The organism is Pseudoalteromonas shioyasakiensis (assembly GCA_013391845.1).
GTDB classification, from domain to species: domain Bacteria; phylum Pseudomonadota; class Gammaproteobacteria; order Enterobacterales; family Alteromonadaceae; genus Pseudoalteromonas; species Pseudoalteromonas apostichopi.
In genome coordinates, this window is record CP058414.1 from 3,121,001 (window position 1) to 3,178,671 (window position 57,671).

Below are 57,671 nucleotides of genomic sequence, written 5' to 3' on the forward strand. Positions count from 1 at the left end.
CGAGCACGAAGTCGTAATAAACGGAAATCGGCTAATTCATCATCACGGATTGTCAGCAAACAGTTGTCTTGTAACAAACAAGCCACTGTCACCGTATTAAAGCGCCCTTCATTTGGTGACATAAAAAGCGCATGCACATGCAAGCCTTCATGGTCGATAAAACACCGGGAAGACGCCTCGATTTCTTCAACATCATCAGCACCGGGTAAGGTAATATTGAGGGTGCCTGCCAGTGCTTGTCGTTCTTCTTCTGTTGGATTTATGGTATCAATCCAGTGGGCATTTTTAATAGAAGTGACAAGAGGCGTATCAGCAGCTGGTTCGGTTTCTGTAATTACATCTTGGTCTATAGAAAAAAATCGTAACATGCGCCCTATCCTGATAAATCAATTTAAAGCAAATACTATAGCTGTTCACGTTAATGAACAATGACAATGCTACTAATTCCCGGGTAAATCAGAAAAATAATTTAAACCTAACATCAATTGCTTATTTCGCTTTTTTGAAACGCACAATAATCATACCTATCAAGATGATACCAAGGCCTATTAAGCAAGGTACAAAAGCGCTTTGCAGGGCAATATCAAAGGCTAAAAAGTCAGGGGAACCCGTTTGCCAAAGCGTCCATTCATAACCAAGTTTTGATGCAATATGTTCACCACCGCTACTAAGTACGATGATTGCATCATTGTTATCGGGATTGATGCGAAGCGTGCTATTTATTGCCGGCTCATTTGCACCATCGTGGCCAAACACAAAATCTCCCGATGCTGTTGGCGCATAAAGCATGGTACCTAGCCCCCAAATTGGTGCGCCTAAGCTAATAGCCAATGGCTCTCGCATGGTGGAGATCATTTGCGGGCTTAACTGCCCTGTTTGAGGTGATGTTAATGCTTGCACTAAAGCGATTAAGTCATGGCTACTTGCAAATAAACCTGTGGCCGCTGCCGATGCGTATTGAAAATGCCCAGCAGCTTGCCCGCTTTTATCATAAGCAGGTGCTATGTTGTCTAACTCAGCGAGTACATCATAACTGGCATCATTCATATTAACTGGCTTAAAGACGTTATCATTCATCCAAGTTGCAAAGCGTTGATTCGTCTTTTCTTCTACCAGTAGCTCTAGCATCAGATAGCCGCCACCAGAGTATTGAAAATCGCCCGGTGGTTTCGTGGCTTTAATTTCTCGCACACCCGTTGATGAAAACGGGTTATCAAGCGACTCAAGTAAACTTGGTACCGTTTCACTTAGAGGAATATCAGCAAACCCCAAACCATCACTAAGCCCAGCAGTATGAGATAACAGATGAGCAAGGCTGACCTTTTGATTATCAAACTCTGAATCAGGTAATTGCCAAGCTGTTAGTTGTTCATGTATTGCTTTAGCTAGGTCAACTTTCTGCTGCTCTGCCAAAATCATCACGCCATAAGCAGTAATAAACTTGCTAAGTGATGCCACAGGGAACAACGTATTTGCGGTTATTTCATCTTTGCTTTTCGAGTAATCTTGAAAAATCACTTCGCCACTTTCAATCAAAACATAAGCTATGTTCGCTTGGTTTTCAGAAATCAACGCCTGGCTGTTGGCAATAAATTGCTCAGTGTTACCAGTCTCAGCAATTGGCTTTAAAAACCAACCACTGACACCACCATACAAACAGGTCGCAGCCCAAGCCGATGAAAAAAATAGCGTTAACAAAATCGTTTTAAACCAGTTCATACCCTACTCCTTGCTGTGCAAACCGAACTAAACTACTTCGATCTGTTCAGGTTTTTTGATAAAGAAAACCATTAAAATTAATAAAGCTGCAGGGAATAAAAATAAATTCAAATAAGCAAAAATCACCGTTAACTGTAGGATACATATTAGTAGCAGTAGAATAGAAAACACCGTAAGTAGTGACGAAATACCATGGCGCTTTGTCAGTAATAAAGCCGCTGTGATTAAACCAACTAACGCATACAAGCCTAAACTCCCAGCCGATACCACCATGGCAATAACCAAAATACTATCAATCACGTCGTTCGATGCTTTATCGCCGACAACAGCAAGGTAAACATCACAAAGAACGGTAGCATGAAAAGCCAATACCAGCACCGCTAATACACATAACAAGATGCGAACGCCTTCTACATCAAACATATCTTTAAGAGCCTTGCGTAAGCTCAAGTACACATATATCTCAAGTGCACCTATGAATACAAAAATAAGGTCTGAAAAGCTTAAACTTTGTAGGTCAAGCTTAAGTGCTTCTCCTAAGCCATCAAGTGTTTCACCAAAAACTGAAATCCAGTACAAGGGAAATATGACAGCAAGTAACCCCGCTGCAATGCCTGGTATTAAATAGTCACGGTTGAACATATGTCCTCCAAAATCCTGTTGCGTTGTTAAGTTATTCGCTATCACGTTCGTACACCAAAATATCGCCCGGTTGGCAATTGAGCTCTTCACAAATAGCCTCTAGCGTACTAAAGCGGATCGCTTTCACTTTTCCGTTTTTAAGTAATGATAAATTGGTCATAGAAATACCTATGCGCTGCGATAGCTCCTTCAGCTGCATTTTGTTCTTTGCCAATTCTATATCTAGGTTGATTCGTATTTTCATAGTCTAAAAAGTACGCAGCTGGTTTATGATTGTCAAACTTTATTTTATGATTATCATAAAATAAAGAATGAAAAACATAATTACCATATGTGGAGTTAAATCTGTTGTTTGAATTTCAGATATAAAAAAAGCCAGTAAATACTGACTCTTATACCGATTCGCTTTGTTTATAATTTAGGCATTAGCCTGAATGGCAGGTATTAATATTGCCGATAGAATACCCAATAAAAATATGCCACCAATGATCAATACGCCCCAAAATGACCATTGTTTTTGAACTCGTTGAAAATGCTCAACACTATCCCAACGTTTATTCTGCCAAGCCATTTCTCGGCCTTTAAAGCCCAAATAAATCGACACAATAAAACCAACATAAGGCACTAAGGCTAATAAACCAATCCATGTGCTGTTGCCAATTGCCCAAATCCAACTTAGCAAAAAAGCGCCCCAACTAAAGCCTTTAATACCCTCGGGTAAATTGTCTACCTTTCCCTGCCCTGAGTTATTTTCAGATACCATTTCAAGACTTGCTTCGGGTGGAGTGTAATTATCTGCCATGAGTTTTTCCTTATTAATAAGCAAACAGAAATCCTAACTTATAGTATTGAGTGTATTTTAAGCAAGCTGAAAGTTAGCACCTAAAACAGATAATTGTTACCTGATGTGTTTTGTAACATTTATCTCGTTTCCTTTTAATTTCAAATCGCCTAATCTGGGCACATATCTGCAAGGAGAGAACAATGAAAGACTTACAAAAGTTAGTGGGTAATTTAAATAAATCAGGTGCGCTGAGTGGTTTTTTAGGGGGTGTTGCTGGCGGCGGGCTAACTAGTTTAATGGGCGGAAAAAGTAAAAAGAACAGTAAAAAAGCCGTTAAATATGGTGCGCTAGCTGCTGTAGGTGGGCTTGCCTGGAAAGCCTATAAACAATATTCAGAACAAAAAGCGGCTCCTGTGCAGCAAACGAGCTCGCGTGGTTTTGATTTTACTCCAGCCACACTGCCTGAGCAGTCATTTAGTGATGCAATCGACGATAATCATTGTGATGGGCAACTATTATTAATGCGCGCTATGATTGCAGCCGCCTATGCTGATTGCCACATTGATGAAACGGAAAGACAAAAAATCTTCACACAAGTTGAGACAATGCAATTGTCTGTGCAAGAAAAGGCCATGCTGTTCGATGAATTGAGAAAACCAATGCAACTATCCGAGTTAGTTGACGCTGTGCCAAACGCACAAATGGGTATTGAAGTATATGCAGCCAGTGCCAGTGCGATTGATTTAAACCAAGCAATTTCTAAACACTACTTAGACACATTGGCAAGCCAGTTATGTATTCCTAGCGAACTGGTGTTAAGTATTCACAGAGAACTTGCCCTATACCAATAAAAATGGGGCATCTTCGCCCCACTTTAACTAGTGCCTCAGTAATGATTAATGCGGCTTTTTAGTGCCATAACGCACCATATCTTTGCCATTTTCATACACATCATTGCTTACGTAACGGCCCAGTAGTAGCTGATGTCTGTCATCAAGTACCGCAATAAATGGGCGACCATCGCTATTATTTGTTGCAAGCGCAACACCAGCTACATTCTCAAGCCCTAAACCGCCATTTTCAACTAGGCGTAAAAATGTTTCTAACTCATCTAATGTTTCAATTACATCGTTATCGTTAATCATCTCAAATACTCAGTGATTGCTAATGGGCGTAGCATAGCAGGATTAAAAAAATGGTGCGAATAACAGCCCATAAAGCAACTTAGACTTGGACTAAAAATTGACACAACGGCATACAATTGAAGATACTTCCACTATCGACAGAGACAGTAAAGTTTAATGAGTAACCATTTAACGCTCGAATTAATGACCCCACAGGGCTATCTTGCCGATAGCATACAAGCTATTTGGTATGCCTCAGCGCACTCTCAAGGTGAACAATGGCTTGCCTGCGACGGTGCAACAGGGCTTGTGTTTCCTGTTACCGGTGAGGTTTTACTGGATGACAAGCCGCTTGCTGCCCCTTATGCAATACAAGAAACATCAACTCAAGCATCCAAAGTCACATTTTCATACGACGCGCAGTTTTGCGGAATTCGCTTTAACCCAACCGTATTGTCTGAACTTAAGCGAAACGCACATCCACTCCTTGCTGAGCAATCGCTGTGTGAAATTGCCGAAGGCCTACAAGATAATGCCAGCTTAGAAGCGTTTGTTGCGTTTATTAGCCGCCACTTTACTGATAATAAAAATATTAACCACAGTAACAGGCACTCAAAACACTTAATCCGCTACCTTATTGAGTTAACGCCACTCGAAACCGCTTATCAACTTGCCCCACTCAGTCAACGCCAGCTCGAAAGGCAAGTAAAGGAGCAATGCGGTGTCACCCCTAAGTATTTTGAGCGTATATACCGGGTAAAGCTTGCTAAACAAGCAATTAAAGTTAACCCTGAAATGAGTTTTGCAGATATTGCATTAGATTGTGGCTTTACCGATCAGCCTCATTTAATCAAAGAATTCAAAGCAATAATGCACATCACGCCAGCAAAATACCGCAAGTTATTAAAAGACTCTCAAACTAAACAAACAAAGCTTATTTTGCGCTAATCATCTTCAAAACGCAGAATATCACCTGGCTGACAACTTAAGTGCTTACAAATTGCATCTAAGGTTGTAAAGCGTACAGCTTTAGCTCGCCCAGCCCTCAGAACTGATAAGTTTTGTGGCGTAATACCTATCGCTTCAGCTAATTCTGCAGACTTCATTTTTCGCTTAGCTAACACAACATCTAAATCAATAATAATCGCCATTAAATCACTAACTCTTGCTCTTCTTGTAGCTGCTGTGCTTGACCCATGATCCAACCAATAACATAAATAATTAAACCCATCACTAAACCTATAATATCAGTATCTTGTATAACCACGACTCTTCCCAAATCAGTATCTGTTGCAAAGTTTAGAAGAGTAATAAGTAGTGGTGGATAGCACACAACTAGCGCAAATTGCGCCAATAATACGCCACCTAACCATTTAAAACATTGAATATTTTCAATAGCGAAGAAAGACCCACGTCGGTAGAGCAAAAATAACCGAATCAAAATTATATTGATAAGAATAAATGGCAGCAATTGCACAAGACCAAGCCATAAAACACTATCAAAATCACTCTCACTCAATGTTTGCGCTATTCCCTGCCAAGATCCGCTGACTTCAAGACCAATCCACATATGCGCACCATTACTTTGAGTAAAGCTTAAAACATCATTGTCACTAAAAAGCACAATAATGCTTGTAACTAACAAACTAAGGAGCGTAAAAACTAGCAAGCTTAGGATCAGCGTACTCATCCAAACAATTTTTTTCATGACGATTTACTCAATGTTATTTGTTTTAAAAGTTGCTCATAATGAGTCGCTAATTGCTTACCTGTTAACGCATCTGAATGATGCTTCCCCTTTGCGATGTAAATCTGCTTTTGCTGAGATTTTGCGTGTTGATATAAAGCTCTCGCTAACTCAGGTGGAGTTTGTGTGTCTTTTTCACCTGTGATTATTAATAGCGGTGCTTGGTAAACTTGTAACGCTTTTAAATTATCGACTTGGTTAATCTCTTCACTAAACTCAAGGCTAACAAACGGTTTAGCAAACCACGGAATTCGTGCTGCTGTCATCTGTTCAACATTTGTCACACTACCTTCGAGTACCAGAGCATCAACATTGCGCTGACTGGCAACATAACCTGCGATCATACTTCCTAAAGAATGGCCATGGATCACAACAGGCAAGTGATTTAAGTCAGCTCTGCCTTTTACATAATCAAACACCTGTAATGCATCAGCTTGTAGATTAGCCACGCTGGGTACTCCTGAACTAAGCCCATAACCACGATGATCCATCATTAAAATATTTACCTGAAAAGGTAAAATTAGCTTGGCAGGTTCTCCACCAGCGACACTAACGCGAAACTGGTTACCACCAAAGTAAATTACAGTGGCGCGAGCATCTGCAACTTTAATAAGGGTACCTTTAAGGCTGATGCCATCATCGGTAGTTAAAGTTACCTTTTGCGTTATGGCAGTACCATCAACACTTTGTATTTCCTGCATTGTTATTTTTTTATCGGGGTATAAAAAATGAGACTCCTCAATTTTAATTGTTGTACAACCAGTTAATAACATCACAATCAGCGAAACCACTGCAATAGAACCAAATTTCATGTTCACGATCCTTCTAGTAAAAAAACACTATGGCACTATCAAAGTTAAAAAACAAACATTAATTACCGAAAAACGATAATTAATTACTCTTTTTCACACATCAAAAGTCTTCCCTTTGAGAAGTGATTTTGATCAAAACCGCTATCTCCATTAATTAATTTTTATTCCAGTTCTGTATTGAGCGATTTTATTTGCGCTGGGCTTTTATCCATAGGATAGTTAACTCAAGCCTACTAAACGTGCTGTAACTAAATAGGATTATCATGAAAAAAGTTTTACTTGCCACCAGCTTAATCGCCTCGTCATTTTCTGCATTTGCAGCCGATTTAACCGTTGAAGAACTGCGTATTGAAAAAGCCAGCAAAGCCATGCCAAAGGTGTTGAATGCTTTTGCTGATGAAGTAAACCAATTTGAAAAACAGTGGCAAGCTACCACAAGTTACCAGCAGGCGAGTGACCTTATCGATGACTACGCCAAGCAATTATGGCGAGATGCGAAAGCCCGCATTATTAAAACTAACAGTTTCGACGACCGCGAACTCTATTGGGCACGTTTACTTTCAAGCAAGATTATTCGCACCAGCAAACCAAAGTTTGCAATGACAGACAGTGAACAAACCGCATTATTAACAAGGCTTGAAAATGGCAGCCGAGGCCGAACAGAGCTTGATTACAGTAAAAAAACCGATAAACGTATTTTGATTACAGGTTTTGATCCTTTCTTATTGGATAAAAATATTAATCAAAGCAACCCGTCAGGTGTCGCAGCCCTGTTACTTGATGGCCAAGTTATAAATTATAAAGGCATAAGCGCTGAGATTAATACAGTGATGGTGCCAGTACGCTATGAAGACTTTGATCAAGGTATCATCGAATCATTATTTGCACCTTATTACGCACTTAATAATGTCGATATGATCGCCACTATCAGTATGGGCAGAGAAGACTTTGATCTTGAACGCTTCCCAGGTAAGCGTCGCAGTGTAACAGCGCCAGATAACGCCAATATAATCTATGGTGGCACGGCCACTGCCCCAAAGGTTTCAAGCCTTAATGACCGCCCACTACCTGGTAACGAATTTGTGTTATTCAGCTTACCAGTTAAGCAAATGCAACAAGCTAAAGGGCCATTCATAATTAACGACAACCACAAAGTCGTTACACTTGAAAAAGCATTTGAGCCAAAATCACTTAAAGAATTAGAAGGTGCGATTGCGGTAAAAGGCGGTGGCGGCGGCTACTTATCCAATGAAATTTCGTACCGTAGTATTCGCCTGCGTGATGAGCTTAATTCAGACATCCCTACAGGGCATATTCACACCCCACGTATTCAACAATTTGAGCCAGAAACAGAAGCTAAAATTGTTAAGCAAATTAAAGCAATGCTTGAGCAAAGCTTAGTTGCAATTTAAAAAAATAAAGCTCAGCTATTAGACTATAGCTGAGCTTTATCACCAGCAACACAGCAATTGCGCCCCTGCTTTTTGGCTTTATATAGCGCATTATCAGCTATTTTAAATAAACTATCTGAATCAAACGCCTCATTAGTGGCTTTACTGGCAATGCCAATCGATAAAGTAACATAGCTTAAGTCTTCGCGACCTTGGTGGGTAATGTGAGCTGATTCAACAGCATTACGCAGGGTTTCTGCCACTTTGAGTGCCTCCTGCTTATCAGTATTACTGAGCACAATTACAAATTCTTCGCCGCCATATCGAGCAACAAAGTGATTGTCTGGGTTGGTATTATCTTTAAGGAGATTGGCAACCTCACATAGCGCTTTGTCACCTTGATCATGCCCATAAAAGTCATTGTAGAGTTTAAAGTGATCGATATCAGCTACGATCAATGAAATAGGCTGTTTAGCTGATACAGCATCACTGGCAAGCTTTGCAAAGTGTTTATCTAGAGCCCTACGATTAGCAAGCTCCGTCATTGAGTCTGTATTACTGATATGGTTTAACTTCTCATGGCGAAGAAATATTTCTTCACGTTGGTTTTCAATCAGAGTAAATAACTCATTCATTCCCCTTCCGAGCTGGTGTAATTCGTTATCACCGTAATACTCGTCTCTAGCACTAAAATCGTTATTGCTTATTGCTGAATTTACTAATGTATAAAGCTTTCTAAGTGGTTTCAAAACCTGTTGATTTATATATAAATAAAACAAAATAAACACTGAGCCAGAAATAAATAACCCAGTGATTAAAGAGCTATCAAACAAACTTCGATCGTAAGTACGCTCACGCGATTTAATAGAAAGTACAAATAACAAGTTACCCTTTTGGTCATTAACTCCTAAGTAAAGACGCCGATTATGTTGGGAAGCACCCATTACGCTACGATTATCACCAAATACTCTGGTTAAATGATCTTTATATTTAAACACTTCGTCCGTGCCATAAAAGCGAATATCATTTGCTAACCCTGGGGTTAAATTTTCTACAAAACCTTCATCAATAAAGCTCCACAGCAGCAAAGTCCCTACAAATTTCCCGAGCCATCAGACTTCGTTACATTGTAAGCAATTGTCAGGACTGGAGATTTGTCTATCGTGATAAATCGGACTTTATGAACTAACGCTGATTGACTATTAGCTATATCATCAGATAAGACTATTAAGTCGTTTTCTTTCAACAAATGAGAGGTTTCTAAGATCTTTGGTGAGTAAGTCAGATAATCATTATTAAAACTGCCACCTCCGATAATATTTGCCTGCGTATCATATAAATACCAACCATTCACGTCTAAACGTTGCAGTGCGTCAGCAATAACATAATCATCATTAAACCACTGGGTATCACGTTCGTACGCTGCCACATACATGGTATCCCAAGCGGAGCTATCAAAAACCATTTTTGACAGCGCATCAATCTCTTGCTGAAGTTGAGACTCCACTCGCTGAATATCAATCCTATCGTTTTGCTTTGTCATCGCTTCAAAGGTTGGCAATATCCATAATTGCCTGATGATTGTTTGCGCAAGCAAAATAGCAATACACGCTGCTGTAAAAGCGAGCAATAAGCGTTTTCTTATCCTCGAGCCAATCACCATAAAATACCAAACCAAACTGCAATCTAAAGACGATAGTATTAAAAAGTATAACCTTGTTTAGTAGGTTTGCTTGCTAGCCTTTAATTAATAATCAAATTAAAAGTTCTAGCCACACAAAAATTGTAAGTAGAGAAATTGTAAAACCCTTGTTTGTATCTAAACTTTTAGTATGACGTTTTATTGAGTTACTTTATGAAAGGTATCGTCTTTACCGAGTTTTTAGAAATGGTTGAAAATGAGTTTTCTTTTGAGGTGGCTGACAAAATCATTGAAGAAAACTCACTTCCTTCAAACGGCGCCTACACCAGCGTTGGAAATTACGACAATAAAGAACTGCTAATGTTGGTCAGCTCATTAAGCAGACATATCAATAAACCTGTTAATGAGCTGGTTCATGCCTACGGTAAGTATTTGTTAAAACGCTTTTTTGTTTTGTTTCCACACTTCTTTAATAATGTCGAAAGCACTTTTGACTTCCTTGATACCATCGACCGGCACGTGCATATTGAGGTTAAAAAGCTCTACCACGATGCTGAGTTACCAAGTTTTGAAACAAAACGAATTAGCAAGAACGAGATGAAAATGTTTTATCGCTCAGGTAACCCATTTGCTTGTTTAGCTGAGGGCTTGATTGAGGGAGCCTGTGAACATTTTAATGAAGTAATTACAGTTAAAAGCGAGATTGACGAAAACTTCCAATCTGCCATTTTTACCCTAACAAAAGAAGCTTAATGTGGATGAAGAACTCTACAAACGAAGAATAGAACGAGAGCGCAAGGCCAGAAAAGAAGCCGAAGCACTTTTAGAACAGAAGTCCTTAGAGTTATATGAAGCAAATATGACGCTAAAACATGCGGCCGAAAATCTAGAAAAAGAAGTCATCACTCGCACCCAAGATTTAAATAAAGCAAAAGAATTAGCCGATGCCGCCAATCAAGCTAAATCGATGTTTTTAGCAAATATGAGTCATGAAATCCGCACACCTATGAATGCAATTTTAGGTATGGCCCACCTAGCTCTCAATAGCGATTTGACTGACAAACAGTATGATTACGTCGAAAAAATCCAGCTTTCAGCTAAATCGTTGCTTGGTGTTATCAATGACATTCTCGACTTTTCTAAAATAGAAGCCAATAAACTCGAACTTGAAAATAGTGATTTTAATCTAAATGACTTCCTCGCAAATCTAGCAAATCTAGTCAGTAGTTTAATTGAGCAAAATAACACTGAAGTAATCTTTGATATTGATGATGGCATTCCTGAGTTTTTAATCGGTGACACTCTTAGGCTCAATCAAGTTTTATTAAATTTACTGAGTAATGCAATTAAGTTTTCAAATCAGAAAAACGTTATGCTTAAAATGGCGATAGAGTCACAAACAAATAAAAGTATTTGTATTAATTTTCAGGTGATTGATCAAGGTATTGGCATGTCTGAGGAGCAAGTAACTAATGTGTTTAAGCCCTTTTCACAAGCCGATGTTTCTACAACACGTAAGTTTGGTGGTACAGGCCTTGGCCTTGTTATTAGCAAAAAGATCCTCGAGCTTATGGGAGGTAACATTGAGGTTAAAAGCCAATTAAACAAAGGCAGTTGCTTTAGTTTTACAGTGTCATTCGCTAAATCATCCAAACAAAGTACTCACGACACAAACGTTTTTAAACAAAAGCAAGCTCTTATTATTGAACAAAGCAACCGCCCTGAAGCAGTTTTACGTAATATGCTCAATACATTAGAAATCAACACCCATACTATTAACTGTAAAGATGAAAGACTGTTAGAAATCAGTATTAGCCATGACTATGACTTTATTTTTTTAGATTGGCATGTTCTAAACTATGAGCAAAATAACATTTTGGAGAACCTCAAACAGCAGCTTTCTATCGACATTACAAAAACCATTATTCTCGCTTCTTATGAAAACCAAGAGGTTAAAGACACCCTTAGTACACTTAATAAAACCGTTGAAGAAATATTATTAAAGCCAATTATTAAAGGAAATCTACTCAAAACGCTTGAGCATGTTATGGGTATCGCCACGAAAAAAGATAACAGTGTAGACAACACATGCTTTAAAAAGTTTGCTGGCTCAAAAATACTGCTTGTTGAAGACAACCCCCTCAACCAACAAGTCGCATTGCAAATACTGCGCTCAAATGGATTTATTGTTGATGTCGCCGAGGATGGCATAGCGGCCATTGAAGCTGTCGAAAAAGACTCTTTCGATTGTATTTTAATGGACTGCCAAATGCCAAAAATGGATGGTTATACCGCTGCTAATAAAATTAAAAAGCAATCAAAGTATGCCCATATTCCTATTATCGCCATGACTGCCAATACTATGGAAGCCGACATAACTAAAGCCAAAGAATCGGGGATGCAAGGTTACATAGCCAAGCCTATAGAAGTACAAAACATGTTTGAAGTAATTGCAGCACATTTAAGCCAAAAACAACCCTAATCAGCGAGCTCTATTAATTTTTGTTCTGCTAACGAGCCGTTTTGCTTACGAAACTCATTGGGGTTTATCCCTACACTGCTTTTAAAAACACGATTAAAAGTAGCAAGCGAAGAAAAACCACTTTCAAGTGCAATACTTAGAATGCTCCAATGACTTGCTTCGTCTTTTAGGAGCAGCATTTGCGCATGCTTTACTCGATACTGATTAATAAATAAATTAAAATTAGTGGCTTTAAAATGATGACGAATAGCGCGGCTAATTTTATACTCAGGTACTGCTAAAGCTTGTGCAAAGTCAGAAATTTTCAAATTAGTTTGCAAATAAACCTGTTGCTTAATAATAAGTGCTTCTATGCCCTTGGTCAGCTCAGGCTCTATTTCTCTATTTTCTGACGGCGCAATTTTTTTAGTAGCTTGAACTGCCCTTTCAGAGTTCACCTCTTCAATTTCAGCAGATTCAGTTACACAAGGATGGGAACGCTTTTGCAAAAACATCACTAACTGCATTGCAAGTACGATTAACAAGGCGGATGAGGTAATTATAAGTGGCTCAAACTGTTGAAATTCGCTTTCACTAAATAAAAACTTAGGCAGTATGCTGGCATTAAATACTGCTAAAAAGTAACAACTAGCAAAAATAGTTGCCTGCCACTTTTGCGTTCGTGTTTTACCTTTATAGCCTCGTAATGCTTCCCAAAAGGACAGCACCAGAATACTCGAAGATAGCAGCACAGTTATTTCACCCATACCTTGCTTTAAACGCCACATGAATTGGCTATCTGGGAAAATCTGCGAATCAACACTTACCAAATAATGCCAAGTTTGATTAAACATAATCAAACCTGCAATAGTGCTGGCTACAGCAATATGCACCATGGAAAAAGGCTTGTGCTCACGAAACAAAGTGCGTGATATAAGCCAAGACATATTACATGTTGCACAAGTAAATAAACCGATTAAATAGCTGTAAACACCAATACTCGGTGCACTGATTTTTTGCACCCCAACCATGCAAAGCGAACCACAAAAGACAGCAAACAGATAATGAATAAGCTGCTTATCTTTTTTCATGCCATTTAGCAACATTAGCCCCATACAAACAAAAACGAGTAAGTAATAAGGGGAAGTATTTTGCATAACTCTGCATACCTTAAATTGGGAGTTTGATGAATAATTTACCAATCAGGTAAGTTTACTTTTTCAAAATCAACATGGCAAAAAGAGTTTGTTAGTGAATGTGTCAAACCCTGCATTGGCGGTCATAAATAAACACAATATTTGATTGATCAAATTCCGAATTTGATAAGAAATATTTCTCTAGCCCTTTATATTTGCGGTATTAGCAAAATGTAATGGAATTGATGATGTTTAACAAAAATAGCAAACTTACACCTTTGAAGGCGCTCAGATACAGTAAAAAGCTTTGGTTTATTTGCTTATTACTGGCACAAATTTGCTTTGTGGGTTATCTCATTCTTGGTTATGGAGTGACAAGTATGACCACAGGTCTATCTGGTTGGAATCGACTTAACAACACCGCTTATGTAGCAAATGATACCACGGGGAATTTGATGTATGCAGTGCATGTATTATTTGCTGTAGTGATGATTCTTGGCGGAAGCTTACAGCTTATTGAAAAATTACGTGCAAAATACAAAACCTTTCATCGATATAATGGCCGTGTATTCGTTGTTTTAGCTTGCTGTATTTCATTTGCCGGCATGTATTTAATGATAGTAAGAGGCACCGTTGGTAACACCTTGATGCATGCGCTGACAATGTTTGGCGGCTTAGTGGTTATCATCTCAAGTCTATTTGCAGTGAAAACTGCGCGGGCTCGTAACTTCAATGCGCATAAAACTTGGGCGATACGTTTATATCTCGCTGCTAATGGTGTGTTGTTTTTTAGATTACTGATATTTGCATGGTTTTTAGTATTTGGCAGCTTAGGGGTCGATAGCAAAACATTCACAGGACCTGCCGTGCTTGCCGTTAGTCTTTGCTCTTACCTGATACCTCTTTTCATAGCCGAGCTTGTCCGCTATGCAGAACAAACTAACCATAAATTTATTACAATCGGAACGGCATGTTTGATGGCGTTTATATCTGTCGTGTTCTTAATCGGTTTATTTGGAGTAACGCTGGCAAACTGGTACCCCGCTATCATTGCTTAACCAAGCTATAAAGCTAAAAAAGCCACCCAAGTAGGTGGCTTTATGAACTGAGTTTACGGCTCTATAAAGTTAATAGAGTTCAAATAACGGGCGACCATTTTCGTCGTACTTCACTTCTAACACACGTGCGTGACGGTTTGGATCATAAAGAGGATCTTTTATAATCTCCTCAAGTGGACGGGTGTCTGTTTTTGGCACCACACTCGGCTCACCCACTGCGTGCTCATAGTCACGAGCATGGTAAATACACAGTGGCGTTTCACCATCTTCAGCAACAGTAAAACAGTTGTGACCCGGACCAAAGATTTTCTTTTCAATATTCGTCTCTAGCACTGGCGTACGTGTTTTAGTCCACGAATTGCGATCAAGTAAATCGCTATTTTCATCTGCTTCCATATAGCCCATGCAGTAGCATGCACCCGTTGCGCTTGCAGAGAAAGCAATGAAGATTTTACCGTTATGTTTTAGAACTGCTGGGCCTTCGTTAACCCAAAAGTCCACGCGCTCCCAATCGTAATCAGGCGTAGTCAGCATAAACTGTGCAGTTTTTAGTTTAATTGGTGATTCCATTTCAGCTAAATAAAGGTTTGATGCAGCAAATTGGCCGCCTGTTTTTTCTGCCCAGCAGAAGTAACGCTTACCGTTATTTTCAAAAATGGTGGCATCTAAAGAAAAGTCAGTGAACGACTTTTCATCACCTTCAGCAGCTTGCATGATGCCAAGTTCAACCCACTCATCATTAAGTGGATCTTGACCTTTACACTCAAGTACATATGGACGTAACGCCCAAATATCATCTTCTTCACTGGCTGCAAAGTAGATATACCACTTGCCATCAAGATAATGAATTTCAGGCGCCCAGATATGACGACTCATTGGTCCGCTGTCGTGTTTAAACCAAATATCAAAGGTTTCAGCATCTTTTAAACCTTCTAATGTCTCAGACTTACGAAGCTCAATACGGTCATAAGTTGGTACAGAACCTGTAAAATAATAAAAACCATCGCTGTGCTTATGCACAAATGGGTCGGCACGCTGCTCTACTAACGGACTGTTTGTTTGTAATGTCATCTTGAAACCTGATCGTTATACTTATAATTTGTATTATTTTATTACTTTTTAGCAAGAACACAAATATAACATTATTTTTAACAGACAGTGAAAAGAAATGTAAGCTGCTCTGTGAGTTTCAATGTACGAGGAATTAAAAAGTATGAACCTAGCGAGTTATCAAACATTTATGGAAAAAGGGGGCTTCCCCCCTTTGTTTGGGATCACTAAAACGAGTCTTTTTTAAAACTCCTCTTAGATTTTTTAGATAAGACGAGATCAACTGCCATTACGTCACCCGATACCTTTTTCACTATTAAAGTGTGTGATCCAGCTGATAAATCATGTTTTTCAAATATAATACTTTGCACTTGACGGAAGTTATTTTCATCAAAAGTTGAAAACTGTCCTTGATATTGACCATCGATGAGAATCTCAACAGTACCTTGATCAGCAGCTTTTGATGTAGCAAATACAATACTTGAACCTTGGAAATCATAACTAAAGTAAGCACCATTAATCATTGTAATGTGCCTATCTTGCATATACTCACCCATATTTGTTTGGCTCGCGCTGATCCAATATCCACTTTCGCTATAACGTATCCTTGGATCATCATCATTTACCAACTCGAGGCTTGAATAGGTGGTGTCACTTGTTGTGCCAAGTGCATTACCAATAGTCTGAATTTGCACCAGACGATCAGCAATCCAGCTGCCATCGGCATTGATAGCCACATCTAACGTTATCAACCCACCTTCATCAACAATTAGCTTTACTCTGTTAGCTATTTCTGTGTTCGAATACTTTAAGCTGCTCTTTACTTGTCCCCATCCCCCTAAAGAGGTATAGGTAAATCCATGCCACTGCACTTTTGAACCTAAAGCTGTTATGACTTTTTTAGAAGAAGGTGCCTTAGGTAACTCGTTAGTTTTACCTGATGTGTATTGGCTGTGTGGTTCTTTGGGTGCAAAGCTATGCTCATCACCAGCATGAAAACTGATCGTCGCATTTGGGTTGCCACTTCGAACAGACTGAGCAAGTTGATCAGCAACGAAATAAGCATTCTTTGCCTCGAGTTTTTGTTTCGATTCATCTGCTTCAAACCAATTATCAAACCACCAGCCAGCGATGTTGGCTCCCCAAGCCTGTGATCTTTCGCTGATAAAACCGGTTATAAACCAATCAGGGTAAGGTGCTTTGGTTTTTGTACCCGTCCACCTATCCCCTAAGTGCGAAGGTATATAAGCAATTAGCTTAATGCCTTTTCGTTTAAGTGCTTTGGCTAAATCCAAAACAAGGTCACGGGTTGGCGTGTAATCAGCCTGATTTGAGTTAACTTGGGTGATACAACCAGGCGCAACTTTTTTGCTTGGGCATGCTGGCGAGTGTAAGTCGTAAATATCACTCGGGGTCGATAAATAACCTCTATTTTGAGTAATCGTAAAAATTACATAGCTATAACCAAGCTTGACTGCTTTATCTGCATAATCGTTGACATCAAAACCATTAACGTAGTGATTCCATTCGTTGTAGTCTGTTATTTTATACCATGCATTATCTAGAGTACCTCCAGCAAGGTAATGATGACTTATCCCCCACTTTGCATCTTTCATCCAGTTAACTTCGCCTGGTAACTGGGATGCACTCGAACTTAAACTGGCAATGACTACTGTAATAACAAATATAACTTTAGAGGAGCGACTTTTCATCACTACTAAACCACATGAAAGCTGACACTTGCACGAGTTTAACCATTTACATTTAATCAACAATAAGCTTGCTCTAGGAAATCGTCATCCAATTCGCTACATCACTCAATAGTAAAAGATTAAGTAGTTGAAAATTAGACATTAAAAAATCTTGTACTATGTGAATTTTCTGACTCGTAGACAAACATTAGATTAGTAAAAATGTTAGCGCTTTAGTTATCAGCTGAACTTCTAAATAATTATGTTGTAGGTGATGAACCTACACTAAAGCCTTCTGAGGAGTCTTTTTTGTAAGGCTAACCTTTCAAAAAAATGCTGTACCAATTTAATTGGTACAGCACCTACAAAATTCAATTAGTTTATAATGTCTAAACTTTAAGTTTACGTCTACACGCAACCATAGCAAGTAACAAAGACATTAAGTAATACATACTACCGCCTGAGTCTGAGCCGGAATCAGAGCTTGACCCAGAATTGTCTGCTTTACCAACAATATCTATAACTACAGTTTTAGTATCTGATGAAGCAAATTTATCTTTTGCTCGATAACTAAAGTTTACTGAGTAAGAAGACTCCCCTGCCGGTTTCGTAGACAAATAATCCAGTATCCTTATCAAAACTAAGCTCACCAGTACTTGGGCTCGTTACTAGTTCAAATTCTAACTTATCACTATCTTCGTCATTGCCAATAAAACGACCATTAACTACCGTTGAATAATAAGTTTCATAACTTAAATTTGTAACCTTTGGTGTTGTATTTGTTAATTCAACAACAACATTGGCAAGCGCAGTCTCTTCAAGTGAATCTTTCGCGGTAAAAGTAATTGAAACAGGCTGTAATGATTCACCACTCGGCGTGTATTTTATTTCACCCGTATTTTGATCAAGTAACTCAATTTGACCATGCTGAGGCTCATTTTTTACAGTAAAAATAAGCGGCTCATCGTCTGCATCTGAAGCAGGCAGATTAAGTATCAAAGGTGTATTCCAGTGCGTTGTAATCGTAGAGTTTTCAACGGCCGGAGCCTGATTAGTTAACGTAGCTTTAAACTTTGCTAGCTCAGAGCGTGAACGGCCTTTTACTGTATAAAACGCTAATTCATCAACACCTACAGTGCCGTTAGGGGTATATGTGAACTGTCCAGTTTGACGATCAATAAATGTTAATTGACCAAGGCTAGGGCTATTTTCAAATACCACAAAATCAATATTACTTAAATTAAGATTAACTTCGACTGGCGCAAGTACATGAGATGTGATCTCGCTATCTTGCGGTTTAGCTAAAGGTTCTGCCGCTTCATTCGAGAATACCTCTATAGACTTCCCTGAAAGCAATGAATAGTCCACACCATTATAAGTTGCACTCACGATAGAACTGCGTTGATTTGCACGCGCTATTTCATAAAGCAGTTCATCATTATTTAAGTCATACTCTCCAAACTTATCTTCACAACTAAATAAAATGAAGCCTGCGCGTGTAGACACTATATTGTTTAATGAATTGTCACATAGTTTCGCAACTTCTGACTTTTCTCCTGATTCTGTCAAAGAGAATAAAAGACCATATTGATCAGCAGCATAGAGTACTTTTTTACCACCGATAACAACCCCCTCTAGCGACTTAAAACTGCCGTTTAAAGAGTAATTAGTTACACTATTATCAGTGTAGTTATATTTAACTAATTGGTTAGCGGTTAAAGCAAATAGTTCTTTATTACTTTCTTGTGTATCTATGCCTGCAACTATGCCAGAAACCCCACTCCAAAAGTCCTGTAAACGAGGTGAACGCTTAATTAGTTCACCGGTTTGTCCGTTAAAAACTCGTATATAAGAGCCTTCACTTCCGGTATGCGATGCGCCATTGCCAACAATTAGCTCTAAGAAACCATCTTGATTGATATCATAGGCTTCAATCGTTGAAATTTGGTCACCACTTTCAAAAGGTACCGTGTACAGTAAGTTTCCATTTTCTGGCGAAAATACTTGTATGTTTCCTGTGTAAGTTTCTGACCCTGCTACGATTAAATAGTTTTTACCATCATTGAATAAATCAGCTGTAACCACATACTGATAATCATTCCAGCCATCTGTTAAATCAACGTTAGTTAGCAATTGCTCATTTGTTTCGATATCGACAATTTGAAGTTTATTTGTGCCATTTTCAGAAAAAATGGCATCAATTCCACCTTTACCGTCAATATCAGCAAGGCCTAATAAAAACTGCGAATAGCTAAAGATCGTTTGCGACCATTGCTTAGACTTGTCTTCAACAGTATAAATATGAAACCCATCACTACCTGAAGACGTATAACCAGCTCCCCACGCAATATCTGTTTTGCCATCTAGGTTAAAATCGTCCACCAAAATACTTGAAACACTGTGTTCAGGGTTATTGATCTGCCAAAACTCCTGACCTGTACTTAAAGACAAAGCATGTATTTGTCCCCATTGACCATCGCCATATACGAGGTCTTGGGCGCCATCATTATTGATATCTGCAACTATAACTCTTGAAATATCTAAATCGCTATTCGCTGTCCACACAATACTGTCTGTATTTGGACTAATTAGTTCAATCGAGTACCAAGCATTTCCATTGATTACTTCATCTAAGCCATCTTGGTTAGTATCAACACTTTGTAAATGGATACCAGTGAGTTGAGTACTCAATGTTTTTATATAATCTATTGTATTTTCAGAGATACGATACAACTTGCCATCTTCAAGCATTAATTCGTGAACATTTTGTTCGGTAAACGAGCCAACAACAAATTTGTTACCGTAATACTCAAGTTGGGAAATAACTGAAAGGTCTGACTGGTCTAGTATTAAAATTTGGCTATTGGCAATAGCAATAAGCTCGTCCTGACCGTCGTTATTAATATCTCTTGCCATAACTGATTGGCTAGAAATTACTTCCTTTGTACTTTCGACTTTCATTGTTAGTAAGTTAATTTTTACTATCTGATTGCTCGTCATAAGTATTAAATAATATGTATCATCGGCAATGCTTTTTACCAATGTACTATCAGTGATGTAATCCTGAGAATCGAAACCTTCAACGACTGAATATTGATTGTCTTTATACTCAATAATATTAAAATCGTTTTGTTGCACCGAAATAATTTGCTTATTGCCATTACCGTACAAGTCAACAGAATAAAGACCATTAAGACCTGTTGAATTACCCAAAGAGTAACGACGATATACAGATGTTAATTCTAGGCTTTCATCGGCAAGAGCATTGGATAAGTTTAGCCTTGAAGCTCTGTCTAAATTTGCATACGAATTGTTTTCATTGCGGCTAGTAAAATAAGTTTTGTCGTAGTTAATCTGTTGCGAACTCAAAAGTGTCGCATCACCAAATTGGTTGTAATGTGTCGTATTTTCTGTGGCTAAAAGTGATTGCGAACAAAGTAGCAATGCAAGGTAAGGTAGCTTGGTCATTTCCCTATCCTAAACAGCTTATAATTTTTATTTTTACTCACAACAAATAATTTATCTTCTTATTGTGAGACGAAGCGGTCAATTTTCCTTTATTAGAGACATTTATTCAAGAGTTAGGTTATGAACTTTCAACCAAACCTATCTCAGTAGAAGCAAACTATTAGTCAATAAGCTTACTAAGTGAAGTCACTGCTTTGCTTGTTTCAGACAATCCCACTTTTGTGGCGCCACCCACAAGCCAAATTTGGCCTTTTAACGTGATGGCCCCTAAGCCATGACGAGGCGTTTGCCATTCGAAAGCTTTGCCCCATTGCTGCTTGGTTAAATCATATTTAAAAACCTCGCGGTCAACCCCTTTGCTATGTTCACCGCCAAACACATAGATAGCATTATCAATAACTGCCGCTGCATGCCCGGCACGCGCTTTGGGTAATGCTGCATGTGCCTGCCAAATGTCTGTATCTGGTAAGTATTCGAGCATTTCTGTGATTGGCTCGCCACCTACTGTCCTGCCACCAAGCACAAACCACCGGCCGTTTACTTGTGCACTTGCCGCACTGTTTCTCGCTGAAGGTAAAGGTGCCGCTTCTGTAAATGTAAAGCTTTTAGGATCAAAGACTAGATGCGCTCTAACATCTAAACTATGCTGCCATTGTCCATTTTTCTCACTGCTTGGGCTGCGGCCGCCGGCTAAATGTACTTTTCCATTTAACACTGCGCCTACGGTTTCACTTAATGCAAAAGGCAAGCTCGCCACTTTTTGCCATGCTTTAGCGCCTTCATCTAGCATTAACACATCACGGCTATTGGTCCATTGGCCTTGCGCATTAACGAAACCTCCGAAGGCAAATAATCTTTTTTCTACTGCAATTAAATAAGTATGATGACGCCCCTCGGGCAAACTGGGAGCGGATTGCCAACTTAAGTATTCTGGTGACCAAAAATGAACTTTTGCAGTCATCTTACCCTTTGATGCTGGCAGTTCAGTAGAGATACCACCTGCAACCCAAACTTGTTGATTCATTACTGTAGGGTAGATTTCTTGTATAGCCTCAGGAAGCTCAGGTGCTGAAACTTCATTTGCCGATAAAGTATAAGGTAAACAAGTAATAAAAAGCGGTAACAACCGTGTGGCTAAGCGCATATAAATCCTTAATAAGCAGTTAATTAGCTAAAGGTTAAGCCAGCCGTACTTATTAGTACACTGCCAAATAGTCTTACTTATTCTGTCATTGTTGTTATCAGGAATTGGCATTGCTTGACTACCAGCAATAGACAAATCTACTAGCTGAGAAAGAGTAGCAGTCCTCGCTCGTATCTATTCAAATACTTCGTTTTACGGGGCAGTTTTAATTGCTTTCTTAAAGCAACCTGGCTGTTTTCATCCTTTTTACATAAATCAATAAGCGCCGGGTGAATATAAGAATTACGTGCTATCGTTGGCGTATTACCCAAATGGCTCGATACCGTTTCTAGCATGTCGCACAAAGGGAGCTTTTTCTTTGCATTATAAAAAGCTTCGAATGCTAAAACACTTGCACGCCAGGTTCTAAAGTGTTTTGCACTAAACTCCTCTCCCATTACATGCTGAATAAATTGATTAACTTCACGTGAAGTTACGGGAATACATTCACCATCCTCTTTGTATTGAAACAGGTTTTGTCCGGGTAAATCTTGCAACTCTTTAATAATGGTGCTCAAAACACGATCTGTAAGGTTAACCTCTCTCACTTTGCCAGATTTAGCTTTATATTCTAAGCGAATATTTTTCCCTGTTATCTTCGCATGGCGGCGACGTAAGGTTGTCGCTCCAAAACTATTATTTTCTTTCGCGTTTCGTTTAGATCCTATCCTCAAAGAGCCTAAATCCATCAATCTAACAACTGCGGCTAATGTCCTTTGATAGTCAAGTGTATTACCTTCTAAATATTCAGCTAACTTTGCTCTAAGTAAAGGTAATTTATTTCCGAAAAGCTCACACACTTCGAACTTTTTTAGTTCCTGCTGCTCTCTAAAATCTGGATGATAAAGGTATTGTTTTCTTCCCTTTGTATCGTAACCAGTTGCTAAGATATGGCCATTTTCCTCAGGACAAAACCAAACATCTTTGTATGCAGGAGGGAATGCTAGTGCATCTAAACGGGCGATTTCACTATTATCATTAATCCGCTTACCTGTAGGGTCGTAGTAAAGCCAACATTTAGAGTGACTTTTTCGAGTAATACCGGGCAAATTATCATCAACATAAATTAATTTCACTGCACCTTCTCACTATATAAATAATCATTACTCAAGGCGAGTAGCCCCCGCCTTGAAAGATGAGTTATCGTTGCCAATAACGAAGTTGTGTTAGTGTCTGAAGAAAGTCACATGCCTTGCACGTTTCTAGGTTAATTATGCCGTCGTCTTGGTTTCCATTTAAGCCAACAGCTTTTAACAACTCCATAGAGCTTTCAGTAAAACCAATAAACTTTTTGTGTGAGTACGCATCTGAAACGAAATCTCTCGCCTCTGGAATTTTAATTAACTCTTTAGCACCTTCCTCTGATGTCAGTAAAACAACTGCATCATACAAAACAGAAGGGCCGCCGTTAATAACTTGCTCAGCTCCAAGATGAACACCAGTAGAACTTTTCGCTCCACCTATCTGGGCTGCAATGATTTCAAAGTTCGCACCTTGCTCGTTTAGTTCACTAACTAATGAATTAAATAGCTGATCGTCAAAGCCATCACTAACGAGAATACCGAGCTTCCTTCCCTCAAAAGTATTTAAAGCACTTTTTTGAATACTCAGTGCATCAGATACAGGTAAATCTTGGCGAGTTTTTAGTGCAGCTTCAGCAGGGTCAGGGATTGTTTGCAAGCCCAAACCAGAGGCCACTAATTTAGCTAACTCGCTATCAATATTTAGTAAATGAGACACCACACGCTCCCTAATAGCTAAATGTTCCACTTTTGAAAGTTCAAAAATCAATGCGTCCTGAATATGTGATTGCTCTATCTTAGTTTGACTTATATAAAACTGCCTAGCTTGGCTGTAATGATCGCTGAAGGTTTCTGATCGATACCTTAGCTTGCTACCTTGCGTTTCTTCATCAGAACTTTTAAAGCCATGAACAGGACATTCTCTTGGATTGTTTTCATCACTTTGCCAAGAGTTTGGCTCATAATTTACTCTTCCTTTGGGGTTATGCATTGCCATGTGACCATCTTGGTGAAAGTGGTGCATTGGGCATTTAGGTGCATTAATAGGGATATGAGTGAAATTTGGCCCTCCCAATCGCTTGGTTTGCGTATCTAAATATGAGAAGTTACGCCCTTGTAATAGTGGATCTGGCGTAAAATCGATTCCGGGAACTATGTTCTGTGTGCAAAAAGCAACTTGTTCTGTTTCTGCAAAAAAATTATCAACCACTCTATCTAAAACCATTCGACCAATGATCTTAACGGGTACTTGTTCTTCAGGGATAAGCTTTGTTGCATCAAATACATCAAACTCAAAGTCATCAGCAAAAGCTTGGTCAAATACCTGTACGCCAAGTTCCCACTCAGGGTAATCGCCATTTTGAATTGATTCCCACATATCGCGACGGTGAAAGTCAGGATCTGCTCCATTAATTTTAACAGCTTCATTCCAAACCACTGATTGCATGCCTGATTTAGGTTTCCAATGGAATTTAACGTACTTTTGCTCACCATTTTTATTGATAAACTTAAATGTGTGAACGCCAAATCCTTCTATAAAGCGTAATGAACGTGGAATAGCTCTATCAGACATTGCCCACATGACCATGTGCATAGATTCAGGCGATAAACTAATAAAGTCCCAAAAATTATCATGAGCCGTTTGCGCTTGCGGAAAACCACGATCAGGCTCAGCTTTAGCGCTATGGATCAAGTCTGGAAATTTCATCGCATCTTGGATAAAAAACACAGGAATGTTATTACCAACTAAATCCCAGCTTCCCTCTTTTGTATAAAATTTAACAGCAAACCCGCGCACATCCCTTGCTAAGTCAGGTGAGCCCTTACTACCAGCGACCGTTGAAAACCGAGTAAATACAGGTGTTTTTTCGCCTTTTCGTTGAAATATATCCGCGCATGTCAGCTCTTCAAGTGTTTCGTAAGTTTCAAAGTAACCGTGTGCCCCATAACCTCTAGCATGCACCACCCTCTCAGGAATACGCTCATGATCGAAATGAAACATTTTTTCACGAAAAATATGGTCCTCCATTAATGTTGGACCACGCTTACCTGCTGACAATGAATTTTGATTATCACTAACAGGACAACCTTGTGCTGTAGTCATTGTTGAATACTGATTATTTGCATGTTGATGTAGCTCACCACCATGCCCCTTTTGACCTGAATATTTAAATGACTCCGGCATAAGTTTCCCTTTATTTTAAACTCGTTAAATTGTTATTACGTAAATTTAGGAAAACTAATAAGCAAGTAAAAAGCCAAAATTAAAACAAACAATATCAACAAGTTAAAACGGAATTAAATAACTTGTAATTAAACTTATTACACAACTTGTGTAATTTTTTCTAGCTAAAACAATCTGAACCACCTATTTTAGGTTTACCCTTCCCCCCATAAAAATCACTCAACATTCGGCATTTATTAACTTCGTCTTCTTTGGCAAGCACACAATAAAAGCTCAGATTTCACTAATAAACAGCAATGCGATTGCGTATTACACTTCACTACCGTGAATCTTTATCTTGCATTAATACATAACAGCTATTCCTAACCGCACCTTTATTGATATATTATAACAAAACATTTAACGATTTTGTTTAATCTAATTAAGGGTCACTACCATGAGCAAACTTCCCGTCACCGTGCTCTCTGGCTTTTTAGGTGCAGGTAAAACCACTGTGCTCAGCCATATTTTGAATAACCGTGAAGAAAAAAAAGTGGCTGTAATCGTCAATGATATGAGCGAAATAAACATCGATGCAGCGACTGTTAAAAACGATGTTTCGCTTAGCCGCGGCGAAGAAAAACTAGTAGAAATGAGCAATGGTTGCATCTGCTGCACACTGCGTGAAGACTTACTCATTGAAGTACGCGCTTTAGCGCAAACAGGCCAATTTGATTATTTGGTTATTGAGTCAACCGGTATTTCAGAACCTCTTCCTGTAGCCGAAACATTTACCTTTGCCGATGAAGATGGCGTATCACTTTCTGATGTTGCTAGGCTTGATACCATGGTCACGGTCGTTGATGCCGTTAACTTTTTAAAAGACTTTAACGAAGCCAAGTTTTTACAAGAAACCAACGAGCACTTAGGCGATGAAGATGAGCGAAGCGTAGCCGACTTACTCATTGATCAAGTTGAATTTGCCGATGTCATTTTAATTAGTAAAACAGACTTAATTAGCACCGATGAACTTGAGAGTTTAAAAGCCATTTTAAGCTCATTAAATACCTCTGCAGAGCTGATTGCCATTGAAAATGGTCAAGTTGATATCAATGCAATTCTCGGCACAGGCCTGTTTAACTTTGAAAAAGCTCAGCAAGCACCTGGCTGGCTAAAAGAGCTGCGCGGCGAGCATACCCCAGAAACCGAAGAATACGGTATTAGCAGCTTTACTTACGAGGCCCGCCGCCCTTTTCACCCTGAGAAGTTTTATAACTTTATTCATAACAATCAACCCGAAGGCAAATTACTTCGCTCCAAAGGCTATTTTTGGTTAGCCTCTCGACCGCAATTTGCCTGCCAATGGAATCAAGCAGGCGGCATTGCTCGCTATGGTTTTGGCGGCATTTTTTGGAAAGCCTTACCGAAAGATCAGTGGCCAACAGATATCGAATACTTAGATTCAATTAACCAAGTATGGCAAGAACCCTTTGGTGATATGCGCCAAGAGCTGGTTTTTATTGGCCAAAACCTTAATCAAGCAGCGATCACACACGCACTCGATAACTGCTTACTCAGCGACGATGAACTATTAGCAGGCAAAGCGCTTTGGCAAACCCTGCCCGACCCATTTCCTGTTTGGGAGGAAGCATAATGACAGCTTACGCATTTGAACATGATACTGATAACTTACCAACAACAGTAGCAACGGCATTAAGCCCTGTGGTGTTTTCGCATATTTATAAACCAGAGCATAACATTGCAATTTGGCAGCGCAGCTTAGCTGAACAGCTGCAAAAAGAGGTAGCTGAGAGTATTGCAGCCAATCCTGATCTCAGTATAAACGCTGTGATCAACGAGGATTCTATTCGAACTGACATTGATAAAGCCCTTGAAAAACTTCCATCAGCGCAGGAGTTAAAAGCTGATTTGGCAAAGTTAGTTGATATGTTTTGTTATTTATTTGAGTTAAAGCGCACCGGATTACGCCTAAGAGTACTTGAACGTGCCATGTGCCCACGTTTTCATGTCGACAGAGTTCCTTGCCGGTTAGTCAGTACATATTGTGGTAGTGGTTCACAATGGTTGCAAAATGCAGGACTTGATCGCACTAAACTTGGCGCTGGCCATAAAGGGTTAAGCGATGAAGAATCAGGATTAATGACAGCAAATACTAAAATTCACTCTCTTAATGAGGGTGATGTAGCCCTATTAAAAGGCGAAACTTGGCAAGATAACGAAGGTAAAGGGCTTGTGCACCGCTCACCTGCACTTGCTGCTGGCGAAAAACGGCTACTTGTAACCCTCGACTTTATTGCTTAATACAAGCGTACCAGCTGCGTCTATTAATTCTAATAGGCGCTATTTCACTCAAGAACACGCTATAACTGCACATGGCTTTAAATTAATGAAAAGCATACTAAGCGCACTTGCAATCGCTGTTAGAGCAAACATCCTTAGTAACAAAATTAAGACATTCCCTGCACCACCAGCAAAAGTGCCTTTAAAGCTTAATGGGTAGCCATGAAAAACCATTAAATATAATACGTTAAAAAGCCCTACCCGCATCCCGTCAATTTCATGGGTATCACCATTTTTTAAGTAAATTTCACACACTTGCAAGGTGGGTAATCTAACTCGTGGTTCGCCAAACTTTCGTTTGCGTTTTAGATCCATTGTATAGTGAAATAACACCTCTGCGATTTCATTTTTAGCAATTGTGATGGGACGATTTTGGTGCTTTTTAAACGTCAACTTATCAACTTTAAGCTCATCCTTGCTTATGCTCATTGCCCATTTAGAACCAAAGCCATACTTCTTGTAAGTCATGACGCGCTTAGTAATAAACACCAATAAAAAGCTTGTAAGGCAAATTAAAAAAGCCAACCATGGTTTAACAACATCTTCTAAATAAAAACTAGATAACGAAATCGCAGATACCATGAGCGCAAAAATCACTTCGCTCCATCCTGATAACGTCGCTAAGCCTGGCAAAGATTCTAGTTCTGTTAATGAATCTTCGGTTAGTGACGATTTTCCTTTAAAGGCTGCATATCGAAACCATTTTTTATCATTTAAATCCAGTTCTAGTGAGTGCTTAGCCATCGAGCCCATAAAAATCCCTTTTGTATTAATGCTTAATAGAAGCAACCTTTTTATTCCTTAAACTTATACATAACCAGAGCTCGCTCGTAAATACTTAAAGAACTAATAAGTTAAGCCCCCTTAGCCAATGAACGTGCTGTATTTAATGAAAAACCAGCTAAGCTTCGTATAACAAAGAAATTTATATATGTGAGCTGATATGGAGCGCCTTTTTCAAAATAGCCGGTTTTTAGTCATCATCGCGATTATCACTACAGCAATTTCGTCATTACTTGTTTATATAACCTGTGTGAACATCGTTTTTAATGTTGTTAAAACGACACTTATATCATTGCCTAACTCTGCTAAGGGAGGGAAAGAGATGATAGTCGAGCTTTTAAAAATTCTCGACTTATTACTTATCGGTATTACTCTTCAAGTTATTACCATCAGCCTGTACCGGCTATTCATTTCGCCTGCAACCACAAAGAGTAGCCAGTTTTTGGCCGCCTTTCATATCGAAGATTTTCATGACTTAAAAATTACCTTAGTACAGGTAACATCTGTCATTTTAGTGATTCTATTTTTAGAGCACGCCGTTGAGTTTGGCGGCACAATAGAAACCCTTTACCTTGGCATTTCTATTGCGATTGTCGTTGCCGCTTCGACCTTTGCATGGCGCTCAATGAAATAGTGAACACTCACCTACGTTAGTTTATTTATCAGGGTAACGTAGCTGATATTGCTCTTTCATCGCGGCATTAAATCGTTCAAGTAAATCGATTTTTTAAGCACTAAAAAAGGCGTAACAAACTATGTTACGCCTTTAAATTTAAGCCCTAAAGTGCAAGCGCTAGTATCTGCTTAACCTTTACTAAGTCAATGTCACCATGTTCACCTAGCGTCGTTATTTCATTCTTTTCTAAGTTTTTAACAACCGCATCGATTGCTTGTTCATCAAGGTCATAGTCAGCAAGGCGTGTTTTCACAGCCATGGCTTCGAAGAAGTCTTGCACTGCTTTAATCGTTTTATCGATTTGTTCGGCTTCATCACTATAATTAAAACCAAATACTCGCTCACCAAGCTGTTGTATTTTAATAGACTTTTGCTCTTTTTGAACATGCATTAGCGCAGGTAAAACAATAGCCAGCGTTTGGGCGTGATCAAGATTGTAAAGTGCTGTTAATTCATGACCAATCATATGCGTAGACCAATCTTGCGGTACACCCTGACCAATCAAACCATTCAGTGCCATTGTAGCCGACCACATAACATTGGCTCTTACATCATAGTTTTGCGGCTCACTCAGAGCTTTAGGCCCTTCGCTAATCAAGGTTTGTAAAATACCTTCTGCAAAGCGGTCTTGTAATGGCGCGTTTACTGGGTAAGTTAAGTACTGCTCAATAACGTGTACAAACGCATCTACAACACCATTGCTTACTTGGCGTTCTGGTAACGAAAAAGTATATTCAGGATCAAGTACTGCAAAAACAGGTTGCACACTCGGTGATGAAAAAGCACGTTTTTGTGACGTCTCTTTTTTAGTAACCACTGAGTTACCGTTACTCTCAGAGCCAGTTGCAGGTAAAGTTAATACCGCACCGATAGGTAACGGGTTACTAAACTCAGCACCTTTAACAAGGATATCCCACGGCTCACCTGCAAAGTTATAAGCTGCTGCAACAAACTTAGCGCCATCAATAACACTGCCACCGCCAACAGCTAGAATAAAGTTAACATTCTGCTCTTTAGCAGTTGCCACAGCTTGCATTAGTGTTTCGTATGTTGGGTTAGGTTCAACACCACCAAACTCTATAACGTCAACATCGGCTAATGCACTCATAGCTTGGTCGTATACGCCATTTTTCTTTATTGAGCCACCACCAAAAAGTAATAGTACTTTAGCGTTTTCTGGTAAACGTGAAGTGATCTCACTCACTTGACCTTTACCAAACAAAATTTCGGTTTGATTTTTATAAATAAAGTTCAACATTTAAATGCCCCTTAAATTAGGTTTAAATTGCTAATTAGTTAATTTACTTAGCTAACATTTCTAAAAGCTTTTCTGCTAATAATTTATCTGAAAACGGGTTTTGCCCCGTAATGAGTTCGCGGTCAACAACCACGTTTGGCTGCCACTCACTAGCGAATGCCATATTTCCACCGGCGTTTTCCATTGCCATAGCGGGATAGAACTTAAGCTTTTTACCTTCTAAACTGCTTTCAAAAACACGCTCTTCTGGGTTTGAAAAAATAGTCATTTTATAACCGTCATAAATCCAGTTATTGGCCGCTGCCTTTTCGCCATCTTTTATCGCTTGATAATAAGAATTTGGCTGAACTTGTGCCGACAACAATGTAATTGGGCCATGGCAAATTGCCGCTGTTGGTTTACCTTGCTTATTAAAGTGACGCAAAATTTCACCCACTTCTGGGTTGTTTGCTAAATCAATTAAAGGTGCATGGCCGCCTGGGATAAACACAGCCTCATATTGGCTTAAGTCACCCGCTAAAATTTCGCTTAAACTCGCGGTGTCGTTGATATCAGGTAAGGATGCTACAAAACGCTGAATGCTCTGCATTTTAGCTTCATCACCATCAAAGTAATCGGTACTCACTGATTTTTTATCTACTTGAGGCGCATTACCTTTGGGTGTTGCAAGTACAAGCTCATAACCCGCATCGACTAATGCTTTCGCAGGCACACCAAACTCATTTAGGTAGTAGCCTGTTTCAATACTCTGGCCGTCAGCTAAATCCATGGTTGTTTCACTTGATAAAATAACCAAAACTTCGCCTTCACCCGCCACTGCAAACATCGACATAGTTGATGCAGCAACAAGCGTTAGTCGCTGTAATATCTTTTTCATAACTCGTCCTCTTAGAAAGTGAAGCCATCATAGTTGGTTTGCGGGGCGAGTAGAATTCGGATAAATTAAGAGGAGCAATCAGAATATTTATGGCTCGTACAGTTACATGTCTTATCTCACGCAATTAAAAACCTTTGTTGAAGTTTATCGTTGTAAAAATATTACGAAGGCAGCGGCTAATTTAGGCTTATCTCAGCCTTCGGTAACCTCACACATTCAAGCAATGGAAGCTGTAGTTGGTAAACCTTTATTTGAGCGCAAAGCCCGCGGTGTTACCCCCACTGCAGCAGCACATGATCTAGCGCTTCAGGTTTCTGGTCATATCGATATATTAGAGCAAAAAATCATGTCGATACGGGCACGTTCTGATGCCGCACATGGCACTATAAATATCGCAGGACCTGCCGAATATATTAGTAGTGTGTCAGGGCCACAAATTGCCAACTTACTGCAATCTGGCAATGTGAACCTTGTTCTGCATATTGGTAATAAGGTGAGTATTTTTGACGCATTACAATCAGGTACTGCAGATATTGCTATTGCCGCATCAGCGCCTGATCCAGCACTATTTGATAGCCTAGTGCTCGACAAAGAAAAGCTAATTTTGGTGATGAACCGTTTACATGGCCGAGAAATCAAAGACAGCACCATTACCGCAGATTTACTCTCTAGCTACAATGTCGTTGCTTATGATGAAGAGCTGCCTTTGATAAGACAATACTTTGAAGCTGTATTCAACGCAAAATGCCACTCAAACGTCATTGCTATTTGCCCAGATATACGTGCTATTAGCAATATTATTCGCTCAGGCATTGGCTATTCTGTATTACCCGATTACCTATGTCGCGATCAGATAAAAGCCGGAGAGCTTGTGCAACTAGGGCCCGAAGGCCCAGAAAACATAATTTACTTAGTTTGGAACAAAGGGGCACTAAAGCACCCCCGTATTGCATTTGCCAAAGATGTTATTTCGGCCTTTGCAAATATTAACTACTTTGCAAACTAAGCAAGGCTTGCTTTGCGTCTAACAGTTTTACTCGTGGGGCAAGCGCATTTAGTGCGATTAAATGTAGCATTTCAGATACTGTGGTGCTCACATCCGTTATAACTGCCAAATCGTACTCTTTAGCTTGCTCTGAGATAGCAGTATGAGTCACACAGTTTTGCGTCATCATGCCTGCGATCAAAAGTTTTTTAATTCCATGTTGCTTTAATACATCTTCTAAATTGGTCTGATGAAAGCTGTCAGCATAGTGTTTTACAACCACAGGGGCTTCTGGTGCTGCTTTTAAAATATCAGGATGAATATCAACACCTTCTGTACCTTCATTAAAAAATGGCGCTAACCCCTGAGAAGGATCAGCAACATGCTGAATATGAATAGGTAAAACTCCGCGTTCTGTTGCTTGTTTGATCACATCTACTAGCTGATCTTTTACTTGTTTAGCCTGCCATAAAGGAAATGCACCATCTTCAAAATAATCATTCTGTAAGTCGATAATTAGTAATGCTGTGTTTGTCATTGTATGAGCCCTTTTTCATTTTATTGAACCCTAGTTTGCTGAATTTTTAACGTATCAAACAGTGACCCAAATACCATTTATCGATAATATTGGGCCAAAGTGTTTAATAAGGCTTTACCATGAATGTTGCAGTATTCGCATTTCCTAATATCAGCCCATTTCATCTTGCAGTACCATGTATGGTGTTTGGTGAGGGCGCTCGCTCGGCAGGTATCAAAGAATTTAATTTAACAGTGTGCAGCGAATGTGAACAGGTAATGCCCTCAAGTGCGGGGTTTGATATTCAAGCGCACCACTCAATAACAAAATTTGATCAGGCAGATATTATAATTATTCCGTCTTGGCCATCCCCTGAAACAGCCCCCTCTAAAGAATTAGCAACCAGTTTGCTAAACGCTCATAGCCGTGGCGCTATTATTGTAGGGCTCTGTTTAGGAGCTTATGCGTTAGCACACATTGGGCTTTTAGATAATATTGAAGCAACCACCCACTGGGCATACAGCGATGACTTTAAAGCTCGCTTTGCAAAAGTGAAACTTAACAATCAAGTACTTTACCTTGAACATGACCAGCTCTATACATCGGCAGGAACAGCAGCAGCTATTGATTGCTGCTTATATTTGGTTCGCAAATTTTTAGGAAGCGAGCAAACTAATGCTATTGCCAGAATGATGGTAACGGCTCCGTATCGCACTGGTGGGCAGACACAATTTATTGCCCTACCCGTCCCCGAAAGTGTTGCTGATGAGCGTTTAGCAAGCTTACTTGAACAGATGCAAGAAAACTTAGCTAGCAACCATACGATTGATACACTCGCAGAGCAAATGCACATGAGCCGACGCACCTTTACCCGCCATTTTCAATCGCTTACAGGGCAGAGCGTTGGGCAATGGCTATTAAATCAACGTTTAAACCACGCACAGCGACTTCTTGAGTCAACTGATTTACCACTAGAACATTTAGCCGAGCAATGCGGCTTTGGTTCATCTGTTACTTTACGCCATCATTTTCGCTCTCAGTTTGGTTTATCACCGCGAGACTGGCGTAATGCATTCCGCCAAACATAAAGCTTAGGTATAATTAGTTTTTCGACTCGATTTTGGTTTTTAAATGAAAAAGCTTTCTAAAGTACAATTAAAACAGCAAGCCCTTGTATTAAATGTTGCCGATACCCTTGAAGAGCAAGGCCGCGCTGAGCTTGAAGGCATGTTGCAATGCTGGTTTGATGTGGAATACCACTTATTCCCTGGTTCATTGCTTTTGTGTTTTCAATTTGAAAACCAGCAATCACTCGATGCAGCGACCCCAGAGCTATTAAAATGGCAAAAACGCCTAAGTGGGGCAATGCTGAAAAAAGGTGTGATTTTAAAAGACATGCGCAGGCATTTAGTATTTACCCTAAAAGGCCCAGACGATTAAATGGGATGAGTTAGCAAGAGTGTAGCCGCGATTTTATATCGCGTAGTTCTCTTAATACTCACAAAGAGGGTTGAGACGCGCGCTTTAGAGGAAAACAGGATTCAACGCGCGCGAAATAAATTTCACGCCTACTGGTGAGCATTTCAGCTCACCAGTAGGGTTTTGAGTCTGATAACTGATAGCTCCAAACGTTGGGTTTCGCTTCGCGCTTCCCAACCTACAAGCTGATGATTCCTTTCCCCTTTACTCTTTACCCTTGTAACTCGCTAACTTATTCCAACACCTGCATACTTAACACCAGATAACAACGCCATATCTTTGTGCCATGTTGCTAGATCATTAGCATTGAACTTAGCTAAAGAGTCATGACCACATGCCCTTGCCATAACCGACATCAACTCAGTTGAAGCTTCAAAAAAGTTCTTCAATTGATTTGCTGACTTTTCAATATTTAAGCGCTGACGTAAATCTTGCTTTTGTGTGGCAATCCCTGCTGGGCAGTTATTGGTATTACACATACGCGCAGCAACACAGCCAATTGCTTGCATTGCACTATTCGAAATCGCCACCCCATCAGCACCAAGGGCAAGCGCCTTTACAAAATCAATCGGCAAGCGTAAGCCGCCTGTTATGATCAAAGTAACATCACTTGCACCTTGTTCATCTAAGTACTTTCTTGCTCTGGCAAGTGCAGGAATAGTTGGTACGCTAATATGATCTCTAAAGATCTCAGGAGCTGCCCCCGTGCCACCACCACGACCATCAAGAATGATGTAATCGGCACTTGCATCGAGTGCAAATTGAATATCTTTCTCAATATGATTAGCACTTAGTTTAAATCCGATTGGAATACCACCCGTTACCTCGCGCACTCTGTCAGCAAACTTTTTGAAATCGGCCGCACTGTGTAAATCTTTAAATGTTGGTGGTGAAATCGCCGAAGTACCCGCTTCAATTCCTCTAACCTCAGAGATTTTGCCAACATTTTTGTTGCCTGGTAAATGACCCCCCGTGCCTGTTTTTGCCCCTTGCCCGCCTTTAAAATGAAAGGCTTGCACGTTTTTTAATTTATCTTCGCTATAACCAAAGCCTGCACTTGCTAACTCATAAAAATAGCGTGAATTGGCTTGCTGCTCTTCAGGAAGCATACCGCCTTCACCTGAGCAAATACCCGTACCAGCAAGTTCAGCTCCTTTCGCTAAGGAAACTTTGGCTTCTTCTGATAAAGCACCAAAACTCATATCAGAAACAAACAGCGGAATAGCCAGTTTTAATGGCTTTTTCGCTCGCGGGCCAACCACAAGCTCAGTATTAACAGCTACATCTTCCATTAAAGGTTGCGTTGCCATTTGTGCGACCATCAACTGTAAGTCATCCCATTTAGGTAATTGATATCGTGGCACCCCCATCGACACCATAGGACCATGATGACCAAGCTTTGATAATCCTTCTCGAGCTAATTGATGAATAAGCTCAACGGTAGGTTCCTCTTTAGTTGCTGTAGCAACTGGCGAATCAGAGGCTTGAATTTGCACGCCCGGCCCTTCTTGACCAACTAGGCTTTGATCAAATTGTTTGTGACTACCATCACAAAATGGCGCATTGGCAGTGTGCTTACATTGGCATAAATAGGCATCGCCCGACTCTTCTGCTGTAAATGCTTTGGGTTTGAAATCGGTTCCGGCATGTGAGCCGTCACAAAATGGCTGGTTTTTAGAACGCCCACAGGCACAAAAGTAATACTCTTGCCCCTGTTCTAAGGTGACTTTTTTCGGCGAAACGGCTGCAATTATAGGTTTGCTCATTATTGTTCCCTCACGGTTGCTACATTACATTGCTATGTTCAAAGTACAGCGATTGAGGTAAGTATTAATTTAAGGCTTACTTGCTTTACAAAGGGTAGTTCAGCTCAGTTAAAAAACGAGCTCGTAAGCGCCTTAGAATTTACTTAGCTATCACTAATCGACTATATAACCACAACAAGCAGCCAAGATATCAGCCATTTCATATTTTAAGGTAAGAGGCAAATCGGTTTATGAACCATTGTGGGAGTAATTATCACAAAGAGGAAAAGAGACGCTAAGCTTAAGAGGTATTATTAACAACAAATTTGATGGTTTTATTGGGTTACTCATTCACTTCTCACTCTCTTTTCTTTGTGCAAAAAATATTGAACCACAGAGTACACCGAGGCGCTTCGCGCTGCACAGAGAAAAACAGGGTTAAAAAATAATATTCACAAAGAGGATAAGGGACGCTGCGCTTAAGAGGAAGAGCGGTAGAAGCTTTTAGGTTGATTCTTTATCTTCTCGTTCACTTCTCTTTATGCTTAAAGATTTGAACCACAGAGTACACCGAGGCGCTTCGCGCTGCACAGAGAAAAACAGTATTCAATACACGCGAAATAAATTTCACGCCTACGGGTGAGCATTTCAGCTCATCTGTTGGGTTTTGAGTCTGAAAGCTAATAGCTTAAAGCTGCTTTTCCACCCCTGCTTGCTTAACATGCTCAATCAGCTCGGGGAAAAACGCTAAAAACACAGCGTCTAACTGTTGATAATGGCGGGCAATATCTTCAGCGGATCCTGCAAAGTTGTTGGTAAAACGAATACGTCTGGCGATGTTATCAAGGGCAAGGCTAACCCCATCGAGCGTTTCATATTCTTTAAACCAATCATTGTTTGTAATACTGGTAACAACTTGCTGCATGCGTGAAGGCATCATGGCTTGGCGCGCATTTAAAAGGCCATAACTGTGCTGTTTGAAATCAGCCAATGGTAGGTTATTAAACCGCTGCCAATGCTGAATAAGAAAGTGATCGAACGCCACATCAATTGCAACACTGGCAAAGCGTTTACGCGCTGGCGAAAAATACTGCTTAGCCTCTTTTACAAGTGGATGTGAGTCGGTAAACCTATCAACCAAATAATGATTTTCAAGGCCATTTTTAACCGCATCGGATAACTGCTCTGAATATCGACGTCCACCAAAATCACCCAGCAGATTACCAAAGTGTGAATCAGCCGTCGGTTGTGCTAAATAAAGGTGAGCCAAGTAGTTCAACGCATTATCTGAATTAAGTCATTTTAGGTATTGTAAAAGAATACTTGTGAAAGGGTCTAGAGATCGAGTTGCAAGTAAACAAATTATAGCCGCAACTTTATCTTGCATAGCAATGGTTTGTAGGTATTTTCTGGCATTGAGCGTTTTAAATAGATCATCGCGCTAAATAAATTTCAGGCCTACAGTAACGTGTTTAACAATAGCGATATGCAGGCACAATCAACTAAAAGCTTAAAGCTCTTTTGTTTTAATCTGAGTTCTTACGACTGATATCTAATATCTCCATTTTTGTTCGGCGTTAAAACGCCTCCTACACCTCGCATCTTGTCCCTCGAAACTCGTATCTTTCCCCTTACAACTCGCTAACTTAAGTACTTTAAGTCTGATAACTTTATAAATAGCTCACCTTTATGACTTTAAATTAAAAGCCAACATTACAAGAGCCGAAATGATCGCAGAAAGAGAAATTAGCCGCATAATCAAAATCACAATATTACCAGCACCACCTGCAGTCGTGCCTTTAAAGAACAGCGGGTATTGATAGAATTTTAAAAGATATAACACATCAAAAAGACCCACTCGCATATTATCTAGTGTAACAACCTTGCCATCTTTTTGATGAATTTCACAAGCGTGTAAATTGGCCGTTTTATCGTCCACAATACGGCCACTTCTGCCATGAAAAGTATAATTAAAAACGATTTCTTTGATATCGTCTTTAGTGATATGCAAAATTTTTGAAGCTTTTCCCTTTACTGCTTGCCTATCTATTTCGAGTGAGTCTTTTGATATGCTCATAACCCACTTACGACCAAAGCCAAACTTGTTATAAATCATGATTCGCTTGGTAAAAAATACACAAAGGTAACAACTCACACTAGTCACAAAAGCGGATATCGGCTGCATCATTTCTTGTAACACTAGGCTCATTACAGCAATAGCGATAGTCATAAAGAAAAACAAAAACTCAGCTCCACCCGACAACACAGCTAAGCCCGGTATCGACATAAGTTTTGTATTAGAATCAGCCTGCAAAACGGGCTTTTTATAGAAAGTTGAAAACCTAAACCAAACTCGGTCGCTCAGGTTTAAATCAAGGGAGTGCTTCGAAAGTCGCTGATTATAATCCATTATTTAAGTTTCCATTTTTAAAACACAATTCTGCCATTACTTTTCCATTAAGCCAACCTATCTACTTGAAGGTACATTTCCTTTACGTTCAAGCACTAAACTAACTGCCCAACAAAGTTCACCATATTGTGCGCTACAATTGGAAAAACAAGACTGCCAGTACGCTCCCTTAACCACAGCAAAATAAATCCATAACTCCCAGTTAATACGATTCTGAATGCAGACAAATGCCACTCACCATCGATATACATAACACCATGAACTAGACCAAATAATAAAACTAAAAGTAAGCCTGCAATGTTTATTTGCGAGCCAAAGAAATTAATTCGCGATGAAACAACAGCCAATGAAAAACAAAATAGTAAAACACCTCTAAACATTGGCTCTTCATCGAGTCCTGGGATAAGAGCTTGATAGAGTAATGTTTCAAAGTCGTAATTTGGTCCATCGCCTAGGCTAAGCGTTACAATAACTTGCAATGCTATAAACAAACTTAAAACAAGCATTGCTGGCTTTATAGAGCCTTCATTCTGACTAAAAGTAAAACCTGCCTCCTTGATTTTAAAGTCACTTTTAAAAGCGGCTAATGAAGCTAAAACTAAGGCCCAAACAGTAATAGCGACTATTTTCCCTGACCAATTCCATTTAAGATCTGAAAAGACTAAATCCAGTGAGATGAGTTCTTTACCTTTGAATAAGGCCAAGAAATAGCAAAATAGAATAAGAAGAGTTCCAAGCAACCAAGTTAGGTTTATTGTAACTTTATTGAGTGTTTTTAAAATTAAAACGAGTAATAGAACAACGCCTAGATTGGCGATCATTCCAAAATACATATCTGGCATAACCATCCTTGGTGAGCTTATTAGCTCAAACTTTATTATTGTTTAATTTCTATAATAAACACAAAAACAACCAACTAAACAGATATTTGTTTGTGTTCAAATTCAAACTGAGCATATTTTTAACTTCCCAAAGCAAATGAACTAAAGAGAAATAGTTTTCACTAAGAGGAAAGAGGCGCTGCGCTTAAGAGGTATTATTAAATACAAATTTGATGGTTTTGTTGGGTTACTCATTCACTTCTCACTTTCTACTCTTTGTGCAAAAAATATTGAACCACAGAGTACACCGAGGCGCTTCGCGCTACATAGAGCAAAGCAGAATTGATTACGCGCGAAATAAATTTCACGCCTACGGGTGAGTATTTCACTTTAACTATATGCAGGCACAATCGGGATCAGAGCTTACAACTTTTTCGCCTTTCCCCTAGCAGCTCGCAAACTTGTTGGGTTTCGCTTCGCTCCACCCAACATACGATAAGAACTCCCTTCTATTCCCCTGCAAACTTTAACATTCGCGTTTGGTCGGTAAGCTCAATATCCACCAGCTCGAACGGGGCTTTGGCTGCTTTAGTGACCGCGAAAGGCATCGTGAAACTGCCATAACTATCAATCTGTTTTGCAACTTCAACCGTTGCTAGTTTAATGCGTTCACCTTTATCACCTTTACCAGTTAAGGTTGCACGAATAGCAAAGCGGCCTGAGTCGGTCACTTGCACTGGCACCTTGGCTTGATATTTATTGTTGCCTAGCGCTGTCACTTTAGCTTTATCCATACTGATGGTTTGCATGCTGTGTACAAATGGCATTTTTATAGATCGTTTAACAGTTTGACCATTCACTTTAGTATTTACACTAGCCTCAAGCTCATAGTAACCATTTACTGCACCTAAGGTTTCAAGTGGGTAATTAAATACGGCTTCACCATTTTCGTAACGCACATCAAGCTTTTCGCCATCTGGACTTGAAAGTGTTAACTGCACATCGCTATCTTTAAAGCGTTTTTTGCCCATACTGAGCTGCATAGCGACACGTTGTTGATGATCTTTTACTCTAAACTGCGATTTAGCATGCAAAGCATTACTCGAGCCCTTTTCAATCACATGCAGCAAGTAGGTGTCGTTGTCGTTAAGTGCTTGGCTTGTTCTTAACATTGCCTTGCCATTGACCTGACCAAGCTTTAACCCAACACTACCATCGTTAAACCCAGCATTTTCCATTTGCTCTTGTGCAACCATTGTTTGCATTGGCATTTGTCTAAAGTTGTCATCACGTACCGACAGCTTATCAAGCTGTAAGCCATGAGGCTTAAATACTTCACCATTATCAAAACGTGCTTTTGGCGCGATACGAATAAAGTTATCAGCTTGGTTTACAAATACTGGCACACCTCGCTTAAGTTCCTTGCCCGAAACCTTCTGCCAATACTCAACGCTGTCTTTTTCAAGTGTTTGCAGCTGAGCGCCTAACGCAGGTTGAACTTGAGGAAACTGATAAACCGTTTGATCATTTGCTTGTGCTGCTGTGCTTACAAGCATGATTGCAGCTGTAAGTGTGGTTAACTTATTAATCATAGCTAGCTCCTAAATTCGATTTTTAAGCATGTTTGGCAAGCCAAAGCAGTTGCGTCGACTTTGCTGATGACTCAAAGGCTCACTGCCTTGGGTCCGTGATTTATCGGTAAACCACACTACCCCAGCTAACGACTGAGAAACTGCAATTTAAAAAGCCATCTGAGCAGCTGTCTAACCAGTTTTGTGTTACTTCAAGACCCACTTGGTTTTGGTAACCACCGCAATAGCTGTCGCTATCCCATACAGCTGATTCAACATCACTGCCCACCACAGTTTCGAATCGAGACGGTAAACTTGGGCGGTTTGGAGTGCCATTCAGCCATTGTGCGTTATACGACGCCATCCAAGATACTTGCTGTTGTTTTACTGCATCGCTGCCGTAGCCCAAAAGCCAACCTAAGCTTTGCTCGAACGAATTACCTGCAATAACCGCATCAGCCAAAGGCGTGCCACCACTTGAAGGTGCCAGTGCAATAGTACGCGTTACTTTGCTAATAATATTTGGATAACGGCTATCCCATGTTGGATTAGATAAAATCCAACGCACCACATTACCGCCATTAGAATGGGTGATCAGGGTTAAATCAGTGATGTTTTTATTATTGATAAATGTAGTGAGCTGCCCAGCTAAACAGCCAGATGCAGCATCTGCCCACATGTACTGATCAAAGTCACAATTAATGACCGTGTAATTACTACTGTTGGGCAAACCTTGGCGAACTGTGTCAACAAAGCTGCCTGTCCAATAGTCATTATACGCATCGCTTTGCTGGCCTGTACCGTGCACAAATGCGACTCCTTGCGCAGCAAAGACATTGTGGCTGATACCCGCTGCCAACATTAAAGCTGGCACTAGTGAGAGTGTTTTTATTTTCATGTGTGTTCCTGTTGATTGTAATCTTATCTATCAGGTTGGAGGAGTGACCTCCGACCAAAAACATAGACCAAACAGGTACGAAAGCAAGAAAATATTTACAATAATTTAACTTTTGGGCGTTTTTTAAGTACAAATTATTAGATTTTAGGAGAAAAAAGTGAGGACAAGACTCGAGTTGCTTTCCTCTCTACTCTCTCTAACTTGCTAACTTTCAATCTGATAGCTGACGGCTGAAAGCTGATAGCTCTTTTGTTCATCGCGCGAAATAAATTTCACGCCTACAGTGCTAGTAAAATATAAACTCATACATTGCACAATGCTAAATAGTGCCGCTGCACGAAAGTACTATATCCTGCCCTGTTTAAACTTCATACATTGTAAATTAAATGTTAAACAGGAGAATACACAATGAGACGCCTATTGACGATGATTACGCTATGCGCAGGTATGAGCACAACGGCTCTTGCAGCATGCAGAGATAATGTTGTACTTGTACATGGAAATACCGCCTCCCCTTCGAGTTGGAGTAACACAATTAATGAATTAAAGCGAAAAGGTTATGCCGACAGTGAAATTTTCACCCCAGATTGGGGATCTAAATCTTGCGCGAGCTGCAACGATCATAATGGCAGTGAAGAAACACCAGTGCGTAACGCCATTCTTACTGCAATCAACCAATCTTGCACAGGTAAGATTGATATTATCGGCCATTCAATGGGTGTAACACTCGCAGCGCAGCAAATTTATAAGTTAGCAATGGCATCAGATGTTGATACCTTTGTAGGTGTTGCAGGTGCCGCACGGGGCCTATTAAGTTGTGGTGTTTACCCATACAACGTGTGGAATAACACTTGTGGCTACTATGGCTTATCGGTTGGTAGCCCGTTATTAAACAGTATTTATGGTGAAGCATTAGGCGACAAAGTGTATTCAATAAAAAGCTACTCTGATCAAATCGTCTGCTCAACTGGCACTTGCTATGTGTACGGCATTCACAGCAGCCGATTATGGAATGAAAATGCCACCTACACCTACGTTCTCGGCCACTTTGGTTTGCAAACTGACACCTACGTTAAACAAGTGAGTTTGATTCAATAGCTGCTAACAGCATATTGTCAGTTCTGGGTTGATAAAGGGGTTAGGTAAAAGAAACACCAAACCCCTTTATGTTTTAATTAAACAAGATGCAAGTAGGTTCAGGAACATTTACTGTACTGTTGGTTCTATACTGAAGTAACCCTGTTGTTTGCTCAATCTTAAATACAGCCACAGTATTAGAATGCTGACCTGCCGCTAATAACCACTTTCCTTCAGGGTCCATATTAATATTACGAGGAAACGCACCACGAACATGTTCTGTTTCAAGTAGTCTTAAAGAGCCAGTTGACTCATCGCTTGCAAATACACTCACAGAATCATGACCGCGATTAGCTGAATACACATATTTACCTGTTGGATGTACCAGAATTTCTGAAGCTGAATTAAAGTCTTCCTGCTCTTTAATTGCTTTGCCTAACGTAGGCACTACAAACTCTCGTTTAGTTTGACCAGTTTGTGCATCATACGTAAAAGTAGAAATGCTTAAATCCAACTCGTTTAATAAATAAATGAACTGACCATTTTTAGAAAAACGCATATGCCTTGGACCGCCTCCTGCTATTGTATCCGCTTGTCCATGCCCGATTAATTCAGCTGCATTGTCTGCTACACGATAGATCATTACAGCATCCAACCCTAAGTCTGGAACAAAGGCAAATTTTGCATCAGGTGAAAAACCAACCCAATGAGGGTGAGGGCTATTTTGGCGATCTTTAACGACTTTTGAGCCACCAGTATGCTCTATTAACTGACTACGTTTGATAACTTTACCGTCAGCAGCAAGTGCAAATACCGCCACAGAGCCCCCGCCATACTGAGCTGTTAATAAAAAACGTCCAGAAGGGTGAACAGCGATGTGTGCCCCACTACCGTCACCAATTTCAACATGATTAAGCAAAGCAAGTTTTCCGTTAGTTAGCTTGCTATATGCAGCTACTACAGGCGTTTTGTCTATTGTCGCTGCTGCATATAATACATTCAGAGTTGGGTGATTGGCTAAGAAGCTCGGCTCTTTGATTTTTGCAACAAGAACTGGCTCAGATAACTTTCCTGTTTTTTTATCTAAAACCGAATGATAAATACCATCACCAGATACTGAGCCTGTACCAAAATAAACATCTTGCTTTGCATAACAAGATGAACCAAAAATAATAGACACGCTCATTAATAATTTGATGAGTGTTTTACAGCAGAACATATTTATTCCCTTTTCATAATTTTTTAAGCAACCAGCAAATATTAACAAACAGATGGGGCCAGGTCTTTCTATTTGACTTTACTCTAACTTCTTCGCGCGAAATAAATTTCACGCCTACATTACGGCATTTCGCTTTAACTATATGCAGCTACAATCTAAGTTAAAACTTATGGCTTAAAGCTTTTTTATTTTGAATCTGATAGCTGTCGGCTGAAAGCTCCTTTCCCCTAGAAACGCACTAACTCATCGTTAGTATCCATCAAACCTCATTCCACAGCCTATGCCTATGCACTCAACACGATTATCGAGTTCAATAAGCTCTAGGTTACCGCTTTTGCTAACATCTACTTTTTGTAGTGGATTATTAAAAAGGCTGATATCAACTAAATTTTCTTGTTCACGTAAATCAATATTTTTTAGTTTGTTATTCGACAAATAGAGCACTTGAAGCATGTTATTTGCAGTTAAGTCGATAGCGCTTAAGTGGTTATTATCGGCGTAAAGTGCAGTTAACTTTTTATTATGGCTTAAGTCTAAAGAGCTAAGTTGGTTGGCATCTAGGTTTAGCTCGCTGAGCATCTTGAACTTGCTTAAATCTAGGTTTTTTAACTGATTATTAGCAAGCTCAAGGTTACGGATACCACTCGGTAAATTCACTTTTTTGAGCTTATTGCCTGACAGGTAAAGTTGATACAGTTCAGGGTTAAAAAGCGTCAATTCGCCAGTCAGCTTATTGTCATTAAGATCAAGCCATGTAAGTTTACTGTTGTTGCTTACATCCACCTTTGAAAGCTTATTACCACTTAGCATTAAAGTCTTTAACTCTTCGTTCTTACTTACATCGATATTCGCAAGGCTGTTTTGGCTTAAATCAACAAAGAAAAGCTGGCTGTTGTGGCTTATGTCGATTTCGGTCAGTTGGTTTGGCATTTTCTTATCGGTAGGTCTGCTTGTAATGCCACCAATTTCACCAACTATGAAGCTATCCCCTTCATTACTGAGGACTAGTTTTATTAAATTACTAAAATGCTCAAGCCCTTTGGCTGAAGTAATACCGCGATCTTTGCAATGTATTTTTGTCACCTCACCCACCGTTTCATAGCCACTTTCTTGTAAACACGCTAAGAAATTAGCATCAGCAACCACACTCTCTATTGGTGTATCGCCATTAGCCGAAGCACCAGCAACCCCAAAATTTAACACAAGCAAACAGGCCAAAGCCATGTTAATGCGCGCAAAGTTCCCTTTTAACATTCTTTCACCTTCAATTTTCAACAACAAAATCAGATGGTTAAGTAAGAGCTCTCACCATCTAAAATCAAAGAATACATAATACAGGTTATTTGACGATTGTACCCGAAAAGGTTACAAAGGTTGATTGCTTATTAAAAAGTAGGGAGCTTAAAAGTTAGTATTCTGATGGAAAGCAAAGCCCACTAATGTGGGCTTGCAAGTTGAACAACTACTTCAGTACATACTCCACTTTGTGAAGCTGGCCAGTAAAAGCAAAAGGAGCTTTATCATAGTAGCTTCGTGAAACAGTGGAACCGAGATCTTTTCCGATATCAAGCGTTTCTGTCGCTGAGTAACGAACAGGTGGTACTTTATCTATCTTACCGGTAGCAATCTTCTTACCGTTAACTAAAAGAGTCGCTTGTCCACCATTCGGAGCTTCACCTTGTTGAATATAATCAAGTGTCAAAGTGACCTCACCCGCAGGTAATGGCTCCTTAGATTTTAAGTAATAGTGATCCTCGTTGAAGAAATTCATTACATAGACAGGTTTATTATCTTCAATGTATAGACTATAACCAGCACTACCACCGCCTACAGCTACTAATACACCCTCTGCACCATCTTTAGGCATATTAAACGTTGCAGTAATTGTGTGAGAGCGACCATATACAGGAGGTGCACTACCCTCTGGCACGCGACTAGTACCTGGTAGATAAGTGAATTTTGATTTCCCTTTGGTCACACTTGGACGTTCAGGGTTCGATGCACGCTCAACAAAACGATCATCAAGTGGATAGACGTTATATTTTTCTGCTTCTTGATCGAAAATAGAGATTAACTTATTAAGTCTATCTGGGTATTTATTCGATAAATCTACCGCCTCAGAAAAGTCTTCTTCAATATTATAAAGCTCCCACTTATCGTTACCAAAGCCAGCTGAGCCACTTAAGTCCCATGGCACACCGTGGAAAGAGGCAGCAACCCAACCATCATGATAAATTGCACGGTGACCACCAGTCTCAAAGTACTGAGTCTTACGCTTACCTTCAGCATTTTTATCATTTAGTGAATACAACATACTTATACCGGCAATTGGAGTCTGCTCTACTCCATTCACTATTTTTGGCTCAGGTATATGTGCTGCATCTAAAATCGTTGGCACGATATCAATTACATGATGAAATTGCGATCGTAAGCCACCATGCTCTTTAATATAGTTAGGCCATGAAATAACAAGCCCATTTCGCGTACCACCGAAGTGTGAAGGTACTCGTTTCATCCATTGGAATGGTGAAGAGCCAGCCCACGCCCAACCAACCGGAAAGTGATTTTCGTGAAGAGGCCCACCGAGTTCATCAATTTTTTCAAGCTGCCCTTCAACAGTGTCAGCAATACCATTCTGAGTCATCATATTGTTAAGCGTACCAGTAGCACTACCTTCAGCACTTGGGCCATTATCACCAGCAATAAATATAATCATGGTATTATCTGCATCGGGTAATTGTGAGATAGCATCAAGCAACCGGCCTACGTGATAATCGGTATGTGCAGCAAAACCCGCAAATACTTCTTGGTGTCGACTGAATAGCTTCTTCTCGTTGGCAGACAGAGAATCCCACGACTTAATTTCTTTAGGTCGTTTTGTCAGCTTGGTATTCTGTGGTACTACACCAAGCGATTTTTGTCGTGCAAGTGTCTCTTCACGGACTTTATCCCAGCCCTGATCAAACTTACCTTTAAATTTATCATTCCACTCCTGCGGCGCATGCAAAGGAGCGTGTGTTGCACCCGTTGCAAAGTACATAAAGAATGGTTTATCACTATCGATAGACTCTTGTTGGCCTATCCATTTTATAGCATCATCAACAAGATCTTCCGTTAAGTGATACCCTTCTTCCGGTTTTTTAGGTGGCTCAACAGGGGTGGTATTTCTAAATAATTGAGGCTCCCATTGACTTGTTTCGCCGCCTTGAAAACCATAAAAATACTCAAACCCAGTCCTGTAGGCCAATGATCAAATGGTCCTATAGGGCTTGTCTCCCAATCAGGAGTATTGTGCCATTTACCCCATGCAGCCGTGTTGTAGCCATTACTTTTTAATATCTCAGCAACGGTCGCTGTTTCATCGGGCCAAACACTGTGGTAACCAGGGTAACCTGTTGAAAGCTCGGTAATCGTGCCTGAAGCAACCTGATGATGGTTTCTACCTGTCAGTAAAGCGGCACGAGTTGGTGAGCAAATCGCGGTAGTGTGAAAACGATTGAACTTTAAACCTTGATTAGCTAATTCATCGATTGAAGGGGTCGGTATTGGCCCCCCAAAGGTGCTGGGGTGGCCGAAGCCAAAGTCGTCAAGTAAAATCACTACGACATTAGGTGCGCCTTTTGGTGCCTGAATTGGCTGCGGATAATCCTGTTTTGAAGTTTCAAATGTTTTGCCTATTTTTCCTTCAAACTTCCCATTACTTATAGGTATCACTGTTCTATCTATTTCGCTAGCATATGCTTGTGGCAGTCCCGAAAGCAGTAATACTGAAATAATAGCTCCCACTCGACTTAAACGATTCATTCCTTTCTCCTTGAAATATCTGAGCTCGATACAGTTTCTAGTATAGATACTTTTTTTCTTTTTTTGCGAGTGTTTTTTAAACAAAGTAAAAAATGCTGTAATTTGTTTTTAAATCGCATTTTTATATAGCTTTATGCATTGAAACCATTAGTTAAAAAAACTGAATAATATCCATGTATCATTTTCAAACCCCAAATATTTTGCCTCTGAATTATTGTTGTTATTGAAGATATTACTGCTAACAAACTATTTCGATATTTAGGATATTAATAAGCTCAGCTGAAGATTTAAAAGCTGGTAGCATATTTACTCAAGGGCCTAACAAAAGAACAGCGTCGAAGTGGCTTGGAGTGTCAAAATAATCATCAAAAAGTCTGAAGTTACGAATATTAAAAGTGAAGTAAGAACGCTATTAATCGTGTATCACGCAAGGTTTCTCTTATCTGTATGGTAGATACTTTCTGCGAAAAGGCGAGCCATCGCTTCGCCATCTATATTTAGTGAATATTTAACCTAAATTGTGTTTGTATGAACTTGATAACAGAAAGATAACATCTCCATATATTCGCCAACAAAAAAGCCGTTGCATTGCAGCAACGGCTTTTTTGTATTTGAATTAAGTTAAAACTAATTTCAGACTTGTCCGTTTTGATTATCGTTTACTCGCTAGACAATACGGCGCTAAGGCAAATGCATACTTTGAAATGGTTAAAATAGTATTAACTTATTTGTCGAATCTATAAGTTAATCCTAAAAAGAAACTACGCCCACTTTTTGTTGTATTGTATGCACGATCATTTGAGTCACTATAGAGCTCTTGCCTTTCATCAGTAAGGTTTAAACCTTCGAAAGTAAAGTCAAGTTGCTCTGAAAGCTTATACCTAGCTGAAAAATCAATATAATTTGTGGAATGATAGCCTGACTCATCTTGGTCTGTATTCCCAGCTTCCAAAGAAAGTATATAGTTACTTCTGTAAGCTGAAGAAATTCTCGCGTCCCAATCATCTGTTTCATAATATAAGGTTAGGTTATAAGTTTGTTTTGATAGGCCTGCAAAAGGTTTTAGCTGATTCTTTCCTGATCCTTGTACATCACGGTAAAGAGTCTCACCGTCTGCCCATGTAAAGTTAGCGTTTATACCAAAATTACTAAATGGTGAAGGTAAGAAATCAAAGTCTTTAATTAACGAAACTTCAAAGCCTTTTATAATAGATGAGTCAGAGTTAACTGGTTTTGAGACAATAAACAAGTCATCAATAGAGTCCCCACTTTGTAATAATGAAGCTGGTAGTCCTAGTTCACTGTATTTAATCAACTCGGCTTGCTCAATAACAAAGTTATTAATATTCTTATAAAACAATGAAAATGAGAAAAGACCTTGGTTTTTAAAATACCATTCGTAGGATGAGTCAATATTCATTGACTCAAATGGTTTTAGTTCAGGGTTTCCAATTGAAACATTCCCTACTTCACCTTCCGCCCTTGATGCTTGAGAAACACTCGCAGAATAAGACAAATCGGATAGCGAAGGCCGTGTAATATTTTTACTTGTTCCAAAGCGAAACAACATATCATCCGCAAAGTCCCAAACTAAGTTAAAGCTAGGTAGCCATTTTGAGTAACTTTTATCGCGTTGAGTCAGGTATCCTTTTGACAACCCGATAGATCTTAAATCTGTTTGAAACCAACGTAGACCTATTTGGTAGTTTATTGGATAAATACAAGTGTCATTTTCAGATTTTAATAGAGCATAAAAAGCATTTGTTTTCTCTTCCAAGTTAAAGTTTGTTGAGGGTATAACAAATTCAGAGCTTAACGTAAGAGACTCTAAGCCATAATAAGATTGAACTTCGCTAATGTCGGCTTCCACCCATTCCGAATCTGGGTGTTGACTAAACAGCTTCGAATTATTATTTGAGATTAATAAACCACCTGCGTTTTCTTTTATTTCAACAGAAGGGTAATAAGAAAAGACGCGATCATGCCCTGAGTTTTTTAAAGTACTGTGGGTTAAGCCTAGCTGCAGTTCAGTTTCTTGACTCAAGTCGTAAATAAGTTCTAATTTAGAATTAAATACATTTGTTTCAACATAGTTTTCTTGGAAATAGAGATCTTTTACTTTAAATTTAGATGGATTAGTTGTATCAAAGTGGGGTGAATAACTATTGCCATAAAAAGCATCTTGCCTAAAGTCAGTAATGATTTTAAGATCATCCGCAATAATATTTACTTTATTTAATTTTGGTTGCTGGTAGTCAGAATCATTTGCACCTATGACAAAATTTAAGCTCAGATCATTCTTTAAAACGTAGTGAGTATCAATAGAAAATTGCTTGAATACTGATTCATTAAAGTCTTTACGGCTTTCTACTCTCCACGATGCATCTGGATATTCAGCATAAATAACTTCATTCGCAGTATTTCTTTCTTCCCAAATTACGTTTAATACCCGTTTATTATTTTTAACCGCTAGGTGATGCTCATCTAAATCGTTTTTAAGCGAGTTATACAGTAGGTTTATTACCGTTTCTAATTTACTATTAGGCTTAAATTGAAGTGCAACATCAACCCCCAACCTTTTTTGATTATTATTCCATAAGGAATATCGATGCCCTCTTGGGTACCATAGCCCTAAGTTATCCAGATGCTCTTGCTGTTGAGCTAACTCACCAACATACTGTTTTTTTTCTTGCCTCCAACGGGTAGTGTTTGTTCCATACTCTGTAGCACTTCGTTCTGAGTAAGTAGTTAAAAGTAGTGCTCCCCAATTACCCCATAATCCTGAATACATCATAGAAACTCGAGGATCTGATTGCTGGTTAATTGAGTTAAAACCGTGTTTATATGAAATAACACTCTCTGATTTTTTAAAATCAAAAGGCAAAGGAGTTTTTAATGCAACATTCCCACCAATTCCCCCCTCAGCCATGGAAGCTTCATAAGATTTTTTTACATCAACTTGGCTAAACAATTCGGCTGAAAACAAGTTAAAGTCAAACGCTCTACTGCGTGATACGGCACCTCTAGCATCCATTGGAGATGAAGTCATTCCTAGAGCCTCAATACCATTTATGGTTACTTTTGTGAAATCAGGACCTAAGCCTCTAAGAGAAATTTGCCTCCCCTCGCCAGCCTCTCGTGTAATAGTAACTCCTGATACTCGTTGTAAAGAATCAGCTAAATTTAAGTCTGGAAAATCGGCAATATCTTCTGCCAATATTGTATCCTGAGTAATCATTGCTAATCTCTTTAACTCGCTAGCCTTTCTAAGAGAATCACGAAAACCCATAACAACGATTTCTTCCGAGACAGGCAAACTTTGAAGTGATAAATTTTTTTTTAACACAGGCCTCGAAGAGGTAAGAGGCTCAACTTGTTTTGGGCAAGTTGACAACACCCAACCCGAATTGATTTCTCGTGCACAAAGTGGTGTTTCTGCAAGCAACTTAGAAATTAACTGTTGAGCAGTAAAAAGCCCCTCAATAGGTGACGATTTATAGTCTTTAATAAGCTTAGGATCATATAAAATTGTCTGTTCAACAGTGCGAGAAAACAAATTTAAAGCTTGCTCTAAAGATTGTTGCTCGAAAATAACGTCAAACTGGATTTGTTGAGCCGCAATTGCTCCGTTCGATAGCAATAACAACCCCAAAATCCTATGTTTTTTTAGCATAATCTCATGGTGTCAAAATTAGGTAATCATTATTTTCAACAATATTTAGCGAGTACATTTGACTCAACATATCTACAACTTGATCTGTATCGTCTAATCTAAAACGGCCCGCAACTTTCTGATCCATAAGCTGCGTAGTTTTTAAAACTATTTTCTTTTTACTATATCTATTTAAGTGCTCTACTAAATACGCTAAATTTTGATCTGAGATCTCAATCCAACCAGAACGCCAATCAACGAAGTTAGTTAAATCCACCTTACTTATCTCACTCGTTATTTCAGCTTTAATACGCACCCTCTCTCCTGTTTTTACTAACGTGTGACGACCAGTTGAATTATTCTTCACTTCAACGATCCCTTCATACACCGTTAATTCAGCAAAGAATTGGTTTGTATCAATATTAAATTGTGTTCCTACTGCTTTTATATCTCCGAAGTCAGTAGACACAATAAACGGACGGCTTTTATCTTTTGCGACAGAAAAATAGGCTTGTCCATCTTTAAGTAAAAGTCCACGCCTTGATGATGAGTAATCGACTTTAATTTCGCTAGATGTTTGAAGCTCTAATTGACTACCATCTGACAATTTATAATTTGCAGATTGGTGTTTAGCAGTTAAAACATAGCTTTCTTCTTGCTGCTCGCTTTGGTAAAAATATAGAGCAAAGGTCATAACTAAAGCACAACAAAATGAAGCAGCCATTACACTAAAATAGAATTTAGGCTTTATACGTTTTGTATTTAACCTCTTAAAAGCATTCTCAATATCAGGATCTTGCCAAGTTGCTAACATAGATTCAAAAGTCTGCCTATTTTGCGGTGAGGTATTAAGCCACTTAATAAAACGACGTTTTTGTAGATCATCAAGTTTTCTATCTGCAAGCACATCAATCCATGAAGCAGCTTCTTGGTACACATGATCATTCATTTTTGGAATATCTTTTATAGGCATTTATTTTGTCTTTTCATCTAGGTAGCGCTGAATATCGGCCATGGCTCTTGATATATGACGAGTCACAGTTTCTGATGATATATTCAGTTGATTCGCGATTGACTCTCTACTTTCTCCGTTTAACCTTCTTAACTCAAAAACACGTCGGCGTTGCTCAGGCATTTTTTCTAACGCTTGATAAATTAACTCTAGCTTTTGTGTTCTTTGTAAATTTAGTTCTGGATTCGTTTGCGTAGTTGAAGCTTCTTCAATTCCTTCTTCATGGTTTAATTTTCGTTGAGTCAAAAGGTTTTTAGCAATACTGATAGCATAAGCTATGGGATTAGAAATAGGGCTTTTCTTCGCTTGCTCTAACACTCTGACAACTGATTCTTGATAAATATCCGCAGCTTCTTCTGAACATTGTGCTCTTCGTGATAAGTACCTTCTTAATTGACTACTTTCTAAAAGACACTGCTGCTCACTCGGCTCTTCAACTTCAGGCATTGTAGTTACACTTTGAGGGTTTGCGCCCGACAATACAACAGTATTATTACAATTGTATTGTCGTTTATAAGTTTCTAATTTCATGAGTTATTTAATGTACACAGGATTACTGTAAAACCATAAATCCCCCCAAGGATTTTCACCTTTTTGGTCTACTTCGGGTTCTAACTCATTAAGAAGATTAGTTCCTCTAACCCTGATATAACCCTTTTTAGTATTCGCAGGTAAAGTAAAAGTCATCACTTTATAGCCTTGCTTATCTTTCCAGTCCTTTGAATAAAAACGTTTCACCACTTTTGTGGTTGGATTAATATTTTGTTCAATAAACTTTTTGTCAATTAATACCTCACCATAAATTAAATCCACTCTTACAACACGAGGTGAGTCACCATTAAAGTTTTTATGTTTTGGTGTTTTAAATGCAATAGTTACAACAAGAGGATCTGAGTTTTTATTTGTTAGCGACTCTCCAATTTGTGCCTTTCGTTCCCCTTGTGAAACAAAGACGAACAAGCTATCAATAAGATCCCCTGTAGTTATAAAAACCTTTCCGGCTCTAAATGCCTCCAGTACGCTTGAGTAATCCTTTTTAGCGTATACATAGGTTTTTGCATACTCGCCTGGCCAAAAATCTGTGCGCCCTTCAGTATAATGTGCATGGCTATCAGAAACGGCTGTGACACTCCACTTGCGACCTTCACCCAAAAAACTGTCCCAAACGCCGCCTACAATCGCAGACATTTGATCCGTTCCACCATGAGTGGGATAGCCATAATACTCTGCACGTTCGGCTGTAGAGTCAATCGAACCATCAGGATTCAAACTTGCTGCTTGATGACCCGGAATAGCAGTCATTCCAGTAATAACATTAGGTGCAGCATCCTGCCATTCACGCATTTTTTTGGGAGTTACTTTAGTAAAAGTATTCAACCGTGGAGCTTGCCGTGCAGGATGATTTACAGCTAGGATAGGTTTAGGTGACATTGCTTGCATATGCTCAAGCGCTTTAATCATAAACGCTTGCGTACCTCTTAAATATTCATTTGGTGATACTTCACGACGATTAAATTTACTTTCTATTTGATATAGTTGCTCAGCCTCTTTATCACTTTTTGGAATAATTAAACTGCCATGGCGAGCAGATGGCATGTCAAACTCCATTCCATAAAACTGTAACACTTGTGGAATAGCTTTTCGTGAATCAAGTAACTCTGGATATGCTTGCTCAAAATTAAGTTTACTGTGTCCAGGGCCACCATGATCTGTCGTCACCATCCAGTCTAAACCATGCATTTTTGCCATTGCTGCATTTAGCGCAGTAAAATAATGTGCATCGCCAAAGAGAATTGGAGTTGGAGGTGTTGTTTCTAAGTTCCATTTTGCACTGTACTTACCGTGAACGTGATGGTCACCTGCTAACCAAGTCCTTTCCCCCTCTGGAATGATAAATTCTTCATCCGAACTTTTAGGAGAGTTAGTTGAACAGCTTGAAATAAAAACCACAAAAAAAATAGTATATTTATTACTCATTACCGAATCCCAGTAAAGCCACAAAGCAACCCCTTTGTGGCTTTCAAATAAAGTTAAAATTCAGCTGTGAAGCCGAGCATATAAGTACGTCCACTTGTAGTCGTGTTATATGCTCTGTCATGTGAGTCGCTATAGAAAACTTCTCGCTCATTTGTCAGGTTAATACCTTCAAAACTTAACTTCACACTATCTGTTAACTGATAAAATGCTGAGAAATCAATATACGTTGTACTGTGGAAACCACTTTCGTCTTGATCGCCACTTGATGACGCTCCTGAAATATAAGGGCTACGATATGCTGCTGACACTCTCGCTCCCCATGAATCAACTTCATAATAAAGAGTAAAGTTATAGCTATTTTTAGATAAGCCAGTGAATGGCTTAGTTTGGTTATTACCCTCAACACCATAAATATCACGATATAAAGCTTCACCATCTGCATACGTGTAGTTTGCAACGACACCCAGATTGCTGAACGGAGCACTTAAAAAATCAAAGTCTCTTGAAAAGGCAAGTTCAGCACCTTTAATTTTTGATGAATCCATATTTTCAGGTCGTTGCAGATAGAAGATACTATCCATTGATTTATCCGCTGGTAGCAACTCTTCAGGTAAACCTAATGATGAATAAACGACCTCAGTTGTAGTGCTTACAATAAAGTTATCAATATCTTTGTAATAAAACGCAGCTGATGCGTACCCAACATCCTCAAAGTACCATTCAAACGAGGTATCAAAACTAATTGACTCAAACGGCTCAAGTTCAGGATTACCCATGTTAACGCTAGTAATCGCTTCACCGGAGGTTTGAGAAACAGTTGCGTTATAACTTAACGCGCCTAACGAAGGACGGGTGATATTTTTGCTAGCAGAAAAACGCCATAAAATATCTTCATCTAACTCATAAACCATGTTCAAGGTAGGTAATACATCAGAGTAATTTCTAGTCGATTCAATATCGATACCATTTGAAACACCCGAGGCTTGAATTTCTGTATCAAAGTAACGTAAACCAGTGCTCACATGTAAAGGCTTACCAGCAAGTGAACTTTCAAATTGATACTCCGCATAAACTGCTTGAGTTGTTTCACTCACTGGAGATTTTTTATTTTCAGTAAGATCTGAAGCGTCAATTTTATAATCAGATAGGTCATAAAAATCGAGTAATGCTTTTAAGTCACCTTGTACCCATTGATGTTCTGGATGCTGAGTGAACACGTTTACAAGACTATCATCTAAAGCAAGGATACCATTGTTCTGACTAGCAATATTTTGCGCATTACTTTGTGTAAGCTGATACGCACTATTTTCAAACTTCTTGTAATTTAACCCAAATTTTAATGTCCCTGAGTCACCCACTAAATAAGTGAAATCAACTTTAGCCGTATCAAAATCGTTCGTTATGTAGTTTTCTTGAAGATAAATGTCCTTTATCTCAAAATGATCTCGACTCGTCGGATCAAAATTCGGCGAGTAACTAAGGCCATAAAATCTGTCTTGGGTAAAATCAGTAATAATGTCAACTTTACGTTTTGCATGAATATTAGACTTTTGAACTCGTGGTTGATTAAAATCGGAAGAACTCGTGCCAACAAGCGCCTTCATGCTCAGCTCATCATTTAATGACCAATCCAGAGTTAGTGTATATTGATCAAATACAGATTCGTTATATCTTGCTGAATTTTCATTACGCCACGTTGCATCCGCATAACTTGCATAGATAACTTCCTTTTGCCCATCATTATCAATCCACTGCAAATCTTTAACTGTTTTATTATCTTTTACTGCGGAGTGATGTTCATTTTGCTCGTTTTCTAATTTTGCATGTAAAACATCGAGAGTTAAACTTAAGTCATCACTTGGTTTAAATTGAAGAGCAGCTGTAACACCCAATCTTTTTTGATTATTGTTCCATAAAGAGTACCTATGGCCTCTTGGGAACCAAAGTTCTCCAGAATCCAATTCAGCTTGAAGTTCAGTATTACTTTCATCTGCCGCTGACTTCCCACCTTCTTTACGCCAACGAGTTGTATTTGTACCGAACTCAGTTGTTGATCGCTCACTGTAAGCTACTGAAGCTAATGCACCGAAATCACCCCAAGTATTTGAAAGTAAACCGGCAAAACGAGGGTCTGTTTCTTCGCTGTTGTCGTTATAACCGCCATTAACTGAAATCGCTCCTTTAGCCCCATCATAATCAAATGGTTTAGCTGAATACAAACCTACAGTACCACCTATACCACCTTCTTCTTGTTCAGCAGAAAATGTTTTATTAACATCGATACGGTTGAACAGTTCTGCTGCGAACACATTAAAATCAAAACCACGCGTTCGGCTTACACCACCTTTTGCATCCATTGGCGATGATGATGTTCCCATAGCCTCCATGCCATTTACTTGTACTCGAGTAAAATCAGGGCCGAGACCACGTAAAGATATCTGCCTCCCCTCACCAGCTTCACGAGTAATAGTTACTCCGGGTACGCGTTGAAGCGCATCTGCTAAGTTCAAATCAGGGAAATCTGCAATATCCTCTGCCAAAATTGAGTCCCTAGCAATAATTGCCTCTCTTTTCATATCTTTTGCTTTGATAAGAGAGCGTCTGAAAGAAGTGACTTGTATCACTTCCATATCAGTTAATTGCTCATTAGCTTGAGCTGCAACTTGTGGAGCAGTGCTTAACGCCGAAAAAATAGCGCTTGAGAGTATACTTTTCTTTAATAGAGTATTCATAAAAGTTCCGTGTTACTAATATAGTTATTAAATGACTGAACACTCTTAAAGAGCTTTTTTTTACAAAAAGCAGACAATTTTTATGATGAACAATTTGTGACAGACAAAGCTACACGCATTGCCATTTTATATTTACTAGGGTTATTTATTATTAAGGCTGGCTTTCGGTTGGGCTCAGCTTAAAAATAATACATGAGCTTAAATTGGCCCCTGATTCGTCATTGGACTTTTTAGCAAGGATGAAAAGGCCAAAAAATAGACAAATCGGAGTTTGTCTATTTTTTATAGGTTTGTCTAAATTTTAGATGTCGCTACATGCTCCGACGGGCAGTACTGGCGGCACAGATTGCATAGTTAATCCTAAAATTCCTATGCGTAGTTGGACCTCATTGCATTATTACTCCATAATACTTTTCAATTCGGTCAAAATTTATCCCCTTCTCATCGTTGAACCAAGGTTCAGAACTGACTATGTCTAATATTACAACCACCGATCTGAGCACAGCCCGAGACATTGATGACATCCCCCGACCTGTGGTTGCTCTGAGCGCTACATCGGTAACAAAGGGCTGGGAACAAGCCCGTCATCAGCATCACAAGGCGCAACTGATTTACTCCGTTCGCGGTATTCTCAACTGCGAAATTGAAGACGGAGTCTGGATTGTGCCACCGCAATGTGCAGTATGGATACCGGGAAACTTGCCCCATTCATCCCGAGGCACG

The 57,671-nt window shown here is 39.4% G+C and carries 48 protein-coding genes and 2 pseudogenes (2 of these 50 running past the window's edge); 14 read left to right on the plus strand and 36 right to left on the minus strand.

What is annotated here, in order from left to right; translation table 11 throughout:
- The 5 genes from corA to HYD28_14325 all read right to left on the minus strand — a co-directional run.
- Positions 1-368: the beginning of a magnesium/cobalt transporter CorA gene (gene corA / locus HYD28_14305; GenBank protein QLE10032.1), read on the minus strand. 589 nt of this gene lie to the left of the window's left edge; the window shows 368 of its 957 coding nt (coding positions 1-368); the start codon lies at positions 366-368; its stop codon lies off the left edge, out of view.
- Between the two features lie 121 nt (positions 369-489).
- Positions 490-1,719 (minus strand): beta-lactamase family protein, encoded by a 1,230-nt coding sequence (locus HYD28_14310; GenBank protein ID QLE10033.1) that lies wholly within the window; start codon positions 1,717-1,719, stop codon positions 490-492.
- Between the two features lie 27 nt (positions 1,720-1,746).
- Complete coding sequence (locus HYD28_14315) at positions 1,747-2,361, minus strand: hypothetical protein (GenBank protein QLE10034.1); 615 nt, start codon at positions 2,359-2,361, stop codon at positions 1,747-1,749.
- A gap of 31 nt (positions 2,362-2,392) precedes the next feature.
- A complete protein-coding gene (locus tag HYD28_14320) occupies positions 2,393-2,605 on the minus strand; it encodes a helix-turn-helix transcriptional regulator (GenBank protein ID QLE10035.1) in 213 nt (70 codons plus the stop codon).
- Between the two features lie 174 nt (positions 2,606-2,779).
- On the minus strand, positions 2,780-3,163 hold the full coding sequence (locus HYD28_14325) for a hypothetical protein (GenBank protein QLE10036.1): 384 nt from the start codon (positions 3,161-3,163) through the stop codon (positions 2,780-2,782).
- A gap of 182 nt (positions 3,164-3,345) precedes the next feature.
- Between HYD28_14325 and HYD28_14330 the strand changes: the two genes are divergently transcribed.
- The gene (locus HYD28_14330) at positions 3,346-3,996 is read left to right on the plus strand and encodes a tellurite resistance TerB family protein (GenBank protein QLE10037.1); all 651 of its coding nucleotides are present in this window, start codon (positions 3,346-3,348) and stop codon (positions 3,994-3,996) included.
- A 45-nt stretch (positions 3,997-4,041) separates the two neighbouring features.
- On the opposite strand, the gene HYD28_14335 is transcribed toward HYD28_14330, so the two are convergent.
- Positions 4,042-4,290, minus strand: coding sequence for a hypothetical protein (locus tag HYD28_14335; protein QLE10038.1), 249 nt, complete (start codon positions 4,288-4,290; stop codon positions 4,042-4,044).
- Positions 4,291-4,446: 156 nt separating this feature from the next.
- Here HYD28_14335 and HYD28_14340 point away from each other — a divergent pair, with 156 nt between their 5' ends.
- Positions 4,447-5,217 carry an AraC family transcriptional regulator gene (locus HYD28_14340; protein QLE10039.1) on the plus strand — a complete coding sequence of 257 codons (771 nt, stop codon included), beginning with the start codon at positions 4,447-4,449 and terminating at the stop codon, positions 5,215-5,217.
- On the opposite strand, the gene HYD28_14345 is transcribed toward HYD28_14340, so the two are convergent.
- The 3 genes from HYD28_14345 to HYD28_14355 are packed head-to-tail and all read right to left on the minus strand — an operon-like array spanning position 5,214 to position 6,828.
- A complete protein-coding gene (locus tag HYD28_14345) occupies positions 5,214-5,420 on the minus strand; it encodes a helix-turn-helix transcriptional regulator (protein ID QLE10040.1) in 207 nt (68 codons plus the stop codon). The genes HYD28_14340 and HYD28_14345 overlap by 4 nt on opposite strands.
- Positions 5,420-5,977 carry a DUF2975 domain-containing protein gene (locus HYD28_14350; GenBank protein ID QLE10041.1) on the minus strand — a complete coding sequence of 186 codons (558 nt, stop codon included), beginning with the start codon at positions 5,975-5,977 and terminating at the stop codon, positions 5,420-5,422. Before HYD28_14350 ends, HYD28_14345 begins: the two co-directional genes overlap by 1 nt.
- Positions 5,974-6,828, minus strand: coding sequence for an alpha/beta fold hydrolase (locus HYD28_14355; GenBank protein QLE10042.1), 855 nt, complete (start codon positions 6,826-6,828; stop codon positions 5,974-5,976). Before HYD28_14355 ends, HYD28_14350 begins: the two co-directional genes overlap by 4 nt.
- 263 nt (positions 6,829-7,091) lie before the next feature.
- On the opposite strand from HYD28_14355, the gene HYD28_14360 reads away from it, so the two are divergent.
- Positions 7,092-8,240, plus strand: a complete 1,149-nt coding sequence (locus HYD28_14360) for a hypothetical protein (GenBank protein QLE10043.1) — start codon at positions 7,092-7,094, stop codon at positions 8,238-8,240.
- A gap of 23 nt (positions 8,241-8,263) precedes the next feature.
- Here HYD28_14360 and HYD28_14365 read toward each other — a convergent pair whose 3' ends face one another.
- The gene (locus tag HYD28_14365; GenBank protein QLE10044.1) at positions 8,264-9,307 is read right to left on the minus strand and encodes a diguanylate cyclase; all 1,044 of its coding nucleotides are present in this window, start codon (positions 9,305-9,307) and stop codon (positions 8,264-8,266) included.
- Positions 9,308-9,312: 5 nt separating this feature from the next.
- Positions 9,313-9,882: a hypothetical protein gene (locus tag HYD28_14370; GenBank protein ID QLE10045.1), complete on the minus strand. Its 570-nt coding sequence runs from the start codon at positions 9,880-9,882 to the stop codon at positions 9,313-9,315.
- Positions 9,883-10,074: 192 nt separating this feature from the next.
- Between HYD28_14370 and HYD28_14375 the strand changes: the two genes are divergently transcribed.
- On the plus strand, positions 10,075-10,614 hold the full coding sequence (locus HYD28_14375) for a heme NO-binding domain-containing protein (GenBank protein QLE10046.1): 540 nt from the start codon (positions 10,075-10,077) through the stop codon (positions 10,612-10,614).
- 1 nt (position 10,615) lies between these two features.
- Positions 10,616-12,343 (plus strand): response regulator, encoded by a 1,728-nt coding sequence (locus HYD28_14380; GenBank protein QLE10047.1) that lies wholly within the window; start codon positions 10,616-10,618, stop codon positions 12,341-12,343.
- Here HYD28_14380 and HYD28_14385 read toward each other — a convergent pair.
- Positions 12,340-13,437 carry an AraC family transcriptional regulator gene (locus HYD28_14385; protein ID QLE10569.1) on the minus strand — a complete coding sequence of 366 codons (1,098 nt, stop codon included), beginning with the start codon at positions 13,435-13,437 and terminating at the stop codon, positions 12,340-12,342. The two genes, HYD28_14380 and HYD28_14385, sit on opposite strands and share 4 nt — an antisense overlap.
- Positions 13,438-13,706: 269 nt before the next feature.
- Between HYD28_14385 and HYD28_14390 the strand changes: the two genes are divergently transcribed.
- Positions 13,707-14,516, plus strand: a complete 810-nt coding sequence (locus HYD28_14390; protein ID QLE10570.1) for a DUF2306 domain-containing protein — start codon at positions 13,707-13,709, stop codon at positions 14,514-14,516.
- 69 nt (positions 14,517-14,585) lie between these two features.
- Here HYD28_14390 and HYD28_14395 read toward each other — a convergent pair whose 3' ends face one another.
- The 6 genes from HYD28_14395 to HYD28_14420 all read right to left on the minus strand — a co-directional run bounded on the left by HYD28_14395 (position 14,586) and on the right by HYD28_14420 (position 25,115).
- On the minus strand, positions 14,586-15,587 hold the full coding sequence (locus HYD28_14395; protein ID QLE10048.1) for a family 43 glycosylhydrolase: 1,002 nt from the start codon (positions 15,585-15,587) through the stop codon (positions 14,586-14,588).
- 206 nt (positions 15,588-15,793) lie between these two features.
- A complete protein-coding gene (locus tag HYD28_14400) occupies positions 15,794-17,278 on the minus strand; it encodes an alpha-L-fucosidase (GenBank protein ID QLE10049.1) in 1,485 nt (494 codons plus the stop codon).
- A 549-nt stretch (positions 17,279-17,827) separates the two neighbouring features.
- The gene (locus HYD28_14405; protein ID QLE10050.1) at positions 17,828-20,725 is read right to left on the minus strand and encodes an FG-GAP repeat protein; all 2,898 of its coding nucleotides are present in this window, start codon (positions 20,723-20,725) and stop codon (positions 17,828-17,830) included.
- Positions 20,726-20,885: 160 nt separating this feature from the next.
- Complete coding sequence (locus tag HYD28_14410; protein QLE10051.1) at positions 20,886-21,869, minus strand: galactose oxidase; 984 nt, start codon at positions 21,867-21,869, stop codon at positions 20,886-20,888.
- A gap of 140 nt (positions 21,870-22,009) precedes the next feature.
- A complete protein-coding gene (locus HYD28_14415; protein QLE10052.1) occupies positions 22,010-22,984 on the minus strand; it encodes a DNA topoisomerase IB in 975 nt (324 codons plus the stop codon).
- A gap of 64 nt (positions 22,985-23,048) precedes the next feature.
- Positions 23,049-25,115: a catalase gene (locus tag HYD28_14420; protein ID QLE10053.1), complete on the minus strand. Its 2,067-nt coding sequence runs from the start codon at positions 25,113-25,115 to the stop codon at positions 23,049-23,051.
- A gap of 436 nt (positions 25,116-25,551) precedes the next feature.
- Here HYD28_14420 and HYD28_14425 point away from each other — a divergent pair, with 436 nt between their 5' ends.
- Entirely contained in the window at positions 25,552-26,748 is a 1,197-nt protein-coding gene (locus HYD28_14425; protein ID QLE10054.1) for a GTP-binding protein, read from the plus strand.
- Entirely contained in the window at positions 26,748-27,416 is a 669-nt protein-coding gene (locus HYD28_14430; GenBank protein QLE10055.1) for a DUF1826 domain-containing protein, read from the plus strand. Before HYD28_14425 ends, HYD28_14430 begins: the two co-directional genes overlap by 1 nt.
- A gap of 48 nt (positions 27,417-27,464) precedes the next feature.
- Here HYD28_14430 and HYD28_14435 read toward each other — a convergent pair whose 3' ends face one another.
- Complete coding sequence (locus HYD28_14435) at positions 27,465-28,208, minus strand: hypothetical protein (GenBank protein QLE10056.1); 744 nt, start codon at positions 28,206-28,208, stop codon at positions 27,465-27,467.
- A gap of 190 nt (positions 28,209-28,398) precedes the next feature.
- Between HYD28_14435 and HYD28_14440 the strand changes: the two genes are divergently transcribed.
- Positions 28,399-28,872, plus strand: coding sequence for a YqhA family protein (locus tag HYD28_14440; protein QLE10057.1), 474 nt, complete (start codon positions 28,399-28,401; stop codon positions 28,870-28,872).
- Between the two features lie 145 nt (positions 28,873-29,017).
- Here HYD28_14440 and HYD28_14445 read toward each other — a convergent pair whose 3' ends face one another.
- Both HYD28_14445 and HYD28_14450 read right to left on the minus strand, forming a co-directional pair.
- On the minus strand, positions 29,018-30,172 hold the full coding sequence (locus HYD28_14445; protein ID QLE10058.1) for an iron-containing alcohol dehydrogenase: 1,155 nt from the start codon (positions 30,170-30,172) through the stop codon (positions 29,018-29,020).
- Positions 30,173-30,215: 43 nt separating this feature from the next.
- Positions 30,216-31,049 (minus strand): type 1 glutamine amidotransferase domain-containing protein, encoded by an 834-nt coding sequence (locus tag HYD28_14450; GenBank protein ID QLE10059.1) that lies wholly within the window; start codon positions 31,047-31,049, stop codon positions 30,216-30,218.
- Positions 31,050-31,155: 106 nt separating this feature from the next.
- Here HYD28_14450 and HYD28_14455 point away from each other — a divergent pair, with 106 nt between their 5' ends.
- A complete protein-coding gene (locus tag HYD28_14455) occupies positions 31,156-32,055 on the plus strand; it encodes a LysR family transcriptional regulator (protein ID QLE10060.1) in 900 nt (299 codons plus the stop codon).
- Here HYD28_14455 and HYD28_14460 read toward each other — a convergent pair.
- On the minus strand, positions 32,036-32,572 hold the full coding sequence (locus tag HYD28_14460; GenBank protein ID QLE10061.1) for an isochorismatase family protein: 537 nt from the start codon (positions 32,570-32,572) through the stop codon (positions 32,036-32,038). The two genes, HYD28_14455 and HYD28_14460, sit on opposite strands and share 20 nt — an antisense overlap.
- 119 nt (positions 32,573-32,691) lie before the next feature.
- Between HYD28_14460 and HYD28_14465 the strand changes: the two genes are divergently transcribed.
- Both HYD28_14465 and HYD28_14470 read left to right on the plus strand, forming a co-directional pair.
- The gene (locus tag HYD28_14465) at positions 32,692-33,639 is read left to right on the plus strand and encodes a helix-turn-helix domain-containing protein (protein ID QLE10062.1); all 948 of its coding nucleotides are present in this window, start codon (positions 32,692-32,694) and stop codon (positions 33,637-33,639) included.
- Between the two features lie 43 nt (positions 33,640-33,682).
- Entirely contained in the window at positions 33,683-33,991 is a 309-nt protein-coding gene (locus HYD28_14470; GenBank protein ID QLE10063.1) for a hypothetical protein, read from the plus strand.
- Between the two features lie 266 nt (positions 33,992-34,257).
- On the opposite strand, the gene HYD28_14475 is transcribed toward HYD28_14470, so the two are convergent.
- The 6 genes and pseudogenes from HYD28_14475 to HYD28_14500 all read right to left on the minus strand — a co-directional run bounded on the left by HYD28_14475 (position 34,258) and on the right by HYD28_14500 (position 41,475).
- Positions 34,258-35,796, minus strand: a complete 1,539-nt coding sequence (locus HYD28_14475) for a CDGSH iron-sulfur domain-containing protein (GenBank protein QLE10064.1) — start codon at positions 35,794-35,796, stop codon at positions 34,258-34,260.
- A gap of 667 nt (positions 35,797-36,463) precedes the next feature.
- Positions 36,464-37,054 (minus strand): DUF479 domain-containing protein, encoded by a 591-nt coding sequence (locus HYD28_14480; protein ID QLE10065.1) that lies wholly within the window; start codon positions 37,052-37,054, stop codon positions 36,464-36,466.
- 408 nt (positions 37,055-37,462) lie between these two features.
- Positions 37,463-38,185, minus strand: a complete 723-nt coding sequence (locus tag HYD28_14485; GenBank protein ID QLE10066.1) for a hypothetical protein — start codon at positions 38,183-38,185, stop codon at positions 37,463-37,465.
- Positions 38,186-38,280: 95 nt separating this feature from the next.
- A complete protein-coding gene (locus HYD28_14490) occupies positions 38,281-39,027 on the minus strand; it encodes a CPBP family intramembrane metalloprotease (GenBank protein ID QLE10067.1) in 747 nt (248 codons plus the stop codon).
- 488 nt (positions 39,028-39,515) lie between these two features.
- Positions 39,516-40,598: a DUF4785 family protein gene (locus HYD28_14495; GenBank protein QLE10068.1), complete on the minus strand. Its 1,083-nt coding sequence runs from the start codon at positions 40,596-40,598 to the stop codon at positions 39,516-39,518.
- Positions 40,599-40,607: 9 nt separating this feature from the next.
- A pseudogene (locus HYD28_14500) lies at positions 40,608-41,475 on the minus strand (hypothetical protein).
- A 408-nt stretch (positions 41,476-41,883) separates the two neighbouring features.
- Here HYD28_14500 and HYD28_14505 point away from each other — a divergent pair.
- Positions 41,884-42,573: an alpha/beta fold hydrolase gene (locus HYD28_14505; GenBank protein QLE10069.1), complete on the plus strand. Its 690-nt coding sequence runs from the start codon at positions 41,884-41,886 to the stop codon at positions 42,571-42,573.
- 73 nt (positions 42,574-42,646) lie between these two features.
- Here the strand turns inward: HYD28_14505 and HYD28_14510 are convergent, their stop codons facing one another.
- The 8 genes and pseudogenes from HYD28_14510 to HYD28_14545 all read right to left on the minus strand — a co-directional run bounded on the left by HYD28_14510 (position 42,647) and on the right by HYD28_14545 (position 56,948).
- The gene (locus HYD28_14510; protein QLE10070.1) at positions 42,647-43,771 is read right to left on the minus strand and encodes a lactonase family protein; all 1,125 of its coding nucleotides are present in this window, start codon (positions 43,769-43,771) and stop codon (positions 42,647-42,649) included.
- A gap of 249 nt (positions 43,772-44,020) precedes the next feature.
- The gene (locus HYD28_14515) at positions 44,021-45,025 is read right to left on the minus strand and encodes a hypothetical protein (GenBank protein ID QLE10071.1); all 1,005 of its coding nucleotides are present in this window, start codon (positions 45,023-45,025) and stop codon (positions 44,021-44,023) included.
- Positions 45,026-45,233: 208 nt separating this feature from the next.
- A pseudogene (locus tag HYD28_14520) lies at positions 45,234-47,575 on the minus strand (arylsulfatase).
- A 724-nt stretch (positions 47,576-48,299) separates the two neighbouring features.
- Complete coding sequence (locus HYD28_14525; protein ID QLE10072.1) at positions 48,300-51,248, minus strand: TonB-dependent receptor; 2,949 nt, start codon at positions 51,246-51,248, stop codon at positions 48,300-48,302.
- 4 nt (positions 51,249-51,252) lie between these two features.
- A complete protein-coding gene (locus HYD28_14530) occupies positions 51,253-52,200 on the minus strand; it encodes a FecR domain-containing protein (protein QLE10073.1) in 948 nt (315 codons plus the stop codon).
- Entirely contained in the window at positions 52,201-52,770 is a 570-nt protein-coding gene (locus tag HYD28_14535) for a sigma-70 family RNA polymerase sigma factor (GenBank protein QLE10074.1), read from the minus strand.
- A gap of 3 nt (positions 52,771-52,773) precedes the next feature.
- Entirely contained in the window at positions 52,774-54,216 is a 1,443-nt protein-coding gene (locus tag HYD28_14540; protein ID QLE10075.1) for a phosphoesterase, read from the minus strand.
- 53 nt (positions 54,217-54,269) lie between these two features.
- Entirely contained in the window at positions 54,270-56,948 is a 2,679-nt protein-coding gene (locus tag HYD28_14545) for a TonB-dependent receptor (protein QLE10076.1), read from the minus strand.
- 471 nt (positions 56,949-57,419) lie between these two features.
- Here HYD28_14545 and HYD28_14550 point away from each other — a divergent pair, with 471 nt between their 5' ends.
- Positions 57,420-57,671: the 5' end (the start) of a helix-turn-helix transcriptional regulator gene (locus HYD28_14550; GenBank protein ID QLE10077.1), read on the plus strand. It continues 594 nt past the right edge of the window; 252 of the gene's 846 nt are visible here — the first part of the coding sequence; the start codon lies at positions 57,420-57,422; its stop codon lies beyond the right edge, outside the window.

Coding starts and splice junctions, on each gene's coding strand:
- HYD28_14310 (QLE10033.1), bottom strand. CDS start 1,719: ATGAACTGGTTTAAAACGATTTTGTTAACGCTATTTTTTTCATCGGCT.
- HYD28_14315 (QLE10034.1), bottom strand. CDS start 2,361: ATGTTCAACCGTGACTATTTAATACCAGGCATTGCAGCGGGGTTACTT.
- HYD28_14320 (QLE10035.1), bottom strand. CDS start 2,605: ATGAAAATACGAATCAACCTAGATATAGAATTGGCAAAGAACAAAATG.
- HYD28_14325 (QLE10036.1), bottom strand. CDS start 3,163: ATGGCAGATAATTACACTCCACCCGAAGCAAGTCTTGAAATGGTATCT.
- HYD28_14330 (QLE10037.1), top strand. CDS start 3,346: ATGAAAGACTTACAAAAGTTAGTGGGTAATTTAAATAAATCAGGTGCG.
- HYD28_14335 (QLE10038.1), bottom strand. CDS start 4,290: ATGATTAACGATAACGATGTAATTGAAACATTAGATGAGTTAGAAACA.
- HYD28_14340 (QLE10039.1), top strand. CDS start 4,447: ATGAGTAACCATTTAACGCTCGAATTAATGACCCCACAGGGCTATCTT.
- HYD28_14345 (QLE10040.1), bottom strand. CDS start 5,420: ATGGCGATTATTATTGATTTAGATGTTGTGTTAGCTAAGCGAAAAATG.
- HYD28_14350 (QLE10041.1), bottom strand. CDS start 5,977: ATGAAAAAAATTGTTTGGATGAGTACGCTGATCCTAAGCTTGCTAGTT.
- HYD28_14355 (QLE10042.1), bottom strand. CDS start 6,828: ATGAAATTTGGTTCTATTGCAGTGGTTTCGCTGATTGTGATGTTATTA.
- HYD28_14360 (QLE10043.1), top strand. CDS start 7,092: ATGAAAAAAGTTTTACTTGCCACCAGCTTAATCGCCTCGTCATTTTCT.
- HYD28_14370 (QLE10045.1), bottom strand. CDS start 9,882: ATGGTGATTGGCTCGAGGATAAGAAAACGCTTATTGCTCGCTTTTACA.
- HYD28_14375 (QLE10046.1), top strand. CDS start 10,075: ATGAAAGGTATCGTCTTTACCGAGTTTTTAGAAATGGTTGAAAATGAG.
- HYD28_14385 (QLE10569.1), bottom strand. CDS start 13,437: ATGGGGCTAATGTTGCTAAATGGCATGAAAAAAGATAAGCAGCTTATT.
- HYD28_14390 (QLE10570.1), top strand. CDS start 13,707: ATGTTTAACAAAAATAGCAAACTTACACCTTTGAAGGCGCTCAGATAC.
- HYD28_14395 (QLE10048.1), bottom strand. CDS start 15,587: ATGACATTACAAACAAACAGTCCGTTAGTAGAGCAGCGTGCCGACCCA.
- HYD28_14400 (QLE10049.1), bottom strand. CDS start 17,278: ATGAAAAGTCGCTCCTCTAAAGTTATATTTGTTATTACAGTAGTCATT.
- HYD28_14405 (QLE10050.1), bottom strand. CDS start 20,725: ATGACCAAGCTACCTTACCTTGCATTGCTACTTTGTTCGCAATCACTT.
- HYD28_14410 (QLE10051.1), bottom strand. CDS start 21,869: ATGCGCTTAGCCACACGGTTGTTACCGCTTTTTATTACTTGTTTACCT.
- HYD28_14420 (QLE10053.1), bottom strand. CDS start 25,115: ATGCCGGAGTCATTTAAATATTCAGGTCAAAAGGGGCATGGTGGTGAG.
- HYD28_14425 (QLE10054.1), top strand. CDS start 25,552: ATGAGCAAACTTCCCGTCACCGTGCTCTCTGGCTTTTTAGGTGCAGGT.
- HYD28_14430 (QLE10055.1), top strand. CDS start 26,748: ATGACAGCTTACGCATTTGAACATGATACTGATAACTTACCAACAACA.
- HYD28_14435 (QLE10056.1), bottom strand. CDS start 28,208: ATGGGCTCGATGGCTAAGCACTCACTAGAACTGGATTTAAATGATAAA.
- HYD28_14440 (QLE10057.1), top strand. CDS start 28,399: ATGGAGCGCCTTTTTCAAAATAGCCGGTTTTTAGTCATCATCGCGATT.
- HYD28_14445 (QLE10058.1), bottom strand. CDS start 30,172: ATGTTGAACTTTATTTATAAAAATCAAACCGAAATTTTGTTTGGTAAA.
- HYD28_14450 (QLE10059.1), bottom strand. CDS start 31,049: ATGAAAAAGATATTACAGCGACTAACGCTTGTTGCTGCATCAACTATG.
- HYD28_14455 (QLE10060.1), top strand. CDS start 31,156: ATGTCTTATCTCACGCAATTAAAAACCTTTGTTGAAGTTTATCGTTGT.
- HYD28_14460 (QLE10061.1), bottom strand. CDS start 32,572: ATGACAAACACAGCATTACTAATTATCGACTTACAGAATGATTATTTT.
- HYD28_14465 (QLE10062.1), top strand. CDS start 32,692: ATGAATGTTGCAGTATTCGCATTTCCTAATATCAGCCCATTTCATCTT.
- HYD28_14470 (QLE10063.1), top strand. CDS start 33,683: ATGAAAAAGCTTTCTAAAGTACAATTAAAACAGCAAGCCCTTGTATTA.
- HYD28_14475 (QLE10064.1), bottom strand. CDS start 35,796: ATGAGCAAACCTATAATTGCAGCCGTTTCGCCGAAAAAAGTCACCTTA.
- HYD28_14485 (QLE10066.1), bottom strand. CDS start 38,185: ATGGATTATAATCAGCGACTTTCGAAGCACTCCCTTGATTTAAACCTG.
- HYD28_14490 (QLE10067.1), bottom strand. CDS start 39,027: ATGCCAGATATGTATTTTGGAATGATCGCCAATCTAGGCGTTGTTCTA.
- HYD28_14495 (QLE10068.1), bottom strand. CDS start 40,598: ATGATTAATAAGTTAACCACACTTACAGCTGCAATCATGCTTGTAAGC.
- HYD28_14505 (QLE10069.1), top strand. CDS start 41,884: ATGAGACGCCTATTGACGATGATTACGCTATGCGCAGGTATGAGCACA.
- HYD28_14510 (QLE10070.1), bottom strand. CDS start 43,771: ATGTTCTGCTGTAAAACACTCATCAAATTATTAATGAGCGTGTCTATT.
- HYD28_14515 (QLE10071.1), bottom strand. CDS start 45,025: ATGTTAAAAGGGAACTTTGCGCGCATTAACATGGCTTTGGCCTGTTTG.
- HYD28_14525 (QLE10072.1), bottom strand. CDS start 51,248: ATGCTAAAAAAACATAGGATTTTGGGGTTGTTATTGCTATCGAACGGA.
- HYD28_14530 (QLE10073.1), bottom strand. CDS start 52,200: ATGCCTATAAAAGATATTCCAAAAATGAATGATCATGTGTACCAAGAA.
- HYD28_14535 (QLE10074.1), bottom strand. CDS start 52,770: ATGAAATTAGAAACTTATAAACGACAATACAATTGTAATAATACTGTT.
- HYD28_14540 (QLE10075.1), bottom strand. CDS start 54,216: ATGAGTAATAAATATACTATTTTTTTTGTGGTTTTTATTTCAAGCTGT.
- HYD28_14545 (QLE10076.1), bottom strand. CDS start 56,948: ATGAATACTCTATTAAAGAAAAGTATACTCTCAAGCGCTATTTTTTCG.